The organism is Streptomyces sp. NPDC127177 (assembly GCF_042672475.1).
GTDB lineage: Bacteria > Actinomycetota > Actinomycetes > Streptomycetales > Streptomycetaceae > Streptomyces.
The window spans coordinates 57,672-112,266 of record NZ_JBHXUW010000014.1 but is presented as its reverse complement, the minus strand read 5'-3'; the positions used below and the strand labels follow the sequence as shown (position 1 = coordinate 112,266).

Sequence of the window (54,595 nt, the reverse complement as noted above, 5' to 3'; positions counted from 1 at the left end):
TGGTCCAGCGTCCACAACAGGTCGGCGCGTTCGCGCGCCCGCGGGTCGCCGTGGAAGAGGTCACCGGTCGTCGGGTCCTCGGCCGCCTTGTAGTACGCGGAGAGGCCCGCACTCGCCGTGAACCTGCCCGGGTGGTGCAGCCCGATCTTCAGGGCGCAGTAGCCGCCGGTCGAGTTGCCGATGATGCCCCAGTTACGGGCGTGCCGGCCGACCCGGTACGCGGTCGAGATCGCCGGGGGCAGGTCCTTCGCGAAGAAGGTCTCCGTCTGCGGACCACCCTTTATGTCCACGCACTCGGTGTCCCGGGGCGGCGCCACCGTCGGCCGCAGCATCACCAGGACCATCGGCTGCGACCGCCCCGCCCTCACCCGGTCGAGTGCCGTGCGCGGGTACCGCAGCCCCTTGATGAGGTTCTCCGAAGTACCCGGGTAGCCGGTGAGCACCACGACCGCGGGGAACTTCCGCCGGGCGAAGGCCGGCTGGAAGTACTCCGGCGGCAGGTACACGTAGGCCGCGCTCTCGATCTTCGAGTGCCGCCCCGCGATCACCACCTTGTCGATGCGACCGCCCCTGGCGGGCAGCGCCCCGCCCGGCACGTCGGGCCGCTGCGTCCCCACCCGGACGATGTTCTTCGCGGCCAGCGTCCCGGCCGCGTGGTCGGTGACCACGCCCAGCTCCTGCTTCTTGCCGAACAGGTCCGCCCAGGAGCCGTAGAAGAGGAACGAGTTGTTGGCCATCAGACCCACCGAGGCGAAGACCGCCACCTGGGTCGCCAGCAGCAGTCCGACCCGGCCGAACACCATGGGCACACTGCGCCGGGCGAACCGCGGCCAGAGCCAGATCGTGACGGCGAACAGCGCGACGGCCAGTGCGATCGCCAGGATCAGCACTGCCTTGCCGGTAAGGCCCATGACGGTTGAACTTTCTGTCAGGAAATTTCCGGGATACGGGTGAACCCGCAGCCCGGAAGGCTCGTCCTAGAAGTCGCACATCGTCCGCAGGGCTCAGGCCGACGGACTCCAAGAATCTCTCGCGGAACCACGGGAAGCGATGTCTGTCACGCTAGATGGGGATAAATCGGGATCGGTTCCGAGTAGCGCACGTAAGTTCGTGCGCGGACCGCGACCGGAGACCGTACCGGTGCTCGTCGGCACCGCCTGCACCGTAGTCGGACTGGTCGACGTCGCCGCCGGCGTCTTCCCGCGCTTCCGCCACAGCCGGATGCACACCCTCGCCGAGGTGCTCCCGGGCGCCCTCGGACCCTTCGCCGCCGCGCTCTCGCTGAGCGCCGGCGTCCTGCTGCTGCTCCTGGCCCACGGCCTCAAACGGCACAAACGGCGGGCCTGGCGGGCCGCCGTCGTACTGCTCCCGGCCGGCGCGCTGTCCCAGTTCGTCTACCGGCACTCGGTGCTCGGCGTACTCGTATCGCTGACGCTGTGTTACCTGCTGGTACGCCACCGGAGTGAATTCGCCGCGCTCCCCGACCCGCGCAGCCGTTGGAGGGCCCTGGCCAACTTCGTCCTCCTCGGCGCGGGTTCGCTCGGCCTCGGCCTGGTCATCGTCAGCGTCCACCCCGGCCGTCTGGTCGGGAACCCGAGCATCGCCGACCGGCTCCAGCACGTGCTGTACGGACTGTTCGGCTTCGAGGGCCCGGTCGACTACGCCGGTGTCACCTCCTGGACGGTGGGCTACTCGCTCGGCGCCCTCGGCCTGCTGACCGCCGTCACCACCATCTACTTCGCGTTCCGCCCCGAACACCCGGCCGCCCGCCTCACCGAGGACGACGAGGACCGGCTGCGCACACTGCTGGACCGGCACGGCCGCCGCGACTCGCTCGGCCACTTCGCGCTCCGCCGCGACAAGGCCGTCGTCTTCTCCCCCAGCGGCAAGGCCGCCGTCTGCTACCGCGTGGTCTCCGGGGTGATGCTGGCCAGCGGCGACCCGATCGGCGACGTGGAGGCCTGGCCGGGCGCCATCGAACGGTTCATGGACGAGGCCAGGGCCCACTCCTGGACACCGGCCGTGATGGGCTGCAGCGAGACCGGTGGCGAGGTCTGGACCCGCGAGACCGGGCTCGACGCACTGGAACTGGGCGACGAGGCGGTGGTGGATGTCGCGGATTTCTCCCTCGCCGGACGTGCGATGCGCAACGTGCGCCAGATGGTCAAGCGCATTGAACGCGGCGGTTACGAGACCCGGGTCCGGCGCGTGGCCGACATCGGCGAGGCCGAACTGGCCCGCATCCGCCGGGCAGCGGCCGACTGGCGCGGCACCGACAACGAGCGCGGCTTCTCCATGGCGCTCGGCCGGATCGGCGACGGCGCCGACGGGGACTGCTTCATCGCCACCGCCCACAAGGCCGACGAGCAGGCCGCCGAATCCCCGTACGGCGATCTGAAGGCCGTGCTCCACTTCGTCCCCTGGGGCACCGACGGAATGTCCCTGGACCTCATGCGCCGCGACCGCGCCGCCGACCCGGGGATGAACGAGCTGCTGATCGTCGCCTCGCTCCAGGCCGCGCCCCGGCTCGGCATCGACCGCGTCTCGCTGAACTTCGCGATGTTCCGCTCCGCACTGGCCCGCGGCGAGAAGCTGGGCGCAGGACCGGTGCTGCGGATCTGGCGCGGACTGCTGATCTTCCTGTCGCGCTGGTTCCAGATCGAGTCGCTGTACAAGTTCAACGCCAAGTTCCGGCCGCGCTGGGAGCCCCGTTTCGTGGTCTACCGCACCGCCCGGGACCTGCCCCGGATCTCACTGGCGGCCATGCAGGCCGAGGGCTTCGTCAGCTTCGCCCTCCCCCGTCCGCTGGCCCGCCGGCTGTCCGGCGGCGGGCGCCGTCCGTGCGCGCACGCGTCGGCCACCACCGGGGAGCCCGGCGCCCACGCGGCGTGACCGGCCCCCTGGCGGGCCTACGCTGGTCGTATGAGTACGTTGCGTGGACGAGGCACGGTCCAGGGCCTGCCGGAGTGGGACCGCTGTGCGGTCATGGGTGTCGTCAATGTGACCCCCGACTCCTTCTCCGACGGGGGCCGCTGGTTCGACACCACGGCGGCCGTCAAGCACGGTCTCGATCTGGTCGGCGAGGGCGCCGACCTGGTCGATGTCGGCGGTGAGTCGACCCGCCCCGGCGCCAGCCGGGTGGACGAGTCCGAGGAGCTGCGACGGGTGATACCGGTCGTCCGCGGGCTGGCTTCGGAAGGGGTCACGGTCTCCGTGGACACCATGCGGGCCCGGGTCGCCGAGCAGGCCGTCGCCGCGGGCGCGGTCCTCGTCAACGACGTGAGCGGCGGGCTCGCCGACCCGGACATGATCCCGGTCGTCGCAGCCGCCGCGGTGCCCTTCGTCGTCATGCACTGGCGCGGATTCAGCGAGTCCATGAACAGCAGGGCGGTGTACGGGGACGTCGTCCCCGAGGTCGTCGACGAGCTGCGGACCCGGATGGACGCGGTCGTGGCGGGCGGTGTCGCCGCCGAACGGATCGTGATCGACCCGGGCCTCGGCTTCGCCAAGGACGCCGGCCACGACCTCTCGCTCATCGCCCGCCTGGACGCACTGCACGAGCTGGGCCGCCCGCTGCTGGTCGCCGCCTCCCGGAAGCGGTTCCTGGGCCACGTACTGGCCGGGGCGGGCGCCGCCCCGCCGCCCGCCCGCGAACGTGACGCGGCCACCGCCGCCATCTCAGCCATCTCCGCCCGTGCCGGCGCCTGGGCCGTCCGGGTCCACGAGGTACGCGCCACCGCCGACGCCGTACGCGTCGCCCGCGCCGTCGAAGGAGCCGCGTGAACGAGCCGCAGGACGAGCACGCGGCCGCGGCCGCCGACATCGAGGCCGTCGAACAGGCCAACACCGCCTTCTACGAGGCACTGGAGCGCGGGGACCTCGACGAACTCACGGGCCTCTGGCTGCCCGGCGAGGACCTCACCGTCTCCTGCGTCCACCCCGGCTGGCCGGTCCTCACCGGCCGCGGAGAGGTGCTTCGCAGCTACGCCCTGATCATGGCGAACACCGAGTACATCCAGTTCTTCCTGACCGATGTCGGGGTCTCCATGACGGGCGACACCGCCCTGGTGACCTGCACCGAGAACATCCTCAGCGGCGGTCCGGCCGAGGAGGGCAGCTCGCTGGGGCCGCTCGTCGGCCAACTGGTGGTCGCCACCAATGTGTTCCGGCGCACACCGGACGGCTGGAAGCTGTGGTCCCACCACGGTTCTCCCGTACTGGCCGAAACCGGTGAGGAAGAGGACGAGGAGTCACCCTCCTGAACGGGTACAAGCCCGGTGGAGGGTCGAAAAACAACTCCCCTGGATTGGGATCGGGCACATCCGGGTATCAGCGGCTACCAGCCCCGTGCGGTCAGCCGCCGCCCCCGCGGGCGAGTGCTGTCGGTGCTCGCAGGTAGATTCGAACGAGGGCAGGCGGCCGCCCGCACGCGGACCCGTGCCCTCACGACCAACAACAGCAGGAGTGATTCGCGTGGATCGTGTCGCGCTGCGCGGCCTCAAGGCCCGTGGGCACCATGGCGTCTTTCCCCGGGAACGGGAAGAGGGACAGACGTTCATCGTGGACCTGGTGCTCGGCCTGGACACCCGCCCCGCGGCAGCCGCCGACGACCTGACGAAGACCGTGCACTACGGCGTGGTCGCGGAGGAGGTCGTCGACGTCGTAAGGGGCGAACCGGTCGACCTGATCGAGACGCTCGCGGAGCGCATCGCCCAGCAGTGCCTCAAGCACGAAGGCGTCGAGGAGGTGGAGGTCGTGGTGCACAAGCCGGATGCGCCCATCACCGTCCCCTTCGACGACGTCACCATCACCATCACCCGGAGCCGAGCATGACTGCATTTTCTACCGAGGGGCAGAGCGACCCGACCGTACAGCCGGTTCCCGCCTCCGTGGTCGAGCAGGTGGACGCCGCGGACATCACCCTCTCCAACCCGAAACGCGCCGTGATCTCCCTCGGCTCCAATCTCGGCAACCGCCTGGAGACGCTCCAGGGCGCCATCGACGCCCTGGAGGACACCCCGGGCCTCCGGGTCAAGGCCGTCTCCCCGGTGTACGAGACGGAGCCGTGGGGCGTCGACCCCGGTTCCCAGCCCGCGTACTTCAACGCGGTGGTGGTCGTGAAGACGACGCTGCCCCCGTCCTCCCTCCTGGAGCGCGGCCAGGCCATCGAAGAGGCCTTCGACCGGGTCCGCGAGGAACGCTGGGGTCCGCGCACCATCGACGTCGACATCGTGGCGTACGCCGACGTGGTCTCCGACGACCCGGTGCTCACGCTCCCGCACCCCCGCGCCCGCGAGCGCGCCTTCGTCCTCGCCCCGTGGAACGACGTGGACCCGGCGGCCCAGCTGCCCGGCGTCGGCCCGGTCGCCGATCTGCTGGCCGGTGTCGGCCGCGGCAGCGTGCTGCCCCGAGCCGACCTGGAACTCCGTCTGCCCGAGTAGTCGTTAGGCTCACAGAAGACAGCAGCACAGTCAGAGGTACGGCAGGCGGCCCTGCCGGCAGGACCCGGCGGTAGCGCCGGAAGGACAGACCCACAGGCGGCGAAGGGCGGCTCACCCGGTGAAGCAACTACGGCTCGGGGTACTTGCCGGGCTCTTCGCCGCCGCCGGGGTGCTGTCCTGGGGCGGCGCCCGCCTCTGGGACTCCTTCGGAACCCTGCCGGGCGTGCCCCTGGCCGCTCCCATCGTGCTCGCGGTGATCGCCGTCGTCCTGCTCGCCACGGCGCTCTCCATCCGCGCCCGGCTGCGCGCCCAGCGCGAGCGCCGTCCGGGAGCCAAGGGCGTCGAACCGATGATGGCGGCCCGCGCCGTGGTCTTCGGCCAGGCCAGCGCCCTCGTCGTCGCCCTGGTCTCCGGGGTGTACGGCGGCACCGGCGTCTTCCTGCTCGGCTCGCTCGACATCCCGCCCCGCCGCGACCAGGCGATCTACGCCGGCTTCGCGGTCTTGGCCGGCATCGCGGTGATCGCGGCGGCCCTGTTCCTGGAGCACGTCTGCAAGCTCCCGGGCGACGAGGACGACAACAACAAGAACGCGGCGGCGGCGTAGCCGACCGCCGTGCGTCCGTCCGCCCGCACTCCCGGCCGGGTCAGCGCGCCATGATCAGGCTCATGGCCTCGGCGCGCGTCGCGGGGTCGCGGAGCTGTCCGCGTACCGCCGAGGTCAGTGTCTTCGCACCAGGCTTGCGGATACCGCGCATCGACATGCACATGTGCTCGCACTCCACGACGACGATGACGCCGCGCGGCTCCAGGATCTTCATCAGCGACTCGGCGATCTGCGTGGTCAGCCGCTCCTGGACCTGCGGCCGCCGGGCGTAGACGTCCACCAGCCGGGCCAGCTTCGACAGGCCAGTGATCTTGCCGCTGGTCGCCGGGATGTAACCGACGTGCGCGACCCCGTGGAACGGCACCAGATGGTGTTCACATGTGCTGTACACCTCAATGTCCTTGACCAGCACCATCTCGTCGTGGCCGAGGTCGAACGTGGTCGTCAGGACATCCTCGGGCGCCTGGTACAGGCCCGCGAATATCTCCTTGTACGCCCGCGCCACCCGGCCCGGCGTCTCGCGCAGCCCTTCCCGGTCCGGGTCCTCCCCCACCGCGCTGAGGAGCTCGCGTACGGCCGCCGCGGCCCGCTTCTCGTCGAACTCGCCGATCGGATCCTGGCCGTCCAGCGTCACCGGGTCGGTCATCTGTGCCTCGTTCCTCTGAACTGTGACCTGCGCGGACATCCGCGCAGACATACGAAAGCCGCGCCCCCACAGGCTAAAACCTGGAGGGCGCGGCATCCATTCCTGGCCTGTGCGAGCCCCTGTGACGGGGGTCGCACCGGTCGGGCGGCTAACTCTCGGGACGCTCCTCGGGGATCGACTCCGTGGCCGGGACAGCGTCCGTGACCGAGGTGCCGTTCGCCGTGGTGGCGCCGTTCGTGAGGGCGAGCTCCTTCGGGGAGAGCACCGGCGGCCGGGTGGACGGCGTGCGCCGGGCGGAGCCGGTCCACGCCGGACGGGCCGGACGCTTGACGATCGGAGCGAAGATCTCCGCGATCTCCGCCTTGCCGAGGGTCTCCTTCTCAAGGAGCTGGAGAACCAGTGCGTCAAGAACGTCCCGGTTCTCGACCAGGATCTCCCACGCGTCGTTGTGCGCGGTCTCGATGAGCTTCTTGACCTCTTCGTCGACCAGCGCGGCGACCTCTTCCGAGTAGTCGCGCTGGTGACCCATCTCGCGGCCCACGAAGGGTTCGGTGTTGTCGCCGCCGAACTTGATCGCGCCGAGCCGCTCCGTCATGCCGTACTGCGTGACCATCGCGCGGGCCGTTGCGGTGGCCTTCTCGATGTCGTTCGCAGCGCCGGTGGTCGGATCGTGGAAGACCAGCTCCTCGGCCGCGCGCCCGCCCAGCATGTAAGCCAGCTGGTCGAGCATCTCGTTGCGCGTCGTGGAGTACTTGTCCTCCTCCGGGAGCACCATCGTGTAACCGAGGGCGCGACCGCGGGAGAGGATCGTGATCTTGTGGACCGGGTCCGACTGAGGTGAGGCCGCCGCGACCAGGGCGTGTCCGCCCTCGTGGTACGCGGTGATCTTCTTCTCCTTCTCGGACATGATCCGGGTCCGCTTCTGCGGACCCGCCACGACGCGGTCGATGGCCTCGTCGAGCATTTCGTTGTCGACGAGCTTCTTGTTGCTGCGCGCCGTGAGGAGCGCCGCCTCGTTCAGCACGTTCGACAGGTCGGCACCCGTGAAACCGGGCGTACGACGGGCAACGGCGCCGAGGTCGACGTCCGGTGCGACCGGCTTGCCCTTCTGGTGGACCTTGAGGATCTCCAGCCGGCCCAGCATGTCCGGACGGTCGACCGCGATCTGCCGGTCGAATCGGCCCGGACGCAGCAGCGCCGGGTCGAGGATGTCCGGCCGGTTCGTGGCGGCGATCAGGATCACGCCGCCCTTCACGTCGAAGCCGTCCATCTCGACGAGCAGCTGGTTCAGCGTCTGCTCGCGCTCGTCGTGACCGCCGCCCATACCGGCACCGCGGTGCCGGCCGACTGCGTCGATCTCGTCGACAAAGACGATCGCCGGGGCGTTCGCCTTGGCCTGCTCGAAGAGGTCACGCACTCGGGAGGCACCGACACCGACGAACATCTCGACGAAGTCGGAACCGGAGATCGAGTAGAACGGGACGCCCGCTTCGCCGGCGACGGCGCGGGCGAGCAGCGTCTTGCCCGTACCGGGAGGCCCGTACAGCAGGACACCCTTGGGGATCTTGGCGCCGACGGCCTGGAACTTCGCCGGCTCCTGGAGGAACTCCTTGATCTCGTAGAGCTCCTCGACCGCCTCGTCCGAGCCCGCCACGTCGGCGAACGTCGTCTTCGGGGTGTCCTTGGTGATCAGCTTGGCCTTGGACTTGCCGAACTGCATGACCTTGGAGCCGCCACCCTGCATCTGGTTCATCAGAAACAGGAAGACGACCACGATGAGGACGAAGGGCAGCAGCGAGAAGAGGATCGAGACGAACGGGGACTGCTTCGACGGCGAGACGGTGTAACCCTTCTCGATGTCACCGCCCTCGAACTTCTTCTGCAGCATGTCGGCGAGCTGGACGCCCTGGTTGCCGATGTAGCTCGCCTGGAACTTGCTGCCGGACTCGCCGGAGAGTTTCTGGCCGTCCTTCAGCTCAATCTTGAGGATTTGATCGTCACCGGTGGTCAGCTTGGCCTGCTCCACCTGGTTCTTACTGATCGCCTGGATCACCTTGCCGGTGTCCACCGTCTTGTAGCCGCCGCCCGAGCCGACGACATTCATCAGCACGACCACGGCGAGGACGGCCAGCACGATCCACATGACCGGCCCACGGAAGTATCGCTTCACGTCCATCCATACGGAGCGAAGTCGCCCCGTCCCTCCTGCCCGTAGGTAAATGCTGCTGTGAGTAAAGACTGTTCCTCGGACGGTACACCGGCATTGTTGCCGACGGTCGCCTGGGACGTCTGTCAAACCCGCCTTCGAAGGCTCAACGGCGGGAGAACGGTGAGGGTTCCCCGCAGTCGGCGCGGCTTGCGCCGCGTCGTGTCAGCCGCCGTAGACGTGTGGGGCGAGGGTGCCGACGAAGGGGAGGTTGCGGTACTTCTCGGCGTAGTCCAGCCCGTAGCCGACGACGAACTCGTTGGGGATGTCGAAGCCGACCCACTTGCAGTCGAGCGCGACCTTCGCCGCGTCCGGTTTGCGCAGCAGGGTACAGATCTCCAGCGAGGCGGGCTCGCGCGAGCCCAGGTTCGACATCAGCCAGGACAGGGTCAGTCCCGAGTCGATGATGTCCTCGACGATCAGGACGTGCTTGCCCTTGATGTCGGTGTCCAGGTCCTTGAGGATCCGGACGACACCGGAGGACTGGGTGCCCGCGCCGTACGAGGAGACGGCCATCCAGTCCATGGTGACGGGGGTGGACAGGGCGCGTGCCAGGTCCGCCATGACCATCACTGCGCCCTTGAGGACTCCGACGAGGAGCAGGTCCTTGCCCGCGTACTCCGCGTCGATCTTCGCGGCCAGCTCGACGAGCTTCGCGTCGATCTCTTCCTTGGTGAGGAGCACCGACTGAAGGTCGGTGCCCATGTCCTTCTCGTTCACCCGCGTCTCTTTCTTTGCCTGCCGGCCCGGGTGGTGTCCCGGACCTGCGCGGCCGCTCGCCTGCATGTCAGCCGCTTGTGCTCAGCTCTGCCGAATCACCAGTCTGCCACCCTGCCGCAGGGCTTCGACGCGGCCGGGGAGGTTGATGGCCTGCTGGCCGCGCCAGCCGGTGATGAGGCGGTCGACTTCCTCGATGTGACGGGCGAAGAGGGAACCGGCCGGAGAACCGGCCTCTATGGCCGCGCGGCGCAGTACCCGGCGGCGGACGGCCGGCGGCAGCGCGTTGAGCTTGGCGCACTCCAGCCGGCCCGCGTCGTCGCGTACGTCACGGCCGGCCTCGGCGGCCCAGGTGTCCAGGGCGTCGGCGTCGTCGCGGGAGAGCTGCGCCGTACGGGCCAGGGCCTCGACGACCCCTTTGCCCAGCGCCTTCTCCAGGGCCGGCAGGCCCTCGTGGCGCAGCCGGGAACGGGTGTAGGCGGGGTCGATGTTGTGCGGGTCGTCCCAGACCGTCAGGGACTGCACCAGGCAGGCCTTGCGGGCGGTCTGCCGGTCGAGCTGGAGGAAGGGGCGGCGGTAGCGGCCGGACGGGCCGGACGCGGCGGCCATGCCGGAGAGCGAGCGGATGCCGGAGCCGCGGGCCAGGCCCAGCAGCACCGTCTCCGCCTGGTCGTCGCGGGTGTGGCCGAGCAGGACGGCGGCGGCGCCGTGGCGTTCGGCCGCCGCGTCCAGCGCGGCGTAGCGGGCGTCGCGGGCGGCTGCCTCGGGCCCGCCGTCGTGGCCGACCCGCACCGTGACGGCCTCGACCGGGTCGAGGTCCATGGCGGCGAGGCGGCCGGCGACTTCGGCGGCGCGGGCGCCGGAGCCGTCCTGGAGGCCGTGGTCGACGGTGATGCCGCCGGCCCGGACGTCGAGTTTGCGGGCCTCGAAGGCGAGGGCGGAGGCGAGCGCCATGGAGTCGGCGCCACCGGAGCAGGCGACCAGCACCAGGGGGCTGTCGGGGCGTTCGGGAAGTGCGGCGCGCCGCCTGCCGGCTCCGGCTTCGGCGAGCTCGGGGTGCGGGGCGCGTCCGGCGTGCGGAGCGCGTTCGGTCTGTTCGGCGAAGTCGGTGATTACGTCGTGGAGTACGCGGCGGACCGCCAGGCGTATCGCCGCGACCGCAGGATGGGGACCCATGTCCGGTGCCCTTCGTGAAGTTTCGGAGAGGTGCCTCGGAGTGCCGGGACAGGAAAGAGTGCCGTCACTCAGAGTGCGTCGATGGTGACAGAGCAATGCCGTTCATCGAGCATTGCACGCCTTCCCATGCCCCTACGGTCCCTCGGATGGGTGATTACCGGCGCGTTTACCTGTGGCTCCGAGCCCCTGTTCGCGCCGTGATCATGACTCTGCCTTACGGTGCACCCTCGCGATCCAGTCCTCCGGCTTGGCGATCTCGGCCTTCGTCGGGAGGGTGTTGGGCGAGGTCCAGACCCGGTTGAAGCCGTCCATGCCGACCTCGTCGACCACGGCGCGCACGAACCGCTCGCCGTCCCGGTACTGGCGCAGCTTGGCGTCGAGGCCGAGCAGTTTGCGCAGCGCCTGGTCGAGCCGGCTCGCGCCGCGGGCCCTGCGCTGCTGGAACTTCTCCCGGATCTCGCCGACGGACGAGACCACCTCGGGTCCGACGCCGTCCATCACGTAGTCGGCGTGGCCCTCCAGCAGGGACATCACCGCGGTGAGCCGACCGAGGATCTCGCGCTGGGCGGGTGTCTGCACGAGCTCGACGAGGCTGCGCCCGCCGTCCTCGCCCTCCTCGCCCTCGGGCCGGCCCCCGGCCAGCGACTGGGCGGCCTCGCGGAGGCGTTCCAGCACCGTCATCGGGTCGACTTCGGTCTGGTCGAGGAATGACTGGATCTCGCCCTGCAGATGGTCGCGGAGCCAGGGCACCGCGGTGAACTGGGTGCGGTGCGTCTCCTCGTGGAGGGCGACCCAGAGGCGGAAGTCGTGCGGGTCGACCTCCAGCTCGCGTTCGACGTGCACGATGTTCGGCGCGACCAGCAGGAGCCTGCCGCCACCGCCGGCAGAGGCGGGGAGCTCACGTGTGGCGGGGGCGAACGTCTCGTACTGGCCGAGGACCCTGGAGGCCAGGAACGACAGCAGCATTCCCACCTCGACCCCGGTCACCTTGGAGCCGACCGCGCCGAGCACGGCGCCGCCCGCGCCGCCGCTGCGTCGTTCCTCCATCTTGTCCAGGAGCGGGCGGAGCAGCTCGCGGAAGCCCGCCACGTTCGCCTTGATCCAGCCGGCCCGGTCGACGACCAGGACCGGGGTGTCCTCCGGTTCGGTCCCCTCCGGGATCATCCGGGTGAAGGCACGGACGTGCTCCTCCGCGGCCTTGGCATGCCTGCGCAGCTCCGCGACGACCTCGCGGGCCTCTTCGCGGCTGATCTCGGGCCCCGGCCGCACCAATCGGGTCGCGGTCGCAACCGCGAGATTCCAGTCGACCATCCCGGCACCACCGATGCTCGTCATGCGTCAACCGTACGTGCTCGCTCCTTGATGCGGTGTGGTGTTGACCGGCTCATCGCTTGCCGGCGGCCAGCGTGGTGGCGAGTGAGTCGAGGGCGGACTGGGCTCCGGAGGGGTCGGTGGTGCCCGATGCCATGAAGGCGAAGGCGAGCAGCCGGCCGTGTGCGTCGACGACCGTGCCCGCGAGGGTGTTGACGCCGGTGAGGGTGCCGGTCTTGGCGCGGATGAGACCGGTGCCGCCGGTCTTCGTCGTGTAGCGGCCGCTCAGCGTGCCGCTGAAGCCCGCCACCGGAAGGCCGGTGAGGACGGGGCGCAGCTCGGGGTGGTCCGCGCCGGCCGCCCGGGCGAGCAGTCCGGCGAGCAGTGCGGCGCTGACCTTGTCCTCGCGGTCGAGTCCGCTGCCGTCGGCGAAGTTCACGCCCTTCAGCGGAAGTTTCAGCTTCTTCAGCTGTGCGGTGACGGCCCGTCGGCCGCCGTCGAAGTCGACCGGTTCGCCGGCGGCCAGGGCGGTCTGCCGGGCGAGTGCCTCGGCGATGTCGTTGTCGCTGTTGGTCAGGGCCCGCTCGACGAGTCCGGACAGCGGGGCGGAGAGGTGCCGGGCGACGGGCCGGGACTTGGCGGCGGCCTTGCCGGAACGGGGTCCGGACGCGGTGTCGACGCCGGCCTCGTCCAGCAGTTCGCCGAAGGCGTCGGCGGCGTCCCGGGCCGGGTCGCCGCTGCGCGGGGCGGGTCCGCTGGAGGTGTCGTCGAGGCGCCCCTCGTTGACCATCAGGGCGCTCAGGGGTGCGATGTTCTCGTTGGGGCCGATCGGGTGGAGTGCGGGCCCCGAGTAGCCGGACGTGTCGTACCGGAGCCGCACCTCGTGGACGCCGGCGTCCTTCAGGGCGCGTGCGGTGCCGGCGGCCAGGGAGCGCAGGGCCGCCCGGTCGAGGGTGGGGTCGCCGCCGCCGACGAGCGTCACGGTGCGGGAGTCCGCGGAGGCCCGGACGGTCGTGGGGATGCGGTGGTCGGGGCCGAGCGCGGTCAGGGCAGCGACCATGGTGGCGATCTTGACCGTGGAGGCCGGGGTCATCGGGGTGTCGGCGCCCTTGGCGTACAGGCGCCTGCCGGTGGCGGTGTCGATGACGACGCCGCTGGGCCGGGTGCCGAGCGCGGGTGCCTTCAGCAGCGGGTCCAGCACGGCCCGGAGTCCGGCCGTTACGCCGTCCGGGGCATCCGGTGCGTCCGGGGCCGACTGGTTGGTGGTGGTGCCCAGGGCGGCGAGCACGGCCGGGGCGCTGGGCGCGGGGTCCGGTCCGCCGGGCGCGTCCGGCTCGTGATGTGCGCCACCTGTGCGGTCCCGGGCGGCCGCCCAGTCCTGCTCGGCCTTACGCTGACCCGAGTCCCAGGGACCGGCGGCAAGGACGACGCCGGCTGCGAGCGCCAGGCCGAGGACGGCGGAGACGGCCGTGAACTGCCAGTTGTTCAGCCCGTTCCGCAGGTCGAGGTGGTCCGTCAGGGCGGCCCCGGTCAGCTTGGAGAACGGATTGACCGACGGTCTTTTCACCGGATCGTCCACCGTTGACCAGCCCCTTTCGCGAGCACACATCTCCGTGAGGGACACTTAACCATCAGTCGTATGTGTTGATCATGGAGGAGCCACCCGTGGAGTTCGACGTCGTTATCGAGATCCCGAAGGGTTCGCGGAACAAGTACGAGGTGGACCACGAGACCGGTCGGATCCGCCTGGACCGTCGACTCTTCACCTCGACCAGCTACCCCGCGGACTACGGTTACGTCGAGAACACCCTCGGCGAGGACGGCGACCCGCTGGACGCGCTGGTCATCCTGGAGGAGCCGACCTTCCCCGGCTGCCTCATCAAGTGCCGTGCGATCGGCATGTTCCGGATGACGGACGAGGCCGGCGGCGACGACAAGCTGCTGTGCGTGCCGGCTTCCGACCCCCGGGTGGAGCACCTGCGCGACATCCACCACGTGTCGGAGTTCGACCGTCTCGAGATCCAGCACTTCTTCGAGGTCTACAAGGACCTGGAGCCCGGTAAGTCCGTCGAGGGCGCCGACTGGGTCGGCCGCACCGAGGCCGAGGCCGAGATCGAGAACTCCTACAAGCGCCTCGAGGCGCAGGGCGGCGCGCACTGACGTTCCGCTTACGGTTCCGCTCAGGTTCCGTTTCCGGCTTCGTGCGCACGACGGGCGGCACACCTTCACCGGTGTGCCGCCCGTTTCGCATGGTGCGGCCATCTCCACGGCCATACTGGGCATGAGCGCTACCGAAGACGCGCAGCGATGATGAGTGAGGTCAGTGGTGGCGGAACCGGGCGGTCCGGAGGACCAGAAGCCCCAGTCCGACGAGGCGCGCAGCGCCTTCTCCCAGCCGGCCGGGGTGGGAAGGCCGACAGGCCCGCCGGAAGAAGAGCACCCGACGTCGGAATTCGCCCTTCCGACCGGTCTGACGCCTGAGCCGCAGGGTTCCGGAACCGGTGCCGGAACGGGTTCCGCTTCCGGCGCCGGAACGACCTCGGGATCGGACACGATCGGATCCGCCTTCGCCCCGCCGCGCACCTACAGCGCGCAGAACTCCCCCTCTTTCACGCCCGCGCACGGCATCCCGATGATCCGGCTGACCAAGGAAGCCCCCTGGCAGGACCGGATGCGCACGATGCTGCGGATGCCGGTCGCCGAGCGCCCGGCGCCGGAGCCGGTCCAGAAGCCCGACGACGACTCGGGCCCCGCGGTACCGCGCGTGCTCGACCTGACGCTGCGTATCGGGGAGTTGCTGCTGGCCGGCGGCGAGGGCGCGGAGGACGTCGAGGCGGCGATGTTCGCGGTGACCCGCAGCTACGGTCTCGACCGCTGCGAGCCGACGGTCACCTTCACGCTGCTGTCGATCTCGCACCAGCCGTCGCTGGTCGACGACCCGGTGACGGCGAGCCGGACGGTACGCCGCAGGGGCACCGACTACACCCGGCTGGCGGCGGTCTTCCGGCTCATCGACGACATCACCACCGAAGAGGCCGAGATCTCGCTGGAGGAGGCCTACCGACGCCTCGCGGAGATCCGGCGAAACCGGCACCCGTACTCCGGCTGGGTGCTCACGCTGGCCGCCGGCGGACTGGCGGGGGCGGCGTCGGTCCTGGTCGGCGGTGGGTTCGTGGTGTTCCTGATCGCCGCGCTCGGCGCGATGCTCGGGGACCGGCTGGCCTGGCTGTGTGCCGGACGCGGGCTTCCGGAGTTCTACCAGTTCGTCGCGGCCGCGATGCCGCCGGCCGCGATGGGGGTGGCGCTCACCCTCACCCACTGGTCCGACGTCCGGCCCTCCGCGGTCATCACCGGTGGGCTGTTCGCCCTGCTGCCGGGGCGGGCCCTGGTGGCGGGGGTGCAGGACGGCCTGACCGGCTACTACATCACCGCGGCCGCACGGCTCCTGGAAGTCATGTACTTCTTCATCGGGATCGTCGCCGGTGTGCTGCTGGTGCTGTACGGGGGCCTTCAGCTGGGGGCCGAACTGAACCCGGAGGCCCGGCTGATCTCCCACGACCGGCCGTGGCTCCAGATCCTGGCGTCGATGCTGCTGAGCCTGTCCTTCGCGATCCTGCTCCAGCAGGAGCGGTCCACGGTGCTGGCGGTGACCCTCAACGGCGGGGTGGCCTGGATCATCTTCGGGGCGATGGCCAATACCGGCAAAATCTCGCCGGTGGCGGCCACGGCGGTGGCGGCCGGTCTGGTGGGGCTGTTCGGGCAGTTGTTCTCGCGGTACCGGTACACCTCGTCGCTGCCGTTCATCACGGCGGCGATCGGCCCGCTGCTGCCGGGTTCGGCGACGTACTTCGGTCTGCTGGGCATCGCGCAGAACGAGCTGGACCGGGGGCTCGCCTCACTGTCGACCGCGGTGGCGACGGCAGGGGCCATCGCCATCGGGGTGAACCTGGGAAGCGAGATCTCCCGGCTGTTCATGCGGGTGCCGGGTGCGATCGGCGGGGCGAACCGCCGCGCGGCCAAGCGGACGCGCGGCTTCTGACGCGGAGGGCGGCCCGGGGGCCGTCAGCGCTTGGCGTGCCGGCCACCGCGGCGGCCGGCGCCGGGGGCGCCGCCTCCGGCGGCCGGGTCCTGGCCCTCGCTGTCGGCGGCCGCCGCTTCCTTCTTCGACTTGCTGCGGGCGCGCAGGAACTCGATGGCGATCGGTACGACCGAGATCAGCACGATCAGGATGAGCATCGCCTCGATGTTCTTGTGCACGAACTCGATCTTGCCCAGGACCGCACCCAGGAGCGTCACCCCGACGCCCCAGAGGACGCCGCCGATGATGTTGAACGTGATGAAGGAGCGGTAGTTCATCCGGCTCACACCGGCGACGATCGGTGTGAACGTCCGCACGATGGGCACGAAGCGGGCCAGGACCAGCGACTTCGGCCCGTACTTCTCGAAGAAGTCGTGCGCCTTCTCGACGTTCTCCTGCTTGAAGAGGCGGGAGTCCGGGCGGTTGAAGAGCGAGGGGCCGACCTTGCGGCCGAAGAGGTAGCCCACCTGGTCGCCGATGATCGCCGCCAGGGCGACCAGGACGCAGACCAGCCACAGCGGGGTGTGCAGCTTGCCCGTCGTCACCAGCAGACCCGTGGTGAACAGCAGGGAGTCTCCGGGCAGGAAGAACCCGATCAGCAGCCCGGACTCGGCGAAGACGACGACCAGCACACCGATCAGCCCGAACTGGCCGATGAGATGGTCCGGGTCCAGCCAGCTCGGTCCGAGCGCAAGCGTATTCAAGGGTCCGGGCTCCAGGATGTGGTCGATGGCAGCTGCGTGGCCGCCCAAAGCTATCAACGCAGCGGGGCCGCTCCGGGTTCCACCGGCCCCCGTGGAGATGCACACGGGGCGAACCGGGGCAAAACTCGGTCCAGGAGGTGCCACACCATGGGCATTGAGGATTACGGCGGTGGTCAGACGGCACACGCCGATGTGCTGGTCGTCACCACCAACGACGTGCCGGGCCACCAGGTGACCCAGGTCATCGGTGAGGTGTTCGGCCTGACGGTCAGGTCCCGTCATCTGGGCAGCCAGATCGGTTCCGGGCTGAAGTCCATGATCGGCGGCGAGCTGAAGGGGCTGACCAAGACGCTCGTCGAGACCCGCAACCAGGCCATGGAGCGGCTGGTCGAGCAGGCGAGGGCGCGGGGCGCGAACGCGGTGCTGATGATGCGCTTCGACGTGACCGAGGCGGCCGACGTGGGCACGGAGGTCTGTGCGTACGGAACGGCCGCGGTGATCAACAGGGTCTGAGCGCGGTGACGGGGGCCGGGTGGAACCGGCCCCCGTCGGCAGTGCCTACTCCTGGCGCTCCGCGTTGGCGTTGATCGCGTCGCGCAGGTGCTCGGCCAGGCCCGGCCGCATCGACTCGTAGTACGCCTTGAACTGCAGGTCGGCGACGTACATCTCACCGAGACCGCGGTGGATCTCCGTGGTGCACTCGTAGAACCAGGCCGTGATGTGGCGCCGGTGCTCCTCGGCGAGGTCCATCGCGCGCCCGCCGGTGGCCGGCTCTCCGGCCTCCATCAGCGCGTCGTAGCGCTCGCCCCAGGAAGCGACCTCCGCCTGCATCCGCTTCCAGTCCTCCTTGGTGTAGCGGGCGGCCCGGCGCTGCGACTCGGCGTAGGCCTCGGTGCCGCCCCACCGCCGCTCGGCCTCCTCGGCGTGCTGCTCCGGGTCCTTGTCGCCGAAGACCTCGAACTTCTCCTCGGGCGTGAGATTGATGCCCATTCTCCTTGCCTCCATGGCTGTCTCGACCGCCGCGGCCATCCGCTGCAGTTCGGCGATCCGGTCCGACAGCAGCGCGTGCTGGCGGCGCAGGTGTTCCCGCGGGTCCGCGTCCGGGTCGTCGAGCAGGGCCGCGATCTCTTCGAGCGGGAAGCCGAGCTCCCGGTAGAACAGGATCTGCTGGAGCCGGTCGAGGTCGGCGTCGTCGTAACGCCGGTGACCTGCGTGGCTGCGCGCGCTGGGCGAGAGCAGACCGATTCCGTCGTAGTGGTGCAGGGTGCGCACCGTGATCCTGGCCGGTCCGACGAATCCGGCGACCTGTCCCACGGAGTACTCCATGGCTCCGCGCTCCTCTCCGTGTGCTGGTACGGGTCCGAGCCTGCGCCCTGACGTGACGTGAGGTGCAACCCCGAAATGCCGCCACCCACCGTACTTTTGGGACGTTGTACGGCTTTTGTCTCGCTATGGTGAGCCGATGTCCACCGACTCCGCCGTCTCCGCCGAGCCGGCCCCCGCGCGCCGGCTGCTGCCGCTCCTCGTCCCCGCCCTGGCCGTCGGAGTGGCATCGGCCCTCGTCCTGCTGGGCGTCAGCGTCGTCGCGGACCGGCTGCAGGACGTGCTGTGGGAGTCCCTGCCCGACGCGCTGTCGATCGGCCGGTACTCCTCGCTGTGGATGATCGTGATGCTCACCGCGACCGGGCTGGTCGCAGGCCTGGTCATCCGGGCGGTGCCCGGCCGGGCAGGACCCGATCCGGCGACCATGGGTCTCGTCGATCCGCCGCTGGCGCCCGGCGTGGTGCCGGGGCTGCTGGTGGTGACGGTCCTGGCGCTGGCGGGCGGGGTCAGCCTGGGTCCGGAGAACCCGATCACCGCGGCCAATATCGCACTGGCCTACTGGGCGGGCCGCCGTTTCGCCCCGGCCGCCCCGGCCGCGCTGTGGATCGCGCTCGCCGCGGCGGGCACCATCGGCGCGCTGTTCGGCACTCCGGTCGCCGCCGCGCTGATCCTCTCCGAGACGCTCGCCTCGACCCCCGGGCCCGGCGCCCTCTGGGACCGGCTCTTCGGGCCGCTCGCGGCGGGGGCAGCGGGGGCGCTCACCATGACGCTGGCCGCCCACCCCAGCTTCGACCTGTCGCTGCCCCCCTACACCCGTGCGCACTGGGGTGATCTGCTCTCCGCGGTCGTGATCGCCTCCGCCGGAGCCGTGCTGGGCCTGGCCGCGGTGTACGCCTTCCCCCATGTGCACCGGGCCTTCCGCGCGCTGCCCCATCCGGTCCTGGCGCTGACCCTGGGCGGGCTGGTGCTCGGCCTGCTCGGGGCGCTCGGGGGGCATCTCACCCTCTTCAAGGGGCTGGACGAGGTCAAGGAGCTGGCCGCCGATCCGGACGGCTGGTCGGCCGGCCGGTTCGCGGTCATGGCGGTGGTGAAGACCGCCGCCCTGCTGATCGCCGCGACCTGCGGTTTCCGGGGCGGTCGGATCTTCCCGGCGGTGTTCTCCGGCGTCGCGCTCGGTCTGTGCGCCCACGCCCTGGTCAGCGGGGTGCCGGTATCGCTCGCGGTGACGTGCGCGGTGCTCGGGGTCCTGCTGGCCGTCACCCGGCAGGGCTGGCTCAGCCTGTTCACGGCCGCGGTGCTGGCCTCCGACATGGCCCTGCTGCCGATGCTCTGCGTCGCCTCGCTGCCCGCCTGGCTGCTGGTGACGGGGCGGCCGCAGATGCAGCTGCGCGAGGACGGGACGCCGCTGCGGTGAACCACCGGGCGGTGCCGGGCGCCCGACGCGCCGGACGCCCGTGGTGTCCGTATCGTCTGATTCGTACGGCCTCGCGGCCGAGACCCACGGCGAGTACCGAGAAGGGCAGGTCGGCGATGCCGCTCCACAAGGGCTCCACGCCCCACAGCGAACCGTCCGCAGAGCAGCGCAGGCTGGCCCTCAACCCGTTCTTCGGGGAGGCCGACCCGACGGCGGGCATGGAGTCGGCGCCGCCCCGGCACAGACTCCCGGACGGGGCGATGCCGCCCGCCACCGCGTACCGCCTGGTCCACGACGAGCTGATGCTCGACGGCAACTCCCGGCTCAACCTCGCCACCTTCGTCACCACCTGGATGGAACCCCAGGCCGGGGTGCTGATGAGCGAGTGCACCGACAAGAACATGATCGACAAGGACGAGTACCCCCGCACCGCCGAGCTGGAGCGGCGCTGTGTGGCGATGCTCGCCGACCTCTGGAACGCCCCCGACCCCGCGAACGCCGTGGGCTGTTCGACGACCGGGTCCAGCGAGGCCTGCATGCTGGCCGCGCTCGCGCTCAAACGCCGCTGGGCAGCGCGGAACGCCGACCGCTATCCGTCGACCGCCCGGCCCAATCTGGTCATGGGCGTGAACGTGCAGGTCTGCTGGGACAAGTTCTGCACGTTCTGGGAGGTCGAGCCGCGGCTGGTCCCGATGGAGGGCGACCGCTTCCACATCGACCCGCAGGCCGCCGCCGACCTCTGCGACGAGAACACCATCGGCGTGGTCGGCATCCTCGGCTCCACCTTCGACGGTTCGTACGAGCCCATCGCGGACCTCTGCGCGGCCCTGGACGCCCTTCAGGAGCGCACCGGCCTCGACATCCCCGTCCATGTGGACGGGGCGTCCGGGGCGATGGTGGCGCCGTTCCTGGACGAGGACCTGGTCTGGGACTTCCGGCTCCCCCGGGTCTCCTCGATCAACACCTCCGGGCACAAGTACGGGCTGGTCTACCCGGGTGTCGGCTGGGCGCTGTGGCGGTCGCCCGCCGAACTGCCCGAGGAGCTGGTCTTCCGGGTCAACTACCTGGGCGGCGACATGCCGACTTTCGCGCTGAACTTCTCCAGGCCCGGCGCACAGGTGGTGGCGCAGTACTACACGTTCCTGCGGCTGGGCCGGGAGGGCTACCGGGCCGTGCAGCAGGCGGCCCGGGACGTGGCCCGGGGCCTGGCCGAACGGATCGAGGACCTGGGCGACTTCCGGCTCCTCACCCGCGGCGACCAGTTGCCCGTCTTCGCCTTGACGACGACGCCGGAGGTGACGGCGTACGACGTCTTCGACGTGTCACGGAGGCTGCGCGAGCGGGGATGGCTGGTGCCGGCGTACACCTTCCCGGCGAACCGGCAGGACCTGTCCGTGCTGCGGATCGTGTGCCGCAACGGTTTCTCATCGGACCTCGCGGAGCTGCTGCTCGAGGACCTTCGGCTGCTGCTGCCCGAACTCCGGGCGCAGGATCATCCGTTGAGCCGGGACCATGGGGCGGATACGTCGTTCCACCACTGAGCCGCGCGCCTGCCCCGGCCTCGACCGGACGGGCCGGTCCCCCAGTGGCTCAGCCTCGCGAACCGCCGCACCGGCCCAACAGCATGCGCCGAACTCGGTCAGTGCGCGTCTTCGGGGTCGACGACCCCCGTCGCGTAAGGGTTCTCCTCGCCCTCGGCCAGGACGCCGACGAACGGGTCGCCCTCACCCGCGAAGGTGTACGCCCCGCCCTCGATCCGGGCGATCAGCCCGCGCGTCCATTCGGCGTCGGTGTCCGCCGAGTGCACCCACATGTTCATGATCTCGCCGATGTGGCCGATCGATTCGGGGCCAGCCTCGGGTGTGTAGTACTCGGTGACCGAGGCCCGCCAGCGGGCCAGCCCCGCCACCCGCTCGTTGAGCAGGGACACCGCCTCGGCCCGCTCCAGGTCGACCATGCCGCCCAGTCCGGCCGACAGCATGTCCGTCTTCTGGTCGTGCGAGGCCAGGGCCGCGCGCAGCAGCGTGAAGTACTCCTCGTCGCCCTGCTCGGTGATCTCGTACTCGGTGCGCGGCGGGCCGCCTGCCGTGCTCGGGGCGACCTCGTGTGCGAGCAGCACGCCCTGCTTCGCCATCTGCTTGAGTGCGTGGTAGATCGATCCCGGTTTGGCGGTGGACCACTCGTGGGCGCCCCAGTACTCCAGGTCGTTGCGGATCTGATAGCCGTGCGCCCGGCCGTGCTGCCGTACGGCACACAGGACCAGCAGCCGGATCGCGGACATGCCCACCCACCTTTCTACTCAACTTTGACGAGAGTAGCGGTGCGTGATTCAGAGCGGGAAAACGCTCCTGCCGTGCTGGATCGATATCCACTTCTGGGTGGTGAAGGCCTCGACCGTCGCCTCGCCGTTCAGCCGGCCCGTCCCGGACTGCTTCTCGCCGCCGAAGGCGACCAGCGGGTCGTCCTGGACGGTCGCGTCGTTGACGTGGAACATCCCGCTGTGGATCCGCCGGGCGAACCGCACCCCGCGTTCGGCGTCAGCGGTGTGCACGGCCCCGCTCAGTCCGTACGGGCTGTCGTTGGTCATCCGTACGGCCTCCTCCTCGCCGTCGAACGTGATCAGCAGCGCGACCGGGCCGAATATCTCCTGGGAGAGCAGCGGGGAGTCGTCCGCGAGCCCGGTGAGGACCGTGGGCTCGACGAGATTGCCGCGGGTTCGCCCCCGGACCAGTGCCGTGGCCCCCTCCTCGACTGCCTGGTCGACGAGCGCCGTCAGCGCGTCCGCGTGGAAGGTGTTGATGACCGGGCCGATCTGGGTCTCCGGGTCGCGCGGGTCGCCGGTGCGCAGGGCGGCCACCCGCGCGGTGAACCTCTCGGTGAACTCGGGTGCGACGGCGCGGTCCACCAGGATCCGGTTGGCGGCCATGCAGATCTGCCCCTGGAAGGCGAAGCGGCTGAAGACCGCGGCGTCGACCGCGTAGTCGATGTCCGCGTCATCCAGCACCACCAGGGCGCTGTTCCCGCTGAGTTCGAGGATGGTGCGCTTGAAGAGCCCGCCCGCCGTCGCGCCGACATGGCGGCCGACCCGGTCCGATCCGGCGAAGGAGATCACCTTCGGGACGGGGTGCGCTATGAACGCGTCCCCTATCTCGGCGATGTCGGTGATCACGATGTTGAGGAGCCCGGCCGGCAGTCCCGCGTCGTGGAAGATCCGGGCGATCAGCCCACCGCCGACCACCGGGGCGTTCTGGTTGGGCTTGACGACGACCGCGTTACCGAGCGCCAGGGCCGGCGCGACGGACTTCATGGTCACCAGGAAGGGGAAGTTGAACGGGGTGATGACGCCGACGACACCCACGGGCAGCCGGTAGAGCCTGTTCTCCTTGCCGTCCACCGGGGAGGCCAGGATCCGGCCCTCAACGTGCAGTGCCTGCCGGGTCGCCTCGCGCAGGAACTCCTGGGCGGCGCGCAGTTCGTACTGCGCCTTGGCGCGGGTGCCGCCCAGTTCGTCGATGACGGCCTCGACGATCTCCTCGGCCAGCTCCTCGGTGATGCGCAGGGCCCGTTCCATGACGCGGGCGCGCTCGTAGGGGCTCTTGGTGGCCCAGTCCCGCTGCGCGCGTTCGGCCGCGCGGTAGGCGCGGTCGACCTCGTCGGCCGAGGCGACGGTGATGGCGGCGAGCTTTTCCCCGTTGTAGGGATTGAAATCGATGATGTCCCACGAGCCGGTGCCGGTGCGCCATTCACCGTCGATGTACTGGTCGGCCAGCTCGTGGAAGAAGGACATGCGATCCCTTACTGCAGGTGCAGACTCCTGTAGGGGTGTCATCGTACTGAAATATCAGGAGAGTTGGAGAAGACCGCGTAGCAGATCCCGGCTCTCCTCGGGCCCCGGGCTCTCCTCGTGGAGCCGAACCATCGCCTTTTCGTACTGGGCGACTTCTTCGGCCTTGTCCAGATAGAGCGCACTTGTCAGCTGCTCCAAATAGACAATGTCCGACAGATCGGATTCCGGGAATCGCAGCATCGTAAAGGAACCGCTCTCGCCGGCGTGCCCGCCGAAACTGAAGGGCATCACCTGGAGTGTCACGTTCGGCTGTTCCGACATTTCGATCAGATGCCGCAGTTGCTCACGCATCACCTCACGTCCGCCGTACGGCCGGCGCAGCGCCGCCTCGTCCAGCACCGCGTGGAAACGGGGGGCGCGCTCGGCGACGAGCGCCTTCTGCCGTTCCAGCCGGAGCGCGACCCGGCGGTCGATCTCGGCCGCGGGTGCGCCCCGCATACCGCGGGAGACGACCGCGTGCGCGTACCCCTCGGTCTGCAACAGACCGTGAACGAACTGGACTTCGTAGATCCGGATGAGCGAGGCCGCTCCTTCCAGACCGATGTATGTCTGGAACCAGCCGGGCAGCACATCGCCGAAGCTGTGCCACCAGCCCGCCACGTTGGCCTCCCGGGCCAGGCCGAGCAGGGAGTCCCGCTCCACCTCGTCCGTGACGCCGTAGAGCGTGAGCAGGTCCTCGACGTCCCTGGCCTTGAAGCTCACCCGTCCCAACTCCATGCGGCTGATCTTCGATTCGGAAGCCCGGATGGAGTAGCCGGCCGCCTCACGGGTGATACCGCGCGAGTCCCGCAGCCGTCTGAGCTGTGAGCCCAGCAGGATGCGCCGCACCACGGATCCACTCGACTCGCCTGCCGCCACTGGTCCAACCCTCCCCATCGCTTCCCTGGCATCGAGGCTCCCCCTGAACCTCAAGAGCCGGATTCTGCCATCAAAACGCTTCAGCCCGTACTCATTCGATTACGGAAATGAGAAGACCTCCCCAAGAGTCGGAAATTCGCCACAGGAAGAAATGAGTAAGAACCGGCACGGGGTCGGACAGGTCAGGCGCGTGCACGTGCATCTGCCCTTGCATCTGCCCTGCGCATTCGGAACCATGGGCCTCGCGCACCTGCGTGCTCGTTCGTGTTGTGCCGCTGTACCCGCAGTACCGAGACAGCCGCGAATCCCGGGAGTGCCTCGCATGGGGACGAATGGATCGACGATGCTCGAGCCGTTACGGCAGGGGCTTCCCCCCATCGATCCCTCTGCCGTCTCCGGCTCGGCCACCTGCACACTGCCCGCGCGCTACGAAGCCGTCGGCGGAGCACGGCAGTTCACCAGGTCGACGCTGACCGGCTGGGGTCTGGACGAACGGTTCGACGATGTCGCCCTGGTCGTCTCCGAGCTGGTCACCAACGCCCTGCGGCACGCACTGCCCTGCGACCTCCCGCGCGACTCCCAGGACCCGCCCGTCCGGCTGCACCTGCTGCGCTGGACCTCACGACTGGTGTGCGCGGTGCGCGATCCCAGCCGGGCGAGCCCGGTGGCCTCCGAGGCCGCCGACTCCGCGGAGTCGGGGCGCGGCCTCTTCCTGGTCGAGTCGTTCAGCGACTCCTGGGGCTGGCACCCCTCCCCCGTGCTGGGCACGGACAGTGCCACCGGACCGGCGCTGCGCGGCAAGGTGGTCTGGGCGCTGTTCCGGCTGACCGACCAGGCGTGAGGACCGGCCGGTCAACCCGGAGCGAGTCGACCCGGAGTGACATAACGCGAGTCGGCCCGGACCGGCACAACACGAGACGGCGCGGAGCGACAAAGCGCAACTCGGCACGGACCGTCTCACCGGAACTCGGTGCGGACCGGCACAGCGCAACTCGGCGCGGCGTGACATACCGTCGGCCGCCCCGGCGTGACATACCGCCGGGCGGAGGTCAGACCTCCGCTATGAGATGGTCGAACTCGCCGTCCTTCACGCCGAGCAGCAACGCCTCTATCTCGGCCGGCGTATAGACGAGCGCCGGCCCGTCGGGATGGCGCGAATTCCGCATCGCCACATCCCCGTCGGGCAGTTTCGCGAACTCCACGCAGGATCCCTGGGAGTTGCTGTACCTGCTCTTCTGCCAGACGACTCCGCGAAGCTCTGTGGCCGCCATGCCGTTGTACACGTGGTGCACAGGACGCTCCCCGAGTTGCAAGGTGCAAGTGTCAACTGTCTCGGATCATAGCTCTGTTCAATTTTTGCTGCATGAGCGGATGCATGAGCAGATGCACGTGCACGGGCGGTGTTCCCGCGATTACAGCTTCCCGGAAAGAAGAGACGTATGCCGGGCCGGTTCGGCTCCCCATTCTGCGAGTTGTCCGCCTCAACGCCCTTGCGACCCACTGGTAGCTTGGACCGTATTTCGTCCTCCAGGGGGAATTCCTCATGCGCAAACTCGTACGTACCGGTGCAGTTGTCGCCACCGGCCTGCTGACCGCCCTCGCGCTCACCGGCTGCGGAAGTGACGGCGACAAGGCGAGCTCGGACAAGGACTCCGGCTCCGCATCTGCACCGCCGGCCGGCGGCGGCGACGCCTCCGACTCCTCGACGGGCGGCGGCGACGGCGCCTCCACCGGTGGCATCAAGGCGCTGGAGGGCGCCTGGGCCGGGCAGTCCGACGGCAAGGCCGTCGTGCTGTCCGTCGCATCCGGAAAGGCCGTAGTCGTCGCCGACTCCCACGTCTGCTCGGGCAGCGCCAAGGGCACGGACAAGGTGACGCTGGAACTCAAGTGCGCGGACGGTGACACCGCTCGGACCGCCGGCTCCATCGAGTCCAACGACGGCAAGACCGTCGTCGTGGCGTGGGACGGCGGAGGCAAGGACACCCTCGCCAAGACCGACGCCGACTCGCTCGAAGGACTGCCCGACCTGCCGACTCCGTAACACCGGTGAGTCCCGGGGCGGTTACGGCCGACCGGCCGCAGCCACGGCCTCAGTCGTCGTCGGTCCCGGGCGACGAACCGCCGTCCAGTCCCCGGGAGAACTCCTCCAGCGCCTCGAGGAGGAGGTCGGCCCCGTTCCGTACGACGGGGTCCGACTCTCCTTCACGCAGCAGCTCCGCCTCGTCCCACCGTTCCAGCGCCTCCCGGACCGGCTCCCAGTCCGGCACCCGCCGCTCCCGCACCGCCCTGGCGCCCTGCTCGGTGGCCCGGCGCAGTGCGTCGGCCAGCGGCCCCGCCTCCGGTACGGGGGTGGCGCCGCCCCCGGGGAGGTGTGCCTCCATCAGCATCGCTACCCGGCCCAGCTGGGAGAGTGCGTGCTGGGTGTCGTCGGCGGCGGCGTGCGAGAGGCCCCGGTGGCGCACCGGTTCGTGCTGGGCGGTGGCCACCGCCTCCTGCCAGGCGACTCGCGCCGCCCTGGTGGCGAGCAGTGCGTTGCGGACGTCGTCGTGGCCGCGGGCGGCGGGATCGGCGTACTGGTCGACGACCGAGGCGGCGTACCGGCCGTCCGCCTTCAGCCAGTCGCCGAGCCGGTTGCGCAGCCGCGGGGTCTCCCACGCCGGGTAGACGGCGTACGAGATCATCGCGACGAGTCCGCCGCCGAGGGTCAGGACGAGCCGTTCCAGCACGGTCTGCGACCAGTCGTCGCCCGCCATGCCGAGCAGGAAGACGACGTACGCGGCGACGCAGGCCTGGCCGACCGAGTAGCCGGTCCGCATCAGCAGGTACATCAGCAACGCGCAGACCACGGCGAACGCGGCGGACAGCCCCACGCCGGGACGGGCGGTCTGGACGATCGCGGTGGCGAGGAGGACCCCGACGACGGTGCCGCCGAAGCGGGCAACGGAACGTTCGTACGTCTTCGAGAACTCCGGCCGCATCACCATGACGGCGGTCATCGGCGCCCAGTAGCCGTGGCCGAACGGCAGCACGGTGCCCAGGAGATACCCGACGGCGGCCACGACGGAGACCCGGATGGCGTGCCGCAGGATCGGGGAGCCGCGGTGCAGCTCCCGGCGCATCGACTTGAGCACCACCGGGACCAGCCGCAGCAGGGTGGGGCGCCGGTGGTGGTCCGTGGGTGGACCGCCCCGGCCCGCCTTGAGGGCGTCGGCGGTCTCCTCGGCCTCGGCCCGTTCCTCCCTGGTGCCCTCGCCCTCGGCCGCCTCGATGACGTCGGAGAGCAGGGCGGCCAGTCGGTCGGCGGCGCGCAGCGGCGGACCGGTGAGCAGCGCACCGGTGTCGGGTGTCTTCAGGGTGGCGACGGCCGGCGCGGGCAGCCGCACCGGGTGGCCCTGCCGGATCGCCCGCGCCGCCGCGTCCAGCAGCGAACCGGCGGCGGCGAGCAGTTCGCGGACCCGGTCGCGCTCCGGCCCCTGTGCCGGCACGCCCATCGCCGGGTCGGCGAGCGAGGCGAGCACCGGCCTGATCCGTTCGGCGACCCCGCGCGAGCCGTGCAGTTCGGCCGGGCGGCGGCGGGCCTGGCGCGGGGTGATCGCGGCCGCCCTGCGGGCCTCCATCAGCGGCACCGGGTCGAAGTGGGCGACCGGGTCGTGGCGCAGTCTGCGGGCGTAGTCCGCCTCGGCGGCCAGCGCGTCGGCCAGCGCGTCGCGCTGGGCTCCCCATCTGCGGACCGGGAACAGCACGATCAGCGCCGCCTGGACCACCCCGCCGAACGCGATCATCGCGGCGTGCAGTGCCGCCTCGGCGACGGAGGTGGGCAGGGTGATCGTGACCAGCATGATCGCGACGTTGGACGCGGCGATGATGCCGCCCGTCGGGCCCGCCGCCCAGGCCAGTCCGGCGACGAAGGTCCAGAGCACCAGCAGCACCATGAAGAGGGGCAGATGGGAGCCGGTGACATAGCCGAGGAACGTGGAGACGGCGAGGCTCGCACCGGAGACCAGGGCGAGCACCGGGCGGGGCCGCCAGCTGCGCTGGAAGGTGGCGATGGCAGCCTGGAACGCACCGAAGGCGGAGCTGGCGGCGACCACCGGCCCGAACAGGGCGAGGCTCACCCCGATCACCAGGGCCAGACCGGCCGCGCCACGGATGGCGATCAACGGTTCGAGGCGCCGCCGCTCGATCGTCAGCCCCGAGCGGGCGGTCTCCTTCAGCGCCCGGAGCCAGCTCATGCCCAGAGCCTAACCGGAATTGCCGCTATGCCCGAGTTGCCGGTATCGGTTGCGCCGATTCCGTCGGCGCAGGACACATCCGGAGGCCTCAGTCGGAGATCTCGGGGGCGGCGGCGCCCATCCTGGCCCGGTCCGCGGCGGCCGTCCCGTGGGTCCAGCCGTCCGGGTCGGTGGCGCCCCGCACCCGGGTCGTCGTCGTCCGGGGGAACATCCGCTCGGCGGTGTCGGTGACCGCCATGTCGCGGGCGGCCAGCACGGGCAGCAGACCGGCGTCCGTGGCGGACGGACCGGCCGCCACGCCCTCCGCGTCGGCCTCGGCGGTCGCTCGGGCGGTGCCGTCCGCCAGCCGGCTGCCCAGCCGCTGGGCGTACGCCATCAGGAAGGACTGCCGGAACGTCTTGGTCCGTTTGCGCCCGCCGGCCCGCTGCCCCGCCTCGGCACGGGTCATCGCCACGGTCCCCTGCACCAGCAGCGAGGTGTGGAGCAGCTCCACGGCCTCCAGATCGGTGTCGAAGCCGACGACCGTCGAGAAACCGAGGTCGCTGTTCCACACCGCCCGGCAGCGGTTCGCGGAGGCGACGGCGTCGAGCAGGATCGCCTTCGCCGTCTCGTACGGCGCGTCCACCCCGATCCGGCAGGCACCGGGCGCCCGGCCGCTGTGGGTACGGGCGGCGAGCAGCGCCTCGTCGATGCTGTGCCGGGCCATCAGCTCCTGCGCCTTCGTGGTGAGCGCCTCCGCCTCCTCGGGGAATCCGGTGGCCTCCGCCTTGGCCAGCAGCGCCCGGATGCGGGTCAGCATGCGGGGTTCGTCGTGCGCGGGCGGCAGCCGGAGCCCGTCACGCGGCGCGCCGGGCGGGGGCCCGACGGCTTCGATGGCGGGCAGCCGCAGCAGCAGCCGGTAGAGCCCGAGCAGCTCGGAGGCGTACGAGAACCGGTCGGGCCGTCCCGGCGGCGGCACCGCGGGCAGCTCGTCCAGCTGGGACCGCCAGCGGGGTGGCAGCCGCTCGTACCTGCGGACCTCCGATGTGATCAGTCCGGCGGCCAGTCCGGCCCCGTGCTCGTCGAGTTCACGGCGGACCAGGCGTACGAGGTCGGCGGGCAGCCAGCCGCGCTCCCAGGCGCGCCGGACGAACTCCTCGCCGCGCCGCAGCAGCTCGGCGTCGGCCGCCGGTTCGGCGGCGAGGAGGGAGGCGCCGGTGTCGAGACCGGCGTCGCCGTCCGAGTAGAGGGCCGCCGCGAATGCCTGGTCGATCACCGGTTCCATGAGGTCAGGGTAGGCGTGGCGGAGCGGACGGAGCGGGGCCGGGGATTCTGTCCACAGCCTGTGGACAGAGAATCCGCGTCACGGCTCAGGGCAGCAGGACGAGCTTCCCCCGTACGTGTCCCGCCTCGCTCAGCCGCTGCGCGTCGGCCGCGTCGACGAGCGGGAGGGCCCGCTCGACCTGCACCCGCAGCCCGCCTTCGGCCGCGAGCCTGGCGTGCTCGGCGAGCTGCTCCTTCGAACGGGCCCCGCCGCCGGAGAAGACGACACCGTGGGCGGCCGCGTCCTGGTCGGAGATGGTGACGATCCGGTCGGTGGTGCCGCCGCGCAGCTCGATGGAGTCCGGCAGCGCACCGCGTCCCGCCACGTCGAAGACCGCGTCCACACCCTGGGGGGCCGCTTCGCGCACCCGGCCGACCAGCCCCTCCCCGTACTCCACCGGGGTCGCGCCGATCACCCGCAGGTAGTCGTGGTTGACCGCGGACGCCGTGCCGATCACGGTCGCGCCCCGGGCCGCCGCCAACTGCACCGCGGCCGAACCGACGGCTCCGGCCGCCCCGTGCAGCAGCAGCGTGTCGCCCGCGCCCACGGCGAGTTCGTCCAGGACCCGCTGGGCGGTGTTCGTCGCGATGGTCAGCGCCGCCGCGTCCTCCCAGCTCAGCTCCGCCGGCTTGGCCGCCACCAGTGCGGCATCGGCCAGCGCGTACTCGGCGTAGGAACCGGTCTCGCTCCAGCCCAGCACCTCGTCGCCCACCGTGAGCCCGGTGACGCCCTCCCCGATCCGGTCGACCACTCCGGCGAACTCGACTCCGGGGATCGCCGGGAGCGAGGTGGGGAACATGTCCTCCATCCACCCGTTGCGGATCTTGTAGTCCATCGGGTTCACCCCGGCGGCCACCACCTTCACCCGTACCTGTCCGGGGCCGGGGTACGGCTCCTCGACCCGGGCGGGGTTCAGTACCTCGGGTCCGCCGAACTCCTCGAAAACGATCGCTTCCATCGTGCTGTCCCCTCGGTGGGCGCTGCGGGCCCCTCGGTGGGACCGCTGCCGATCCTCCCGCCTGCGACGCGCACGCGCACGCCGCCTCGCTGTCAGTGCCGGGTGCCAGACTCGGCCGTATGACCGAACGTTGGGCCCTGGCCCCGACACAGAGCGGTGGCGCCGGCCTCGTCCCGCTGGACGGCGCGGGCCTGCCCACCGCCCCGGTCGTGACCGAACCCGACCTGGCCGAGGCCGTCCGCTCCCGACCCGGTGTCACCCGCTGGGTGTGGCGTTCGACCGCCGAGGTCCACCCCCGGCTGCTCGCCGCCGGGGTGCGCGTGGAGCGCTGCTACGACATCGAGGTCGCCGAGTCCCTCCTGCTGGGCCACGAGGGCCGGCTCGGCGAACCCCGCTCGGCCGCCGCCGCCCACGCCCGCCTGCTGGGCGCGGCGGTGCCGCCCGATCCGCCGCCGCGCTCGGCGGAGCCCGGCTCGCAGTCCTCCCTGTTCGAACCGCGGGCCGGGGCGGACCTGCCCTTCGACGCCCTTCTCCGGGTGTACGCGGACCAGCTCGCCCGTCACGACGCCACGGACCGCCCGGACCGGATGCGTCTGCTGACGGCCTCCGAGTCGGCCGGCATGCTGGTCGCCGCCGAGATGAACCGGGCCGGCCTGCCCTGGCGGGCCGACGTCCACCGGGAGGTCCTGCTGGAGCTGCTGGGCGAGCGGTACGCGGGCGGCGGCGAGCCGCGCAGACTGGCCGAGCTGGCGGACGAGGTGTCCGCCGCCTTCGGCCGCAGGGTCCGCCCCGATCTCCCCGCCGATGTGGTGCGGGCGTTCGCCCAGGCCGGTATCAAGGTGAAATCCACCCGCCGCTGGGAGTTGGAGGAGCTGGACCATCCGGCGGTGCGACCGCTCATCCAGTACAAGAAGCTCTACCGGATCTGGACGGCGCACGGCTGGAGCTGGCTCCAGGACTGGGTGCGTGACGGCCGCTTCCGCCCCGAGTACCAGCCGGGCGGCACGGTCAGCGGCCGCTGGACGACCAATGGCGGAGGGGCCCTGCAGATCCCCAAGGTGATCCGGCGGGCCGTCGTCGCCGACGAGGGCTGGCGGCTGGTCGTCGCGGATGCCGACCAGATGGAGCCGCGGGTGCTGGCCGCGATCTCCCGCGACCGGGGCCTCATGGAGGTGGCGGGTCACGACGGCGACCTCTACACGGCCCTGTCCGACCGCGCCTTCCACGGCGACCGGGACCACGCCAAGATCGCCCTGCTCGGAGCCGTCTACGGGCAGACCTCGGGGGACGGCCTGAAGAATCTGGCCGCCCTGCGCCGGAGGTTCCCGCACGCCGTCGCCTATGTGGACGACGCCGCGAAGGCCGGCGAGGAGGGCCGTCTCGTACGGACGTGGCTCGGCCGCACCAGCCCGCCCGCCGCGGGCAGCGGGGACGACGACGAGGCCGGAATCCCGCAGGAGGGCGGCGATGATCCGGCCGGGGGCGGCTCCGGCCACGCGGCGGACGGCGGTTTCACGCCCGGCTACGCCTCGTCGGACGCCCGCGCACGCGGCCGCTTCACCCGTAACTTCGTGGTGCAGGGCAGCGCCGCCGACTGGGCGCTGCTGCTCCTGGCCGCGCTGCGCCGGTCGCTGGCGACGGCCGGGCTCCGGGCCGAGCTGGTCTTCTTCCAGCACGACGAGGTGATCGTGCACTGCCCGCAGGAGGAGGCGGAGACGGTGGTGGAGGCGATCCGGGCGGCCGGTGAGCTGGCCGGGCGGACGGCCTTCGGCGAGACCCCGGTGCGTTTCCCGTTCACCACGGCGGTGGTGCGGCGGTATTCGGACGCGAAGTGAACCGGCCGGCCGAGGGCGGGTCCGGGACGCGGCTCCTGGATGACCGCAGGGGTTGCGAACGCGTTGCGGGCAGGTCCCGCGACGGCTGCCGGGGCGCGGGGATGTCCGGAGGCTACCGGCCGCGCGACCGGCGGCGATACGACGAACACGCGTTCCCGGCCTCCCTGCGGACGGCCCGCCCGAGTAGGTTCCCCTCATGCGCATAGGCCAACTGCTGGGCACCGGGCGTTCCGCCGACGTATACGAGCTGGACGAACAATGGGTCCTGCGGCGCTACCGCGTCGGACTGGACGTCACGCGAGAGATGCCCGTCATGTCCTATCTCTCGGCCTCCGGCTACCCCGTCCCCCGCCTGGGCCCGCTGCCGGTGTCGGCCGGCCCCGGCGACCTGGTCCTGCAACGTCTCACCGGCCCGACGATGCTGGAGGCCCTCCTCTCCGGCGAGCTCGGGGGCGAGGAGGGGGCGGCCATGCTGGCCGGCCTGCTGTCCGATCTGCACACCGTCCCGGCCCGGCTCTCGGCGGACCCCGAGGACCGGATCCTCCACCTCGACCTGCACCCGGACAACGTCATGCTGACGGCCGCGGGACCCGTGGTGATCGACTGGAGCAACACCGAGGAGGGCCCGCCCGCCCTGGACCGGGCCATGACCGCCCTGATCCTCGCCCAGGTCGCGGTCGACCCCCGCTCCCCCGCGGCCCAGGGCGCCCGCGCCCTGCTGGACATCCTGATGCCGCGCCTGGCCGCCGACGACGGCATCCCGGCCCGCCACCTCGCCGCCGCCGCGGCCCGCCGCACCGCCAATCCGACGATGAGCCCGGCCGAACCGGACCGTATCGGCGAGGCGGTGGAGCTGGTCGCGGCGCTCTCCCGCTGAACGCGGCCTCAGGGCCGGCGCGCCCACCCGGCGGTGGGTCCGGCGCCCGGCCTGGTCCTGCGGCCCGCCCTCGACCAGGGCGCGGGCCGGACGGCATCGGCGGGGAGGTCCTCGGCCCGGTGGAAGGCCAGCGCGTGCAGGACGGCGAGGACGGCGGCGAGTTCCTCGGGCGTGGGGTCTCCGGAGACCAGCCGGATGCTCATGCCGGCTGGTTCCCGTGCTTGCGGTGCGGGAGCGGCACCGTCTTGGTGCGGAGCATGCGCAGTCCGGCGGCGAGCACGGCCCGGGTGCCGGCCGGGTCGATCACGTCGTCGACGAGCCCGCGCTCGGCCGCGTAATAGGGGTGCATCAGCTCGGCCTTGTACTCCTTGACCAGCTGCGCACGGGCCGCCTCCGGATCTTCGGCGGCGGCGATCTGCCGCCGGAAGACGACGTTGGCCGCGCCCTCGGCGCCCATCACGGCGATCTCGTTGGCGGGCCAGGCGTACGAGAGGTCGGTCCCGATGGAACGGGAGTCCATGACGATGTACGCGCCTCCGTAGGCCTTGCGCAGGATCACCTGGATCCGGGGCACGGTGGCGTTGCAGTACGCGTAGAGCAGCTTCGCCCCGTGCCGGATGATGCCGCCGTGTTCCTGGTCGACGCCGGGCAGGAAGCCGGGGACGTCGACGAGGGTGACGAGCGCAATGTTGAAGGCGTCGCAGAGCTGGACGAAGCGCGCGGCCTTCTCGGAGGCGTGGATGTCGAGGACCCCGGCCAGCACCACCGGCTGGTTGGCGACGACCCCGACGGTCCGGCCCTCCAGCCGGCCGAGCGCGCAGATGATGTTGCCCGCCCAGTGCTCCTGCACCTCCAGGAAGTCTCCGTCGTCCAGGAGTTCCGCCACCACCCGGCGCATGTCGTAGGGCCGTGACGGGTCGGCGGGTACCAGGCCGAGCAGTTCGTCGCCCGGCCGGTCGGCCGGATCCTCGCAGGCGACGGCGGGCGGCTCCTCGGCGCTGTTCTGCGGGAGCATCGAGAGCAGATGGCGGACCTCGTCCAGGCAGGTCTCCTCGTCGTCGTACGCGAAGTGCGCGACGCCCGAGGTCCCGGCGTGCACATCGGCGCCGCCCAGACCGTTCTGGGTGACCTTCTCACCGGTGACGGCCTGGATGACATCGGGTCCGGTGATGAACATCTGGGAGGTCTCGCGGACCATGAAGACGAAGTCGGTGAGCGCCGGGCTGTAGGCGGCGCCGCCCGCGCACGGGCCGAGCATCACGGAGATCTGCGGGATCACACCGGAGGCGCGGGTGTTGCGCTGGAAGATGCCGCCGTAGCCGGCGAGCGCGGTCACGCCCTCCTGGATACGGGCGCCGGCGCCGTCGTTGAGCGAGACGAGGGGCGCGCCGGCCGCCAGGGCCATGTCCATGATCTTGTGGATCTTCTCGGCGTGCGCCTCGCCGAGCGCGCCGCCGAAGATCCGGAAGTCGTGCGCGTAGACGAAGACGGTCCGCTCGTGGACGGTGCCCCAGCCGCCGACCACTCCGTCGGTGTGCGGGCGCCGGTCCTCCAGGCCGAAGCCGGTCGCCCGGTGCCGGCGCAGCGGTTCGACCTCCTGGAAGGTGCCGGGATCGAGCAGGAGGCCGATGCGTTCGCGGGCCGTGAGCTTGCCCTTGGCGTGCTGGCGCGCGGTGGCGGTGGCGTCCCCGGCGGTCACGGTGGCGCGCAGGCCGTTCAGTTCGGCGGTACGGGTGCTGAGCGACAGCACGGCGGCGGGCGCCGCGAACTCCTCCTCCAGCTCCGAGGTGTCCGGTGTCGCGGATTGCCTCGGTACGGTGTCCGTTCTGCTCATGGTCCTCACGGTCCGACTCCCTTGGTTCAGAGGCCGAGGCCGCGGTAGCGGCGTGGCCAGATGCCGTGCTTGCCGGGGGCGAGAATGCCCTCCGCGTCGAGTGCGTCCTTGATGCGTTCGCCGAGCCTGAGAACGGCGTGGTCGTTGAAGCCGTAGGTCGCGGCGACCTGGTCCATCAGGGCCGGGTGGGCGCGCTGTATCCCGTAGCCGGCCGCCGCGGTCTCCCGGATCAGCTCCCCGCAGAGCTCGAAGGTGCGGGCCCGGTCGGCCGGGTCGAGCGTGTCGAACACGACCATGAAGCGGTGGTGCAGTTCGCGGGCGCCGACCGCCACGGCCCCGAGGTAGTCCTTGCCGTACGCGTGGGCGTGGTCCCGGGCCAGGGCGTACTGCGCGAGGGCGTCCTCGCCGGTCGCGGGCGAGACCGGTGTCAGGTCCAGACGCCCCCCGTTCGCCAGCCAGTCGTCGGCCTCGTCCGCCTGCGTCGGCGGCCGCCCCGGAGCGTGCCGGGCGTATGCGGCCAGGGCCGGGCTTTCGTGCTCACCGGCCCGGAAGAACCGGACGCCCGGAACACCGGCGAGCGCGTCGCGGATCACCGACCACTGGGCGTCCATGACGGCGGGCGCCCCGGCCAGCACCCCGTACAGGTTCCACCGCCCGATCCGCAGCTCCGCCATCACCGAACGGGCGACGCTGTCGGGCAGCGGTCCGGGGCCGTCGTAGTACGCGCTCCGGGGCCCCGCCGCGGCCGCGTCCAGCAGCAGGCTGCGCACGGTCGGGGTGTCGCCGACGGTGCGGTCCATCCGCAGCGGACGCAGGATGTCGACGAGCGGCCCCAGGTCCTCCTCCCGCGGAAGGGTGATCAAGTAGGGGCGGTGACCTGCCGGTTCGGGGCGCAGCCTGACACCGAGCTTGGTGACGACGCCGAGCGCCGAGCGGGCGAACAGCGGTCCGAAGGACGGTCCGCAGCCGTACGGGACCGGGGCGCCGCGGCCCGCGCCCGTCAGGCCCGCCATTCCGGTGCGCACCACGTCGCCGTCGGCGAGCACGATCTCCATGCCGCACGGCGGCGCGGGCACGTCCTCGTACCCGGCACCTCCCGCCGCACGTTCCAGGACCTCCCCGAGGACGCTCCCCCAGCGGGGCCCCGCCATGTCCACCCGGTAGTTCAGGCCGAGTTCGGCGAGCCGGAGGTCGAGGTCGTGGAAGGTGACCCCCGGTTCGACGACCGCGTACCCCGCGGCGGCGTCCACCGCGACCACCCGGTTCATCCGGGCCAGGTCGACGGCGACCGCTCCCGGGAGCCGGGGCGCGGCGCCCCCGTAACCGGCGTCCCGGCCGGGCAGCACGGGCGAGAGCGGCACACCGTAGGTGCCTGCGATGCCCAGCACCGCCCGTACGTCCTCCACCGAGCCGGGCAGCAGCGCGGCACAGGCCGCGAAGTGCCCGGCATCGAGGATCGGTTGGGGGTCGGCGTAACCGGGCAGGCCCACCGACTCCTCGGTGAGGACCCAGGAGTCACCCAGCGCCGCGCGGAAGGCCGCGAGGGCCCGGGCGAACTCCTGACCGTCCACACCGGGCGGGAGCCGGCGCAGCCTCATGGCGTACCTGCCCCGATCCGTACCGGGGACCGCTCCGACGGTGCGAACGCCTGGATCTCGATGCGTTCCCACACCCCGGAGACGGCGAACGGGTCGCCGGTGGCGAACTCGGCCACCTGCTCCCGGTCCGCGGCCTCGACCACGATCAGGCTGCCGACGGCGGTGGTCCCGTCCTCGGCGACCAACGGGCCGTAGAGCACCGGCCGTACGTTCGCCGCGCGGAGCCGTGCCGAGTGGGCCGGCCGCTGGGCCGCGCGCAGTTCGGCGGTGCCGGGTGCGTCGAGGCAGTGGATCGCCCACAGCATCTGTTTCTCCTCTGGCTGGTGGGGCCTGAACCGGACGGCAGGCCTAGGCGGCGCGTTCGGCGCTCTGCGCCGGGGCGGACTGCTCGCGGAGCCTGGTCAGTTCGCTGACCACGGCCTGACGGGCCGCGAGCTTCTCCTGCTTGGCGCTGAACTTCTCGGGGATGACCCGGTATTCGGCCTCGACGACGCTGGCGAGCTTCTCGCCGTGGTGGAAGCCGATGCGGCAGCGGAAGACCGAGCCGACCGGGGTGCGGTGGTGTTCCAGCAGCTCGTACTGGGCGGTCGCGGGCAGCGGGAAGACGAAGCTGTGGAAGGTCGAGTCGACCGAGCTGATGACGAAACGGGTCCGCTCGGGGCCGGTCACGAAGAACTGCTCGGTGACGGCCGTCCACAGCTGGCGGGCGGCCTCCAGCAGGGTGATGGCCGGGATGTGCTGGCCGGTGAGGTGGTCCTCCAGCACCTCGACGCGCTCGTCGATGACCAGATCGGCGACGAAGCGCTTCTCGCCGGTCTGGCCCACCGGACCGATCAGGACGTTCTTGGCCTGGTGCTTGTGGGTGAGCCGCTGTTCGGCCGGTTCCGGGACCCCGGACTTGCCGATGGATACGGCCTCCCCGTGCTCCTCGGCCAGCTCCCGTATCTCCGCCAGCTGCCCGGCGGTGAGGCCCTGACCGATGCTGACCGACAGGTTCTCGGACAGTTCGCCGGCGCGCAGCCGGGCCAGCAGGGCGGAGACGGGAATCGTCCCGCGGTTGGTGAGGAAGTCCTCGAAACGGTCTCCCACGGCGATGAGTGCCTCGTGCGACATGTCGTTCCTCCAGAGAGAGTGGGGCGGGGTTCACCGGCCCGGTGGCGGTCGCCCCCGGGCCGTGGCTCAGACGGCGGCGGCCGCCATGTTCTCGACGGTGCGGATGTAGGCCTCGCAGAGGGCGCCCACGGTGCGGACGTCGGAGATCACGTACTCCTCCTCGAACGGGTCGACGCCGAGCTCCATCTCCAGCTGGATGATCAGCCGGGCCAGCAGCAGCGAGTTGAGCCCCAGCTCGTGCAGGAACTCCCCATCGGAGAGCGAGGCGTGCGTGGGGCGCTCGGCCTCCAGCAGCAGGGCGTTGATCTCCTGGTGGACCAGGGCGGTGATGTCGGTTGCGATCAGCATGTGATTCCTCCGTCGACGACGATTGACTGCCCGGTGATGAATGACGCCCCGGGCGATATGAGATAGAGCACCGCATCGGCGATTTCGTTCATGGCGCCGAGCCTGCCGAGCGGTGTGCGGCGCTGAATTCGTTCCCGGTTCTCCTCGGTGACCTCTTCGGTCATGTCACTGTCGAAGAATCCGGGCACCAGCGAATTCACCCGGATGTTGAAGGCACCGAGTTCCCGTGCCAGGCTCCGGCTGAATCCGTCGAGTCCGGCCTTGGTGGCGGAGTAGACCGCCACGCCCCGGTACCCGCGAATGGCGTTGATGGACGAGATGTTGAGGATCTGGCCGCCGCCCTGCCGTGTCATCGCACGGGCACAGGCCTGGGCCAGGGTGATCGGGGCGACCAGATTGCTGGCGATCAGGGTGTCGGTCTGCTTGCGGGACGTGGTGAGGAAGAGCTCCTGGTGCAGTACGGCGGCGTTGTTGACCAGCAGGTCGATCCGGCCGAACCGCTGTACCGCCGTGCGTACGACACCGCGCAGCGCCGCCGGGTCGGCCAGATCGGCGGCCTCCCAGAGGAACCGGTCGGGCTGCTCGGCCTGGAGGTCCTTGACGAACCCGTTGGCGGACCGGCTGAAGGTCGCCACCCGCCAGCCCTCGCCGAGCAGCCGCTCGACGAGCAGCCGGCCCAGCCCCCGGCTGCCGCCGCTGACCAGCGCGACCCGGTCCGGGGCCGTCATGCCGCGCTCCGGATCTTCTTGTAGCGCTCCGAGTGTTGCGGCGCCGATGAGATCTCCACCAGGACCGGGACCTTGTACGCCTCCAGTCGGCTCCCGCAGTACTCCCGCACCCGGCGGGCGACCTCGCGCCGGTCCTCGTCCACGACCAGTTGCACGGTGGCCTTCACCACCATGCCGGTGACCGGGTTGGGCTTCCCGGAGACGGTCGCCTCGGCGACGTTCGGCACCCCGAGGAGAACGCTCTCGACCTCGCTCGGGTAGACCTTCTCGCCGCCCACGTTGATGATCTCGGAGTCGCGCCCGAGGATGCGCACGTAGTCGCCGTCGACCTCGACGACGTCCTGCGTGTTGAAGAACCCCTCGTCGTCGAAGGGCGCCGGGGCGTTGAGGTAGCCGAGCATGGCCATCTCGGACCGGATCCACAGGATGTTGTCGATGATCCGGTGCTCGAACCCGGCCGAGCCGAGCTTCACCCAGAGGGTGTCGTCGCCCTTGGACCGGGTCGGCAGAATGCCCAGCTCGGACAGGCCGTACGTCTGCTTGAGCCGTACGCCGGGCAGCGCGTCGCCGAGCCGGCGCAGCGTCTGGAGGGGCATCGGCTCGGTGCCGTACGTGACGAGCGTGAGCGAATCGGTCGCGTACCGCTCATGGGCTCCGGAGATCAGCACCATGTTGAGGAACGTGGGGGTGGTCGGCAGGATCTCGACCCGGTGCTCGGCGATCGCCCGGAAGACGGCCTCCGGGGTGCGCTCCGCGACCGTCACCACGGTGCCGCCCTGACTCAGGGTGTGCAGCAGGGTGTTGACGCCGCCGATGTGGTCCAGGCTGAGGAAGGACAGGATGCGCGAGGGCCGGGTCGGCTCGCCGTACCGGGCCAGCACCTTCTCGAAGTCGAGCACCGAGGCCTTGCTGCGGCCCGTCGTGCCCGAGCTGAAGAGCACCAGACCTGGTCGGCCGGCGTCCCGGAGCTCCTGGTAGAGCTCGTGCTCGGCGCTGCGGCCGGTGCGCTCACCGTGGTGCGCCCCGCCGGCGTCCACCCGGATGACGACCTCGACCTGCGCCACGTCCAGGAACTCCGCACGCTTGGCGGCCGGCAGCGCGCTCAGCGGTACGACGACCACGCCGCGCTCGATCAGCGCCAGCAGACCGGCGCAGGCCTGCGGCGAGTACGAACCCTCCAGCGTGACGACCTCACCCGCCCGGACCCCGTGCCGGTCGAGGAAGAGGCGCCACTCCCCGACGAGGCGCAGCAGGTCGTCGTACCGGTAGGTGCGGCCCTCGAACGCGATGGCCTCGGAATCCGGGAAGGATTCCAGTCGGGTCAGAAATGGATGAGGCATCGTTTTCTCCCATGGAGTTCTGTTCTCGGATTTCGATTACGGCGGTCCGGCGCTCTGACATTCCGGCGTTCCGGCGTTCCAACGCTCCGGCGCTCTAAAGATCCGCCGATCCGACATTCCAGCATTCCGGCGTTCCGGCGTTCCGGCGTTCCGGCGTGAATGCGTTTCGATATCTCGAAGCTAACCCGCATCGATTCGGGACTCAATATGCCGCTTCTGAGCCCTCGGACGGTGCGGCTGTTCGGGTATGCCCGGCCGGTGTACCCGAAGGGGCATGTAGCGGAAGTGGCATCGACACGGCATGGTCGAATGCGTACCGCATCACTGCTGTGACCTGTCCTGGGACGGCAGCGGGCCGCCGAATCCGGCTGCCCCCGGTGCGCCGTTCAACGGCGCCGCTGTTCCCAGGAGCCAAAGTGATCCAGCAGATACTGCCGTCCGCCGTCGCCTGCGCCGACGCCACGGCCGACCTTCCCGACGCCCGTGTACTGCCGGAGGAGGAGGCCCTTCTCGTACGGTGCGTGGAGCACCGCCGCCGGGAGTTCACCACCACCCGGCACTGCGCCCGTACCGCCATGTCGGCGCTCGGGGTGGCGCCGGCCGCGGTGCTTCCGGGCGCCAAGGGCGAGCCGCGCTGGCCGGCCGGAGTGACCGGCAGCATGACCCACTGCGACGGCTACCGTGCGGCGGCGCTGACCAGGAGCGCGGATTACCACAGCGTCGGCATCGACGCAGAGCCCCACGCTCCGCTGGAGGAGCGGATGGTGCGTCACATCTCCGTGGCGTCCGAACGGGAGCATCTGCGCGAACTCGCCCGGATCCGGCCCGAAGTCCACTGGCCCACCGTGATGTTCAGCGCCAAGGAGACGGTCTACAAGGCGTGGTACCCGCTCACCGGGCGCTGGCTCGGCTTCCGGGACGCCCGGCTGACCTTCGACCCGGCGGCCGGCACCTACCGGGCCCGGCTGATGGTTCCCGGGCCGGTGGTGGACGGCACCGGGCTGGGGTGGTTCACCGGCCACTGGGCGGTGCGCGACTCGCTGGTGCTCACCGCGATCGCGCTGCGGCGCGGTCGGTGATCCCGCTGATTCCGGTCAGTTCGGCGGCCGACCAGGCGCCCGCTGTCCGCAGGTATCCGGGTGCCGCCGACAGGACCGGCCAGTCGAGGCGCTGGGCGTGCTCCATCAGCACCCGGTCCGCACCGCCGACGACGACCGGGCGCCCGACGGCCAGCAGCATGTCGAGATCGCTGGCGTGGTCGCCGTAGCAGCTGGACTCCTCCGCGTTCAGGCCCAGTTCGGCGATGGTCTCGCGGACGGCGTCGGCCTTGACCGAGCCGATCATCGGGCGCACCACCTCACCGGTCAGCCGGCCGTCGGGCCCCACCACCGGTTCGGAGCAGAGCACCAGATCGGCCCTCAGGTCCTCGGCCAGCGGCCCCAGGCAGCCCCGGAACGACCCGGAGACCAGTACCACCAGATCACCGGCCTCCCGGTGCCGGCTCGCGGCGGCCCAGGTGGCGACGGTGACGGCGGCGGGCCCGCGCCGGTACTCCTCGTACCACTCGCGCCCGGCCCGCGTCAGTTCCTCGGCCGGGACCCCGGCGAAGCGGCGGTAGTAGCCACGGTTGATCTCCGAGCGGTGCACCCCGGAGTCGGCATCGGCCCGGAGCCGCGCCATCACGGCCTCGTAGTCGGAGCCGTCGTCCCCGTGGCGGGCCAGCCAGAACCGCAGGAAGTCGAACATGCTCTTGGTGTTGATGAGTGTCTCGTCGACGTCGAAGAAGGCGGCCCTGGTGGGCTTCGTCGTCACCCTCTGGTTCATGGAGTTCATGGCGTTCATGGCGCGATTCACCAGCCGGTTTCGTAGGGGGAGGCCGACGCGTGGGTGGCGGTCGGCGGATTTGCGGCCGCGCGTCCGGCGGTGGCGGCATGACCGCACAGCCCCTCGCGCAGGGCACGGGCTGCCGCCAGCGTGCGGTTGGGGCAGTTGAGCTTGGCGAGGATGTTCGCCACCAGCCGCTTCGCCCCGTGTTCGGAGATCCGCAGCCGGCGGCCGATCTGCTTGTTGCTGAGACCGTCCACGACGAGCGTGAGGGCCTCGCGTTCGCGCGGTGTGAGCCGGGGCGCGGCGGTCACCTCACGGGCACCGCGTCCGGCCAGTTCCAGCAGGCCCCGGGTGAGCACCGCCGGTATCCGCACCTCGCCGGCCCGCATGGCACCGAGCATGTCGCCCAGTGCCGCCACGTCGAGGCCGTCGGAGAAGAGCAGCGAGGCTCCGGGAACGCCCGCGACACGGTCCAGGTCCACGGACCGCTGGTCGGGCACGAGGAGGAGCACCCGTACGCCGTACTCGGCGACGCGGTGCAGTACGGACTCGCTGTCCAGGTCCGCCGGCTCCGGGACGATCAGCAGGAGGTCGGTCCTCGGGTCGTGCACCGCGTCCACGGCGGCGGAGAGCTCCGAGAAGGCCCGGCAGCTGCCGACCGTTCCGACGGAGGAGAGCATGACTTCCAGCCCGTAGCGCTGGAGGTCGTTGCGGACGGCCAGGATGATGTCGAGCTGTGGCGATGTGATGCGTACCGGCGGAGAGGCGACTGCGAGAGCCGCGCGATTCTGCGACATTGCCCTTACCCCCATGGGTCCTTGTCGGTGACCGCTGGGGCCACCCGTATGCAAGGAACGCTAGACGCGCGAAGGGCCGCCGAGGCCGTCACTGCCTCCTACTCCGGGTGGCAGCGGACCGAAAGTAGTAGCCGGATACCCCGCGGGTATCCGGCCGACGGGGGTAGCCGGCCGACGGCGGCAAGGAACACGCGAGCCGGATTCAGGCCGCGGGCACCCGGCCGACGGGAGCAAGGAGGCGCGGGCCCGGCTCAGGCGCGGCACCTCAGCCGAAGGCCGTACGGAACACGCGGGCCGGACTCAGGCCGTCGGGGCGGCGGCCGACGGCAGCAAGGACGCGCGGGCCGGGTCCAAGCACGGGCACCCTGCCGACGGCCGTACGGAACACGCGGGCCGGACTCAGGCCGTCGGGGCGGCGGCCGGGGTGCCGGACAGCGCCTGCCGGGCGAAGGCGACCACATGGGCGCGCAGATCCAGCCCGCCGGCGTCGGCCTCCGTACCGATGATCAGCCGCGCGAGCTGCGGGACCGCGTTCGGCCAGGCGGCGAGCCCGATCAGGCTCAGCAGACAGGCCGCCACCTGCGGCGACGCCTCGGTCCCGAAGCTCTCGGCCAGCGCGGCGATCTTCTCCTCGTAGTGTCCCCGGCGCCTCTCCTCGTTGGGCAGCACCCCGTCGCGGTAGTGCAGGCCCTCCCAGAAGAAGAGCCTGACCAGGACCGGGTTGTCCCGGTGGAAGTCGTAGACCCGGCCCACGTACTCCGCGGCATCGTCGCCGCCCTTGAGCGGTACGGCCTCGGCGAGCTCGTCGAGCGCGCGGCCCACGACGGCGTCGAACAGCTTCTGCTTGTTGCCGAAGTAGCCGTAGATCCGTTCCTTGTTCACGCCGGCCAGCTCCGCGATGCGGTCGACGCGCGCTCCGGCAATGCCGTGAGCTGCGAATTCCTCCTTCGCCGCAGCGAGGAGCCGTTCCTTGGTGTGGGTCGTTTCCGAGGTCATGACACCAGCGTAGAACGGGTTCCCACGGATGCCAACCAACTGGATGGTTGACATCCAACTAGTTGGTTGGTTTAGTTGTACTCGTCGCCGAGGGCAGCACCACCGCCCAGGCCCCAGGACAGGTCATCGCGACAGCAGCAGAGGCACCGCCCGCACCATGCGCCACGTAAATCACCGCCGTCCGGCACGAGCCACCGACCCATGGATGGGAGACCCCATGACCACCGCAGCCCGCCCCGCCGTCACCGCCCCCAACGCCGCCGCCGACCGGAATCAGCCCCGGTCCGCCACCCCCGCCCAGCCCGTACCGCTGCCCTCCGTGCACATGCGGGTCCTGCTCACCTGGATCGCCGTCTTCACAGCCCTCACCGTCGTCCAGCTCGCGATCGGCCCCTACGTCGCGGGGTTCCCGATGCTCCTGCGCACACTGGTCATCACCGGGGTCGTCGTACCGGCCGTGGTCTACGCCCTCGTGCCGAACCTGCTGAAGGTCCGGGCCGCCGTCCTGCGCCGCCGCCACTGAGCTCCGCGGCGCATGGCTGATTCCAGCCATCACCGACACGCAGTCCGCAAATCGGCTTATCCTGCACCGGTTCGACGATCAGAAATGCCGTTGGGCACGGGGGAGGAGAGCGTGATGAGTGAACAGGCACAGAGCCGTCTCGGCAGCCGCCGCAACGGCCGGCCCGTGGACCGTTTCAGGGCTTACGAGGACGAGGTGATCGCCCTCTACCACTCCCGGCTCCGCGGGATCAACAGCCCGCTCGCCTCCGATCCGGAGGTCTGGGAGCAGTGCGAGTTACAGGGCCGCCGGGTCTTCCGCGACTGCGCCGACAGTCTCCAGGCCGGCCTGACCGAGGTGTCCGACAGCCATATCGCCGAAGTCGTCGACCTCGGCAGCGCCCGGGTCCAGCAGGGCGTCCACCTCACCCACTCGGTACGGGCCGGTGTCATCCTCTTCGACACCGTCCTGGAACGCCTGCTGGAGTGCACCGAGCACGTCGACGGGATCTACCAGGCCTACGCCGCCGCGATCCGCGCCCTGCAGCAGGGCATCGGACGACGCCTCGAAGTCGGCTCGATCGCGTACGACTCCTTCATGCTCACCCGGGTCCGCGAGGTGCACGACAAGGGCCACCGCAAGCTGGCCCGCGAGATCCACGACCAGATCGGCAACTCCCTCAGCCTGGCCATGCGTCAGCTGGAGCTCTACGAACTGGGGGTGTCCCGGCAGAACGCCGACGTACCCAAGGAGGTACGGGCCGCCCAGGACGCCATCCTCGAAACCCTCGCCCACACCAGGGAGCTCGTCACCGAGCTCCGCCGTCCCGCCATCACCGGCTGCCTGGAAGCGGCGCTCGCCGCCTTCGTCGCCTCCATGGGCGACGACGGCGTGCCGGTCCAGCTCTGGGTGCGGGGCCTGGACGAATGGATTCCCGCCCCGGTCTCGGAGGAACTCTTCGTCATGGTCCGCGAGTGCCTGCGCAACTCCTTCCGGCACGCGGAGGCGGGCAACATCGTGGTCCACATCGACATCGCCCCGCACGAGATCCAGACCGAGATCATCGACGACGGCCTCGGCTTCGACGTGGACCAGGTGCTCGCCGGTGACCGTACCAACGGACTCACCGGCCTCCAGGAACGCACCGACCTCCTCGGCGGCACCCTCCACATCGGCTCGTCGGCCGGTCGTGGCACCCACGTGACCATGTGGATACCGATCAAGGAGGACGGGCCCCTCCGATGAGCGAAGCGACCCCCGAGTCCGTACGGATCCTCGTCGCGGACGACCACACCCTGCTGCGCGAGGCCCTCTGCGACCTCCTGCGCTCCGAACCGGGCTTCGAGATCGTGGCCCAGGCGGGCAACGGCGAGGACGCCATCCGGCTGGCCGCGGCGCACCGCCCGGACGTCGTGCTCCTCGACATCGAGATGCCGCGCAACGACCCTCCGGCCACCGTCCGCCGGCTGCTCCAGGGCGATCCCGGGCTGCGCATCATCGTGCTCAGCATGTACGACGGGCAGCAGCTGGTGCAGGAGCTGCTGCAACTCGGCATCAGCGGCTACCTCCACAAGAGCACCGGCCGCGAGACCCTCATCTCCGCCGTCCGGTCCCGCGAGGGCGGCGAGCTGCGCACCGTGACCGTCTCGGTCTCCCCCGACAGCCTCCGCGCACCGCAACCCGTCCCCGACGGCGCCGGCGGCCTCTCCGACCGCGAGGCGGAGGTTCTGGCCCTGGTAGCCACGGCCATGAGCAACCGTCAGATCGCGGTCAAGCTGGGCATCGCCGAGGGAACCATCAAGCGGCACATGCGCAACATATTCACCAAGCTCGACGCCGTCTCCCGGATCGACGCCGTGAACAAGGCCGTCGAAAGGGGCCTCCTGGCCCAGCAGGAGACCCCTCGAAGGCGCTTCTGAACCACACCGGGTCCGGCACAGACGGGAGGGCCGGACCGACAAGGCCCGGCCCTCCCCCGTGTACTGCCCTGATCGTCAGCCAGACAGTACGAGCCCGGCGAAGAGCGTCACATGGACCAGATGCTGCGTCACCATGAAGGCGCGGTACGGAGTACGGCCACGGGCCGCGTCACCACGCGTCGTCCAGCACAGCACCGCCACCACCACGGCCCCGCCGGCCAGCACCAGGGCCGATGGCCCCAGCAGTGCGGCCCAGTGCGCGGCGGCCGGCAGGAAGCCCCCGGCGATCAGCAGCGCACCCGCGCCACCCACCAGCCGGGCCGTGCCGTCCCCCCAGACGGTCACCGAAGTACGCCGGCCGGCGGCCGCGTCCCCCCGCACATGGGAGAAGTCCTTGGTCACGGCCCCCACCACGCACATCCACAGGGACATCGCGGTGGCCAGCACCAGGACCGCACCCGAGGGCCGCCCCTCCCCCGCCGCCGTCCAGCCCGCCGCGTAGGTCAGCAGTCCCATCAGCAGCACCGAACCCGAGGTGCCGGCCGCACTGCGCTTGAGCTGGAACGGCGCCGCCGAGTACGCGTAACCGATCAGCAGGAAGGCCACATCGAAGGCGAGCAGCAGCGCGTTCCCGCAGGCCAGCGCCGTGATCACGGAACCCGCCGCGGCGGCCCAGGTCAGCCGGGCTGCTGCCCTCGGCGACAGGTCCCCCCGGGCGATCGGCCGCCCGGTCCGGTTGAGCCGGTCCTCCTGGACGTCCGACACCCCATTGATGCCGTACGTGAACAAGGTCGCCAGCACCCAGCAGACGCTCGGAGCGATCAGCCCCGGCCCCACCCCCGCGAGGCTGCCGCCGGCCGAGACCGCGGCACCGGCCAGGAAACGCATCAGAAAAACGATCTGCACGCAGCAGCGTGCCTCTTCGAGAAACAGAGCAGCGGCACGCGCCGCACCTGCGATCCGCAGGGTGGAAGTCGAGGTACCTGAATCGATCTGTGCTGTGTATGCCCCCATGACCAGGGACATTAATAACGGGCCGGGGACACACACATGCCCCATCGGCGGACCTTCCGATACCCCTTTTGGGGAAGGGGCAGTATCGGAAGGACCGCCGATGGGGCAGCCTGCAACACGGTGGGGAAAGGGCGGCGTGGGGGCCGCGCAGGTGGGCGTCAGCGTTCCTGCTGAGCGCCGGTCACCGAGGGCAGATTCACCAGCAGTGCGGCCAGCAGACCGATGATCAGGCCCGTGAAGTGGACCTGCTGCGCGGCGCCGATGTAGATCCAGTAGCCGAAGAACATTCCGCCGGAGAGGAAGAGCAGGAACAGACCGGCGAAGGCACCCAGGGCGATGTTCGCCCGCTGTGTGACGACGATGCCGGTCTCCTGGCCACGCGCCCGGCGCACCAGACCGTAGGCCGCCCTGGCCAGCAGGGCCACGATCAGCACCTCGTAGATGATGACGCCGATCAGGGCCGGGGTGGCCATCGACTCCGGCATCGCCCGCCACTCCAGGCCGTTGCCGCGGACCGGGTCCTTCACCAGGTCACTCATGGTGAGCATGCTGCTGATCAGCGCCTTGTTGGTGCCGAAGTCATTGATGTTGTTGAGCGTGACCAGCCCCAGCCACAGGGTGAGTCCGCTCATCAGGAACGCGTTCAGAGCGGCCAGCCGTGAGTGGACGGCGAGGTCCGGGACCTGTGCGTCGAGCGGGCTCGATATGTCCTTGGTGGTGGGCCTGTCGGCGGTCAGCGCCATGGGAGATCTCCTTGGGGCAGAAGGGGAGGGGAACCGTTTCGGTGCCCTCAGACTGCCCGCGTTCCCGACGCGGCGGCAGCTCCCTCTTCGACCTGTCGGATCGGCCCGCTCCGACCGGACAGGCACACCGGACTGCCCGGTCGGAGTGCCTGTCCGGAGTGCCTGTCCGGGGTGGCTGTACGGGGTGGCTGTCCGAACGGCCGGTCAGAACGGCGTCAACGGCATACCTTCGATGTGAGGAGTCCTGAGGAGTGTTCAGCGTGGAATATCGTCCACCGTCACGACGCGATTCTGGTAGGCCCATACCGCTGCTTGCAGGCGGGACTGCACGCCGAGTTTGGGCAGCATACGGGCGAGATGCGACTTGACGGTGGTGACCTCGACGACGAGTGCTCCGGCGATCTGCTCGTTCGACATGCCCTGCGCCAGTAACAGCAGGATGTCCCGCTCGCGGGCGGTGAGGACGTCGATCCCCCGCGTCGCCGTCACAGGTCGCAGGCGCCGTCGCTCCACATACTCGGCGACGATACGGCGGGTCAGAGTGCGGTCGAGAGTGCCGTGTCCCGCTGCGATGTGGCGGATCGCCCGCAGGATCTCCTCGGGGTCGGAGTCCTTGAGCAAGAACCCGGCGACCCCCGCTTCCAGTGCCCGGAAGACGTAGTCGTCGATGCCGAAGGTGGTGAGGATCAGCACCGGGACGGCTGGAGACGCGTCGGGGCCGCAGATTCGGGCCGCGACGTCGATGCCGTCCATCTTCGGCATCCGGATGTCCAGGCACGCGACGTCCGGCACCAGTTCGGTGGCCAGGTCGAGGGCTTCCGCCCCGTCCGCGGCGACACCGACGACCTCGACGTCCTTCTCCGCGTTCAGCAGTGCGCTCAGGCCGGCGCGGACGAGAGGCTGGTCGTCGGCAAGAAGGACTCGGATCACGCGGAACACTCCGGGAGGTGGTGCCCGCTTTCGCGGGGGATGCTCATACGGGTCTCCCAGCCGTCGTCGTCGGTCGGGCCGGCGTCGAAAAGCCCACCGATGAGGGCGGAGCGCTCTCTCATGCCGATGATGCCGTAGCCAGTACCCCGTGAAGCGGGACTGGTCTGTGGACCGGGCGGTGCGTTGCGGACGGTGATTCGCAGCGTGCGCGGGTCGCGGTCGTCCACGGTGACGACACAGGGGGCGCCGGGCGCGTGGCGTGAGGCGTTCGTGAGCGATTCCTGCACCATGCGATAGGCGGCCAGCTGACCCAGCGGGCTGACCCCTGCACCCGGCTTCAGTCGTTCATCGCTGCGCAGATCGAAGTCGACCCGGGCTCCGGTGAGACGGGCCGTCTCGATCAGATGGGGAAGAGTGGCGAGGGTCTTGACGCCCTCGTCCTGGTGACCGACGTCGCGGAGCAATCCCACCAGACGACGCAGGTCATCCAGGATCGCGTTGCTCTGCTTGCGGATCTCCAACGCTCCGGAGCGGGCTTCGCCCGGTGCCGAGGCGGTCTGCCGAGCGACGACCGAGGCCATCAGCGAGATCCCGGACAAGTGGTGGGCGGCAATGTCGTGCAACTCCCGCGCCATCGCCGCCCGTTCCAGAGCGATCGCCTCACCGATCTTGGCATCGCGCTCACGGGTGATCGCCGCCAGCGTCTCCTGCTGCGCGGCCCTCGTCGCGCGTTGCGCGGCGATCACGGAAGCCGGCAGCAGTGGCAGGCCGACCACCAGGGCCGCCTGGAGCACCGCCTGCATCACCAGGGCCCACCCACCGGTGCGCCCGTCGGCGCTGCCGTTGACGAAGTGGGCGATCGCCACCAGTACGCCCGAGGCCAGAGCCCACCGGCGCACATCCCGCCAGGCCCCGGTCAGCCCGGCCAAGAACGCGCCGACCAGAACCGGCAGCGCGGTGACGGTGAACAGTCCGCTGGGAAACACGGCCGCCAGGACGAGGCAGAGTCCGGCCACGCAGCCCAACGTGGCGGTCACCTGATGGCGGCCCCACAGCAGGGCCACCGATTGCAGGACGAGCGTCACGGCCGTCCCCCACCAGGCGGCCATGCCGAGTGGGGCTCCGGTGAGTGACGGATCATCACGCGCCAGCAGCGCGATGATCCACAGGAGGGCCAGCGCGCTCAGCGCGGTGGTGACAGCGGTCGCCGCAGAGCGGGTCATACCGGGTCGCCGCGCGGTCGTCACGACTCGATCATAGTGAGGTCCCGGTTATACCCCGCGGGGCGGACGAGCGGTGCCCCATCTCCATGGTCCGACGGGAGGACCGGGCTGTAGCCGAGACGGCCGCGGGTGGTGATCACGATCACTGCCGCAGCAACAGAGGCACCGGCCCCCATCGCGATGAGGGCGAGCTCCCCGTCCAGTCTGGGGAACATCTCGGACCACATGACGGACGCGAAGGTGTTGACGCCCACATGCATGAGCATGGACAGCGGCAGGCTCTGCCCGGTGCGGTTGAACACCCACGACATCACGATGTTGAACGCGACGCAGAACGTGAAGAAGGCCAGAGGCCGTGTCCAGGACGCCTCGGGGTAGCCACCCCACTCGGTGAGGAACAGCGGGAAGTGCCACACACCCCACAGCGGGCCCAGAACGAAGGCGGCGCGCAGCGGCGAGAACCGGCTCTGCAAGCGGGGAAGGGCGAAGTCGCGCCACCCGGGCTCCTCGGCCAGACCGGTCGTGATCATCTGGAACAGCAGCATCGGCACGAAGGCGGTGAGCGCTGCGGCCGAAGGGGCGGCGACCTGTCCGCCGGAGAACGCCAAGCCGGTCAGGAGCATCCCGGCAGGGACGCTGAGCAACGTGATCGCGTACCAGCGCCCGCCGACCCGCCAGCGCCACAGCCGGCGCGTCCAGGCCCGCAGCCCACTCCGGCCGTCCACCAGCGCCGTCATGGCGAAAGCGGCACCGATCGGCCCCAGGTAGGCGCCCGGGAGTACCCCCAGCACTTGAGTGGTCCCGAGGATCGAGGGAAACCGGTAGTCCCAGATGCCCAGGCCGTTCCGCGACAGGATGTACGGCACCCATGCCAGCCAGCTCAGCCCGTTCGCGAGGAGGAAGAAGTAGGTCAGCGGATGCGCTCGCGCCATCGCTCGGAGCCTTGTCGGGAGGCGGTCGGGGACCGGGGTGTGGGGGAGGCTGGTTCGGTTCTCTGTCATGACGGGAACGCTAGGTTTCCTCGCCCGACGGGCTCTACGGTCCGATGGTTGCATCGAGGCAGTGCATCCAAAGGATGCAAACCCGCTCCGCGCGGGGGCGTGCGACTCGTAGGGCTGCCGCGGAAATCCTGCCCGCGCGCACGAACCTCGGGCTCCGCTCCAGTGGCATGGATCGGCACAGGAGACGCGTGAGTAGAGTGACTATTTGATCGATCATTCATCGGTCCCTACTCGGAGGGCAGGACAAGGTGGGACGCGTGGACCAGCGAGTGACCGTGGTCACCGGCGGCAGTCGGGGCATCGGCGCGGCGATCTGCCTGCGGCTGGCGGCCGAGGGGCACGATGTGGCCGTGGGCTACCGGTCGGACGCCGAGGCTGCTGAGGGCGTGGCCGAAGGGGTGCGTGCGCTGGGCCGGGCGGCTGTGGCGGTCGCGGTCGACACCGCCGACGCGGCAGAGGTGGACCGTTTGTTCGATACCGCTGCCGAGCACCTGGGGCCGGTCACCGGGCTGGTGAACAACGCCGGCGTGAGCGGGCCGGTGGGGCCACTGGCCGACGCCGACCCCGAGGGGATGCGGCAGGCCCTGGGAGTCAACGTCCTCGGATACCTGCTATGTGCCCGTCGGGCCATCCGCGACATGGTGGCAGGCGGGGCCGTCGTGAACATCTCCTCCGCCGCCGCGACCCTGGGCAGCCCGGGCACCTACGTCCATTACGCTGCCGCCAAGGCCGCCGTTGACGCCATGACGGTGGGGCTGTCCAAGGAAGTGGCGGCCGATGGCATCCGGGTCAACTGCGTGGCACCGGGCACGATCTGGACCGATTTCCACGCCGACCCGCAGCGGCCCGCCAAGATCGCGGCACTCGTCCCCATGGGCCGCGCCGGCCAGCCCGAGGAGATCGCCGGAGCGGTCGCCTGGCTGCTCTCGGACGACGCCTCCTACGCGACCGGCACGGTGATGCGGATCGCCGGCGGGATGTGACCACAGACGACTCCGGCACCTCGGGCCAGGCGGGCGGCCCTTCCACAGGGAGTCCGTTCCCACGCAGGGCCGGAACAGCGCTCCCGCGCGGCTGTCGAACACCACACTGAGCAAAGGCATCGAGCAGAGGGGCTCAGTACTTCGGCGAGCCGACACGCCCTGCCGGCCACAGCCCACCTGCGGTGCGGAGGCACAAACGCCCAGCTCGCCGGTCGCGGACTTCTTGCGTGCGTCCGGCGTCCGGCACATGGGTACGTCAGTGTGCTTCGATGGTCCGGCGGTAGGTGCTGGGTGTGGTGCCACGGACCCTTTTGAAGGCCACGCTGAACGCGAACGGGTCGTTGTAACCAACCGTGCGGGCAACAGACGCGACCGTGGCGGAGGGCTGCTCGGCCAGAAGGTCCGCGGCGAGTGTCATGCGCCAGTGGGTGAGGTAGGTCAGCGGCGGTTCGCCGAGCAGCTCGGTGAACCGCTTGGCCAGTGTCGAGCGGGACACCCCGGTACGCCGGGCCAGTGCGGCCACTGTCCAGGGGGCGGCCGGTTCGGCGTGCAGCAGGCTCAGGGCCTCGCCGGCCACCGGGTCCTTCTGCGCGGACCACCAGGCCGGGGGGCGCCGACCGGGCTCGTCGAGCCAGGTGCGCAGCGTGCACACCAGCATCCAGTCCAGGAGCCGGTCGAGCACCACTTGTTGGCCCGGTTCGTCGCGGGCGACCTCGGCGGCGAGGTGATCGAGCACCGGGTCGCCGTCGCCGCCGGCGGGTACGCGCAGCACGACGGGCAGGCTGTCCAGCAACCGACGGCCGATCTCACCGCTTACCGGATAGGCCCCGACGACCAGGGTCGTTGTGCCGCCCCCCGCCCCGTCCTCGCCTGGTTCGTGCCAGCCGAGCCGATGGCGGGTGCCACCCTGCTCGGGGGTGGCGCACTCCTCGCTGCACACAAGGGGCTCGACAGTGGTTGCCGGGTCGTCGACGAAGGTGAAGGTCGCGGGGCCGCGCACCACGATCGTGTCGTGGGTGCCGAGCCGTTCGGGCGGGTGGTCGTCCGCAACGATCCAGCCTGCGCCTGTGAGGACGGTGCACAGCGTCAGTGGGGGCCCGTCCACGAAGTGCAGGGACCAGGGCGGGGACAGCGTGGAGCTGCCGAACAGGGAGCCGTGGGCTCGCACGCCGCGGAACAGCTCACTGGTGATATCCACCCCACCAGATTAGACGATCGCAAAGGTGGGGCGGCTCTTCACCCATGGGAACGTCCGGGCAGCCGGTGTTGTGTGGAGGCATGAACGCACACACTTCTCTTGTGGTTGGCGCGACCGGCCGGACGGGGCGCCGGGTCGCAGCCCGGCTGCGACTGCGCGGCGTCCCGGTTCGCGCCGCTTCCCGGTCCAGCCGGGTCCACTTCGACTGGTCCCAGCCGTCCGGCTGGGACGCCGTCCTGCGCGACATCGACGCGGCCTACGTGGTGCCCCCGCCGGTGCCGGGCCCGGTGCACGCGTTCGTGGAACGAGCCGTGGCCGCCGGGGTGCGGCGGCTGGTGCTGCTCTCCGGCCGCGGTGCGGACGGCTGGGGCGACTCCGGGTTCGGGCGCAACATGGTCTCGGCGGAGGAGGCAGTCCGTGGCGCGCCTTTGGAATGGACCGTGCTGCGGGCGTCGAACTTCGCCCAGAACTTCGGCGAGGACGTCTTCCACGCACCGCTGCTCGCCGGTGAACTGGCATTGCCGGCCGGGGACGTTCCCGAGCCGTTCGTCGACGTGGAGGACATCGCGGACGCTGCGGTCACGACACTGACCGAGCGGGACCGGCACGTCGGGCAGGTGTACGAGCTGAGCGGGCCCCGCCCCGTCAGGTTCACCGAGGCCGTCGAGCTGATCGCACGGGCGTCCGGACGGACGCTCACCTACCGGCAGATCACGCCTGACGCGTACGTGGCGGCGCTCGTCGGGCAAGGCGTGGGCCGTCACGAGGCCGACGAAATCGCCGAAATGTTCGCGTTGATAGCAGGCGGTTCGGTCGCCGGAGCGACCGGCGACCTCGCCACCGTGCTGGGGCGCGCGCCGCGCATCTTCGAGGAGTACGTCGTCCGCGCGGCCGCGGCCGGCGTCTGGGACCCGCGGTGATACGCCGGCTTCCCCCTCCCCGACCGTGATGCGAGCCCTGGCACTCCCACG

Annotated in this window: 54 protein-coding genes (1 of these 54 running past the window's edge); 21 read left to right on the top strand and 33 right to left on the bottom strand. The window is 70.7% G+C overall.

The features are described 5' to 3' along the window. Positions 1-911, bottom strand: partial view of an alpha/beta hydrolase gene (locus tag ACFVJX_RS11645; protein ID WP_384126307.1) — the 5' portion only. 211 nt of this gene lie to the left of the window's left edge; the window shows 911 of its 1,122 coding nt (coding positions 1-911); its start codon is at positions 909-911; its stop codon lies off the left edge, out of view. 139 nt (positions 912-1,050) lie between these two features. Between ACFVJX_RS11645 and ACFVJX_RS11640 the strand changes: the two genes are divergently transcribed. The 6 genes from ACFVJX_RS11640 to ACFVJX_RS11615 all read left to right on the top strand — a co-directional run bounded on the left by ACFVJX_RS11640 (position 1,051) and on the right by ACFVJX_RS11615 (position 6,045). Continuing rightward, positions 1,051-2,892 carry a phosphatidylglycerol lysyltransferase domain-containing protein gene (locus ACFVJX_RS11640; RefSeq protein WP_384126306.1) on the top strand — a complete coding sequence of 614 codons (1,842 nt, stop codon included), beginning with the start codon at positions 1,051-1,053 and terminating at the stop codon, positions 2,890-2,892. Positions 2,893-2,985: 93 nt separating this feature from the next. Continuing rightward, positions 2,986-3,783, top strand: a complete 798-nt coding sequence (folP, locus tag ACFVJX_RS11635) for a dihydropteroate synthase (RefSeq protein WP_384126356.1) — start codon at positions 2,986-2,988, stop codon at positions 3,781-3,783. After that, positions 3,780-4,262 carry a nuclear transport factor 2 family protein gene (locus ACFVJX_RS11630; protein ID WP_384126305.1) on the top strand — a complete coding sequence of 161 codons (483 nt, stop codon included), beginning with the start codon at positions 3,780-3,782 and terminating at the stop codon, positions 4,260-4,262. Before folP ends, ACFVJX_RS11630 begins: the two co-directional genes overlap by 4 nt. 211 nt (positions 4,263-4,473) lie before the next feature. After that, positions 4,474-4,833 (top strand): dihydroneopterin aldolase, encoded by a 360-nt coding sequence (gene folB / locus ACFVJX_RS11625; RefSeq protein ID WP_384126304.1) that lies wholly within the window; start codon positions 4,474-4,476, stop codon positions 4,831-4,833. After that, positions 4,830-5,441: a 2-amino-4-hydroxy-6-hydroxymethyldihydropteridine diphosphokinase gene (folK, locus tag ACFVJX_RS11620; protein WP_384126302.1), complete on the top strand. Its 612-nt coding sequence runs from the start codon at positions 4,830-4,832 to the stop codon at positions 5,439-5,441. The genes folB and folK overlap by 4 nt, the downstream gene beginning before the upstream one ends. 118 nt (positions 5,442-5,559) lie before the next feature. Beyond that, positions 5,560-6,045, top strand: coding sequence for a DUF3180 domain-containing protein (locus ACFVJX_RS11615; protein WP_384126301.1), 486 nt, complete (start codon positions 5,560-5,562; stop codon positions 6,043-6,045). Between the two features lie 40 nt (positions 6,046-6,085). On the opposite strand, the gene folE is transcribed toward ACFVJX_RS11615, so the two are convergent. The 6 genes from folE to dacB form a co-directional block, all read right to left on the bottom strand. Beyond that, the gene (gene folE / locus ACFVJX_RS11610) at positions 6,086-6,691 is read right to left on the bottom strand and encodes a GTP cyclohydrolase I FolE (protein ID WP_384126300.1); all 606 of its coding nucleotides are present in this window, start codon (positions 6,689-6,691) and stop codon (positions 6,086-6,088) included. 148 nt (positions 6,692-6,839) lie between these two features. Continuing rightward, positions 6,840-8,867, bottom strand: coding sequence for an ATP-dependent zinc metalloprotease FtsH (ftsH, locus tag ACFVJX_RS11605; protein ID WP_384126298.1), 2,028 nt, complete (start codon positions 8,865-8,867; stop codon positions 6,840-6,842). Positions 8,868-9,062: 195 nt separating this feature from the next. Beyond that, positions 9,063-9,602, bottom strand: a complete 540-nt coding sequence (gene hpt / locus ACFVJX_RS11600; protein WP_037777945.1) for a hypoxanthine phosphoribosyltransferase — start codon at positions 9,600-9,602, stop codon at positions 9,063-9,065. A 96-nt stretch (positions 9,603-9,698) separates the two neighbouring features. Beyond that, positions 9,699-10,790 (bottom strand): tRNA lysidine(34) synthetase TilS, encoded by a 1,092-nt coding sequence (gene tilS / locus ACFVJX_RS11595; RefSeq protein ID WP_384126297.1) that lies wholly within the window; start codon positions 10,788-10,790, stop codon positions 9,699-9,701. A gap of 201 nt (positions 10,791-10,991) precedes the next feature. Continuing rightward, positions 10,992-12,125, bottom strand: coding sequence for a zinc-dependent metalloprotease (locus tag ACFVJX_RS11590; RefSeq protein ID WP_384126296.1), 1,134 nt, complete (start codon positions 12,123-12,125; stop codon positions 10,992-10,994). A gap of 49 nt (positions 12,126-12,174) precedes the next feature. After that, positions 12,175-13,680, bottom strand: coding sequence for a D-alanyl-D-alanine carboxypeptidase/D-alanyl-D-alanine-endopeptidase (dacB, locus tag ACFVJX_RS11585; protein ID WP_385744428.1), 1,506 nt, complete (start codon positions 13,678-13,680; stop codon positions 12,175-12,177). Between the two features lie 86 nt (positions 13,681-13,766). Between dacB and ACFVJX_RS11580 the strand changes: the two genes are divergently transcribed. Together ACFVJX_RS11580 and ACFVJX_RS11575 are read left to right on the top strand one after the other, a co-directional pair. After that, positions 13,767-14,261, top strand: coding sequence for an inorganic diphosphatase (locus ACFVJX_RS11580; protein ID WP_384126354.1), 495 nt, complete (start codon positions 13,767-13,769; stop codon positions 14,259-14,261). Between the two features lie 163 nt (positions 14,262-14,424). Further along, the gene (locus ACFVJX_RS11575) at positions 14,425-16,140 is read left to right on the top strand and encodes a threonine/serine exporter ThrE family protein (protein WP_384126293.1); all 1,716 of its coding nucleotides are present in this window, start codon (positions 14,425-14,427) and stop codon (positions 16,138-16,140) included. Positions 16,141-16,163: 23 nt separating this feature from the next. On the opposite strand, the gene ACFVJX_RS11570 is transcribed toward ACFVJX_RS11575, so the two are convergent. Further along, the gene (locus ACFVJX_RS11570; protein WP_384126291.1) at positions 16,164-16,883 is read right to left on the bottom strand and encodes a DedA family protein; all 720 of its coding nucleotides are present in this window, start codon (positions 16,881-16,883) and stop codon (positions 16,164-16,166) included. A gap of 147 nt (positions 16,884-17,030) precedes the next feature. Here ACFVJX_RS11570 and ACFVJX_RS11565 point away from each other — a divergent pair, with 147 nt between their 5' ends. Beyond that, on the top strand, positions 17,031-17,396 hold the full coding sequence (locus ACFVJX_RS11565; RefSeq protein WP_384126290.1) for a YbjQ family protein: 366 nt from the start codon (positions 17,031-17,033) through the stop codon (positions 17,394-17,396). Positions 17,397-17,441: 45 nt separating this feature from the next. Here the strand turns inward: ACFVJX_RS11565 and ACFVJX_RS11560 are convergent, their stop codons facing one another. After that, entirely contained in the window at positions 17,442-18,209 is a 768-nt protein-coding gene (locus tag ACFVJX_RS11560; RefSeq protein ID WP_384126289.1) for a MerR family transcriptional regulator, read from the bottom strand. 136 nt (positions 18,210-18,345) lie between these two features. Here ACFVJX_RS11560 and ACFVJX_RS11555 point away from each other — a divergent pair, with 136 nt between their 5' ends. Continuing rightward, complete coding sequence (locus ACFVJX_RS11555; protein WP_384126288.1) at positions 18,346-19,620, top strand: ion channel protein; 1,275 nt, start codon at positions 18,346-18,348, stop codon at positions 19,618-19,620. Positions 19,621-19,736: 116 nt separating this feature from the next. Further along, positions 19,737-21,161, top strand: a complete 1,425-nt coding sequence (locus ACFVJX_RS11550; protein ID WP_384126286.1) for a glutamate decarboxylase — start codon at positions 19,737-19,739, stop codon at positions 21,159-21,161. Positions 21,162-21,259: 98 nt separating this feature from the next. Here ACFVJX_RS11550 and ACFVJX_RS11545 read toward each other — a convergent pair whose 3' ends face one another. The 3 genes from ACFVJX_RS11545 to ACFVJX_RS11535 are packed head-to-tail and all read right to left on the bottom strand — an operon-like array spanning position 21,260 to position 24,343. Beyond that, the gene (locus ACFVJX_RS11545; protein ID WP_384126285.1) at positions 21,260-21,901 is read right to left on the bottom strand and encodes a PadR family transcriptional regulator; all 642 of its coding nucleotides are present in this window, start codon (positions 21,899-21,901) and stop codon (positions 21,260-21,262) included. Between the two features lie 48 nt (positions 21,902-21,949). Continuing rightward, the gene (locus tag ACFVJX_RS11540) at positions 21,950-23,407 is read right to left on the bottom strand and encodes an aldehyde dehydrogenase family protein (protein ID WP_384126284.1); all 1,458 of its coding nucleotides are present in this window, start codon (positions 23,405-23,407) and stop codon (positions 21,950-21,952) included. Between the two features lie 54 nt (positions 23,408-23,461). Then, complete coding sequence (locus ACFVJX_RS11535) at positions 23,462-24,343, bottom strand: helix-turn-helix domain-containing protein (protein WP_384126282.1); 882 nt, start codon at positions 24,341-24,343, stop codon at positions 23,462-23,464. A gap of 325 nt (positions 24,344-24,668) precedes the next feature. Between ACFVJX_RS11535 and ACFVJX_RS11530 the strand changes: the two genes are divergently transcribed. Continuing rightward, entirely contained in the window at positions 24,669-25,166 is a 498-nt protein-coding gene (locus ACFVJX_RS11530; RefSeq protein ID WP_384126281.1) for an ATP-binding protein, read from the top strand. Positions 25,167-25,374: 208 nt separating this feature from the next. Here the strand turns inward: ACFVJX_RS11530 and ACFVJX_RS11525 are convergent, their stop codons facing one another. After that, positions 25,375-25,617: a DUF397 domain-containing protein gene (locus ACFVJX_RS11525; RefSeq protein WP_384126280.1), complete on the bottom strand. Its 243-nt coding sequence runs from the start codon at positions 25,615-25,617 to the stop codon at positions 25,375-25,377. 251 nt (positions 25,618-25,868) lie between these two features. Between ACFVJX_RS11525 and ACFVJX_RS11520 the strand changes: the two genes are divergently transcribed. Further along, the gene (locus tag ACFVJX_RS11520) at positions 25,869-26,366 is read left to right on the top strand and encodes a hypothetical protein (protein ID WP_384126279.1); all 498 of its coding nucleotides are present in this window, start codon (positions 25,869-25,871) and stop codon (positions 26,364-26,366) included. Between the two features lie 49 nt (positions 26,367-26,415). Here ACFVJX_RS11520 and ACFVJX_RS11515 read toward each other — a convergent pair whose 3' ends face one another. The 3 genes from ACFVJX_RS11515 to ACFVJX_RS11505 form a co-directional block, all read right to left on the bottom strand. Further along, the gene (locus ACFVJX_RS11515) at positions 26,416-28,557 is read right to left on the bottom strand and encodes an FUSC family protein (RefSeq protein ID WP_384126277.1); all 2,142 of its coding nucleotides are present in this window, start codon (positions 28,555-28,557) and stop codon (positions 26,416-26,418) included. 88 nt (positions 28,558-28,645) lie between these two features. Continuing rightward, the gene (locus ACFVJX_RS11510; protein ID WP_384126276.1) at positions 28,646-29,821 is read right to left on the bottom strand and encodes a DUF2786 domain-containing protein; all 1,176 of its coding nucleotides are present in this window, start codon (positions 29,819-29,821) and stop codon (positions 28,646-28,648) included. 85 nt (positions 29,822-29,906) lie between these two features. Continuing rightward, entirely contained in the window at positions 29,907-30,818 is a 912-nt protein-coding gene (locus tag ACFVJX_RS11505) for an NADP-dependent oxidoreductase (protein ID WP_384126275.1), read from the bottom strand. Positions 30,819-30,937: 119 nt separating this feature from the next. Here ACFVJX_RS11505 and ACFVJX_RS11500 point away from each other — a divergent pair, with 119 nt between their 5' ends. Beyond that, complete coding sequence (locus ACFVJX_RS11500) at positions 30,938-32,653, top strand: bifunctional 3'-5' exonuclease/DNA polymerase (RefSeq protein ID WP_384126274.1); 1,716 nt, start codon at positions 30,938-30,940, stop codon at positions 32,651-32,653. Between the two features lie 196 nt (positions 32,654-32,849). Next, entirely contained in the window at positions 32,850-33,530 is a 681-nt protein-coding gene (locus tag ACFVJX_RS11495) for a phosphotransferase (RefSeq protein WP_384126272.1), read from the top strand. Positions 33,531-33,538: 8 nt separating this feature from the next. Here ACFVJX_RS11495 and ACFVJX_RS11490 read toward each other — a convergent pair whose 3' ends face one another. From ACFVJX_RS11490 to ACFVJX_RS11455, 8 genes are all read right to left on the bottom strand, one after another. Continuing rightward, a complete protein-coding gene (locus tag ACFVJX_RS11490; RefSeq protein ID WP_384126271.1) occupies positions 33,539-33,733 on the bottom strand; it encodes an acyl-CoA carboxylase subunit epsilon in 195 nt (64 codons plus the stop codon). Then, positions 33,730-35,364 (bottom strand): acyl-CoA carboxylase subunit beta, encoded by a 1,635-nt coding sequence (locus ACFVJX_RS11485; RefSeq protein ID WP_384126270.1) that lies wholly within the window; start codon positions 35,362-35,364, stop codon positions 33,730-33,732. The genes ACFVJX_RS11490 and ACFVJX_RS11485 overlap by 4 nt, the downstream gene beginning before the upstream one ends. 26 nt (positions 35,365-35,390) lie before the next feature. After that, positions 35,391-36,962 carry an FAD-binding oxidoreductase gene (locus tag ACFVJX_RS11480; RefSeq protein ID WP_384126269.1) on the bottom strand — a complete coding sequence of 524 codons (1,572 nt, stop codon included), beginning with the start codon at positions 36,960-36,962 and terminating at the stop codon, positions 35,391-35,393. After that, a complete protein-coding gene (locus ACFVJX_RS11475; RefSeq protein ID WP_384126267.1) occupies positions 36,959-37,267 on the bottom strand; it encodes a YciI family protein in 309 nt (102 codons plus the stop codon). The genes ACFVJX_RS11480 and ACFVJX_RS11475 overlap by 4 nt, the downstream gene beginning before the upstream one ends. A 43-nt stretch (positions 37,268-37,310) precedes the next feature. Continuing rightward, positions 37,311-38,075: an AfsA-related hotdog domain-containing protein gene (locus ACFVJX_RS11470; RefSeq protein ID WP_384126266.1), complete on the bottom strand. Its 765-nt coding sequence runs from the start codon at positions 38,073-38,075 to the stop codon at positions 37,311-37,313. 66 nt (positions 38,076-38,141) lie between these two features. Beyond that, entirely contained in the window at positions 38,142-38,423 is a 282-nt protein-coding gene (locus ACFVJX_RS11465; RefSeq protein WP_384126264.1) for a phosphopantetheine-binding protein, read from the bottom strand. Next, positions 38,417-39,151, bottom strand: a complete 735-nt coding sequence (locus tag ACFVJX_RS11460; protein ID WP_384126262.1) for an SDR family NAD(P)-dependent oxidoreductase — start codon at positions 39,149-39,151, stop codon at positions 38,417-38,419. The genes ACFVJX_RS11465 and ACFVJX_RS11460 overlap by 7 nt, the downstream gene beginning before the upstream one ends. Beyond that, entirely contained in the window at positions 39,148-40,491 is a 1,344-nt protein-coding gene (locus ACFVJX_RS11455; protein ID WP_384126261.1) for a class I adenylate-forming enzyme family protein, read from the bottom strand. Before ACFVJX_RS11455 ends, ACFVJX_RS11460 begins: the two co-directional genes overlap by 4 nt. 416 nt (positions 40,492-40,907) lie before the next feature. Here ACFVJX_RS11455 and ACFVJX_RS11450 point away from each other — a divergent pair, with 416 nt between their 5' ends. Beyond that, positions 40,908-41,570, top strand: coding sequence for a 4'-phosphopantetheinyl transferase (locus tag ACFVJX_RS11450; RefSeq protein WP_384126260.1), 663 nt, complete (start codon positions 40,908-40,910; stop codon positions 41,568-41,570). Here the strand turns inward: ACFVJX_RS11450 and ACFVJX_RS11445 are convergent. The 3 genes from ACFVJX_RS11445 to ACFVJX_RS11435 all read right to left on the bottom strand — a co-directional run bounded on the left by ACFVJX_RS11445 (position 41,539) and on the right by ACFVJX_RS11435 (position 44,111). After that, complete coding sequence (locus ACFVJX_RS11445) at positions 41,539-42,333, bottom strand: HAD family hydrolase (protein WP_384126259.1); 795 nt, start codon at positions 42,331-42,333, stop codon at positions 41,539-41,541. The genes ACFVJX_RS11450 and ACFVJX_RS11445 overlap by 32 nt on opposite strands. 8 nt (positions 42,334-42,341) lie before the next feature. Beyond that, positions 42,342-43,115 carry a response regulator transcription factor gene (locus ACFVJX_RS11440; protein ID WP_384126258.1) on the bottom strand — a complete coding sequence of 258 codons (774 nt, stop codon included), beginning with the start codon at positions 43,113-43,115 and terminating at the stop codon, positions 42,342-42,344. A gap of 399 nt (positions 43,116-43,514) precedes the next feature. Beyond that, positions 43,515-44,111, bottom strand: coding sequence for a TetR family transcriptional regulator (locus tag ACFVJX_RS11435; protein WP_384126257.1), 597 nt, complete (start codon positions 44,109-44,111; stop codon positions 43,515-43,517). 217 nt (positions 44,112-44,328) lie between these two features. Here ACFVJX_RS11435 and ACFVJX_RS11430 point away from each other — a divergent pair, with 217 nt between their 5' ends. The 3 genes from ACFVJX_RS11430 to ACFVJX_RS11420 all read left to right on the top strand — a co-directional run bounded on the left by ACFVJX_RS11430 (position 44,329) and on the right by ACFVJX_RS11420 (position 46,532). Beyond that, on the top strand, positions 44,329-44,634 hold the full coding sequence (locus tag ACFVJX_RS11430) for a hypothetical protein (protein WP_384126255.1): 306 nt from the start codon (positions 44,329-44,331) through the stop codon (positions 44,632-44,634). A 114-nt stretch (positions 44,635-44,748) separates the two neighbouring features. Then, positions 44,749-45,858 (top strand): sensor histidine kinase, encoded by a 1,110-nt coding sequence (locus tag ACFVJX_RS11425; RefSeq protein ID WP_384126254.1) that lies wholly within the window; start codon positions 44,749-44,751, stop codon positions 45,856-45,858. Further along, positions 45,855-46,532 (top strand): response regulator, encoded by a 678-nt coding sequence (locus ACFVJX_RS11420; protein WP_384126253.1) that lies wholly within the window; start codon positions 45,855-45,857, stop codon positions 46,530-46,532. The genes ACFVJX_RS11425 and ACFVJX_RS11420 overlap by 4 nt, the downstream gene beginning before the upstream one ends. A 75-nt stretch (positions 46,533-46,607) precedes the next feature. Here ACFVJX_RS11420 and ACFVJX_RS11415 read toward each other — a convergent pair whose 3' ends face one another. The 5 genes from ACFVJX_RS11415 to ACFVJX_RS11395 all read right to left on the bottom strand — a co-directional run bounded on the left by ACFVJX_RS11415 (position 46,608) and on the right by ACFVJX_RS11395 (position 51,374). Further along, a complete protein-coding gene (locus ACFVJX_RS11415) occupies positions 46,608-47,438 on the bottom strand; it encodes a UbiA family prenyltransferase (RefSeq protein WP_384126251.1) in 831 nt (276 codons plus the stop codon). A 266-nt stretch (positions 47,439-47,704) separates the two neighbouring features. Continuing rightward, positions 47,705-48,289 carry a DUF2165 family protein gene (locus ACFVJX_RS11410; RefSeq protein ID WP_384126250.1) on the bottom strand — a complete coding sequence of 195 codons (585 nt, stop codon included), beginning with the start codon at positions 48,287-48,289 and terminating at the stop codon, positions 47,705-47,707. Positions 48,290-48,544: 255 nt separating this feature from the next. Next, complete coding sequence (locus ACFVJX_RS11405; protein WP_384126249.1) at positions 48,545-49,219, bottom strand: response regulator; 675 nt, start codon at positions 49,217-49,219, stop codon at positions 48,545-48,547. Further along, entirely contained in the window at positions 49,216-50,466 is a 1,251-nt protein-coding gene (locus tag ACFVJX_RS11400) for a sensor histidine kinase (RefSeq protein WP_384126248.1), read from the bottom strand. The genes ACFVJX_RS11405 and ACFVJX_RS11400 overlap by 4 nt, the downstream gene beginning before the upstream one ends. Next, a complete protein-coding gene (locus ACFVJX_RS11395; protein ID WP_384126246.1) occupies positions 50,463-51,374 on the bottom strand; it encodes a type II CAAX prenyl endopeptidase Rce1 family protein in 912 nt (303 codons plus the stop codon). Before ACFVJX_RS11395 ends, ACFVJX_RS11400 begins: the two co-directional genes overlap by 4 nt. Positions 51,375-51,700: 326 nt before the next feature. On the opposite strand from ACFVJX_RS11395, the gene ACFVJX_RS11390 reads away from it, so the two are divergent. Next, the gene (locus ACFVJX_RS11390; protein ID WP_384126245.1) at positions 51,701-52,426 is read left to right on the top strand and encodes an SDR family NAD(P)-dependent oxidoreductase; all 726 of its coding nucleotides are present in this window, start codon (positions 51,701-51,703) and stop codon (positions 52,424-52,426) included. Between the two features lie 256 nt (positions 52,427-52,682). Here the strand turns inward: ACFVJX_RS11390 and ACFVJX_RS11385 are convergent, their stop codons facing one another. Then, positions 52,683-53,624, bottom strand: a complete 942-nt coding sequence (locus ACFVJX_RS11385) for a cupin domain-containing protein (RefSeq protein ID WP_384126244.1) — start codon at positions 53,622-53,624, stop codon at positions 52,683-52,685. Positions 53,625-53,704: 80 nt separating this feature from the next. Here ACFVJX_RS11385 and ACFVJX_RS11380 point away from each other — a divergent pair, with 80 nt between their 5' ends. Continuing rightward, the gene (locus ACFVJX_RS11380) at positions 53,705-54,544 is read left to right on the top strand and encodes an NAD(P)H-binding protein (protein WP_384126242.1); all 840 of its coding nucleotides are present in this window, start codon (positions 53,705-53,707) and stop codon (positions 54,542-54,544) included. The last annotated feature ends 51 nt before the right edge of the window (positions 54,545-54,595 follow it).

Excerpts from the sequence above, each read along its gene's own strand:
- ACFVJX_RS11640 (WP_384126306.1), top strand. The coding sequence starts at position 1,051 with ATGTCTGTCACGCTAGATGGGGATAAATCGGGATCGGTTCCGAGTAGC.
- folP (WP_384126356.1), top strand. The coding sequence starts at position 2,986 with ATGGGTGTCGTCAATGTGACCCCCGACTCCTTCTCCGACGGGGGCCGC.
- folK (WP_384126302.1), top strand. The coding sequence starts at position 4,830 with ATGACTGCATTTTCTACCGAGGGGCAGAGCGACCCGACCGTACAGCCG.
- folE (WP_384126300.1), bottom strand. The coding sequence starts at position 6,691 with ATGACCGACCCGGTGACGCTGGACGGCCAGGATCCGATCGGCGAGTTC.
- ftsH (WP_384126298.1), bottom strand. The coding sequence starts at position 8,867 with ATGGACGTGAAGCGATACTTCCGTGGGCCGGTCATGTGGATCGTGCTG.
- hpt (WP_037777945.1), bottom strand. The coding sequence starts at position 9,602 with ATGGGCACCGACCTTCAGTCGGTGCTCCTCACCAAGGAAGAGATCGAC.
- tilS (WP_384126297.1), bottom strand. The coding sequence starts at position 10,790 with ATGGGTCCCCATCCTGCGGTCGCGGCGATACGCCTGGCGGTCCGCCGC.
- ACFVJX_RS11590 (WP_384126296.1), bottom strand. The coding sequence starts at position 12,125 with ATGACGAGCATCGGTGGTGCCGGGATGGTCGACTGGAATCTCGCGGTT.
- ACFVJX_RS11565 (WP_384126290.1), top strand. The coding sequence starts at position 17,031 with ATGGGCATTGAGGATTACGGCGGTGGTCAGACGGCACACGCCGATGTG.
- ACFVJX_RS11560 (WP_384126289.1), bottom strand. The coding sequence starts at position 18,209 with ATGGAGTACTCCGTGGGACAGGTCGCCGGATTCGTCGGACCGGCCAGG.
- ACFVJX_RS11555 (WP_384126288.1), top strand. The coding sequence starts at position 18,346 with ATGTCCACCGACTCCGCCGTCTCCGCCGAGCCGGCCCCCGCGCGCCGG.
- ACFVJX_RS11550 (WP_384126286.1), top strand. The coding sequence starts at position 19,737 with ATGCCGCTCCACAAGGGCTCCACGCCCCACAGCGAACCGTCCGCAGAG.
- ACFVJX_RS11545 (WP_384126285.1), bottom strand. The coding sequence starts at position 21,901 with ATGTCCGCGATCCGGCTGCTGGTCCTGTGTGCCGTACGGCAGCACGGC.
- ACFVJX_RS11540 (WP_384126284.1), bottom strand. The coding sequence starts at position 23,407 with ATGTCCTTCTTCCACGAGCTGGCCGACCAGTACATCGACGGTGAATGG.
- ACFVJX_RS11535 (WP_384126282.1), bottom strand. The coding sequence starts at position 24,343 with ATGGGGAGGGTTGGACCAGTGGCGGCAGGCGAGTCGAGTGGATCCGTG.
- ACFVJX_RS11530 (WP_384126281.1), top strand. The coding sequence starts at position 24,669 with ATGCTCGAGCCGTTACGGCAGGGGCTTCCCCCCATCGATCCCTCTGCC.
- ACFVJX_RS11520 (WP_384126279.1), top strand. The coding sequence starts at position 25,869 with ATGCGCAAACTCGTACGTACCGGTGCAGTTGTCGCCACCGGCCTGCTG.
- ACFVJX_RS11515 (WP_384126277.1), bottom strand. The coding sequence starts at position 28,557 with ATGAGCTGGCTCCGGGCGCTGAAGGAGACCGCCCGCTCGGGGCTGACG.
- ACFVJX_RS11510 (WP_384126276.1), bottom strand. The coding sequence starts at position 29,821 with ATGGAACCGGTGATCGACCAGGCATTCGCGGCGGCCCTCTACTCGGAC.
- ACFVJX_RS11505 (WP_384126275.1), bottom strand. The coding sequence starts at position 30,818 with ATGGAAGCGATCGTTTTCGAGGAGTTCGGCGGACCCGAGGTACTGAAC.
- ACFVJX_RS11500 (WP_384126274.1), top strand. The coding sequence starts at position 30,938 with ATGACCGAACGTTGGGCCCTGGCCCCGACACAGAGCGGTGGCGCCGGC.
- ACFVJX_RS11495 (WP_384126272.1), top strand. The coding sequence starts at position 32,850 with ATGCGCATAGGCCAACTGCTGGGCACCGGGCGTTCCGCCGACGTATAC.
- ACFVJX_RS11490 (WP_384126271.1), bottom strand. The coding sequence starts at position 33,733 with ATGAGCATCCGGCTGGTCTCCGGAGACCCCACGCCCGAGGAACTCGCC.
- ACFVJX_RS11485 (WP_384126270.1), bottom strand. The coding sequence starts at position 35,364 with ATGAGCAGAACGGACACCGTACCGAGGCAATCCGCGACACCGGACACC.
- ACFVJX_RS11480 (WP_384126269.1), bottom strand. The coding sequence starts at position 36,962 with ATGAGGCTGCGCCGGCTCCCGCCCGGTGTGGACGGTCAGGAGTTCGCC.
- ACFVJX_RS11475 (WP_384126267.1), bottom strand. The coding sequence starts at position 37,267 with ATGCTGTGGGCGATCCACTGCCTCGACGCACCCGGCACCGCCGAACTG.
- ACFVJX_RS11470 (WP_384126266.1), bottom strand. The coding sequence starts at position 38,075 with ATGTCGCACGAGGCACTCATCGCCGTGGGAGACCGTTTCGAGGACTTC.
- ACFVJX_RS11465 (WP_384126264.1), bottom strand. The coding sequence starts at position 38,423 with ATGCTGATCGCAACCGACATCACCGCCCTGGTCCACCAGGAGATCAAC.
- ACFVJX_RS11460 (WP_384126262.1), bottom strand. The coding sequence starts at position 39,151 with ATGACGGCCCCGGACCGGGTCGCGCTGGTCAGCGGCGGCAGCCGGGGG.
- ACFVJX_RS11455 (WP_384126261.1), bottom strand. The coding sequence starts at position 40,491 with ATGCCTCATCCATTTCTGACCCGACTGGAATCCTTCCCGGATTCCGAG.
- ACFVJX_RS11445 (WP_384126259.1), bottom strand. The coding sequence starts at position 42,333 with ATGAACGCCATGAACTCCATGAACCAGAGGGTGACGACGAAGCCCACC.
- ACFVJX_RS11440 (WP_384126258.1), bottom strand. The coding sequence starts at position 43,115 with ATGTCGCAGAATCGCGCGGCTCTCGCAGTCGCCTCTCCGCCGGTACGC.
- ACFVJX_RS11435 (WP_384126257.1), bottom strand. The coding sequence starts at position 44,111 with ATGACCTCGGAAACGACCCACACCAAGGAACGGCTCCTCGCTGCGGCG.
- ACFVJX_RS11430 (WP_384126255.1), top strand. The coding sequence starts at position 44,329 with ATGACCACCGCAGCCCGCCCCGCCGTCACCGCCCCCAACGCCGCCGCC.
- ACFVJX_RS11425 (WP_384126254.1), top strand. The coding sequence starts at position 44,749 with ATGAGTGAACAGGCACAGAGCCGTCTCGGCAGCCGCCGCAACGGCCGG.
- ACFVJX_RS11420 (WP_384126253.1), top strand. The coding sequence starts at position 45,855 with ATGAGCGAAGCGACCCCCGAGTCCGTACGGATCCTCGTCGCGGACGAC.
- ACFVJX_RS11410 (WP_384126250.1), bottom strand. The coding sequence starts at position 48,289 with ATGGCGCTGACCGCCGACAGGCCCACCACCAAGGACATATCGAGCCCG.
- ACFVJX_RS11395 (WP_384126246.1), bottom strand. The coding sequence starts at position 51,374 with ATGGCGCGAGCGCATCCGCTGACCTACTTCTTCCTCCTCGCGAACGGG.
- ACFVJX_RS11380 (WP_384126242.1), top strand. The coding sequence starts at position 53,705 with ATGAACGCACACACTTCTCTTGTGGTTGGCGCGACCGGCCGGACGGGG.